The 56348-nt window shown below is 68.8% G+C and carries 50 protein-coding genes (2 of these 50 running past the window's edge); 28 read left to right on the top strand and 22 right to left on the bottom strand.

Going from position 1 to position 56348, the window contains the following annotated elements; genetic code table 11:
- A protein-coding gene (locus ORK51_RS09540) for a YceH family protein (protein ID WP_070426331.1) crosses the window boundary here: on the bottom strand, positions 1–264 show its 5' end (the start). Its footprint begins 399 nt before the window's first position; only the first 264 of its 663 coding nucleotides appear in the window; it begins with the start codon at positions 262–264; the stop codon falls past the left edge of the window.
- A gap of 111 nt (positions 265–375) precedes the next feature.
- Between ORK51_RS09540 and ORK51_RS09535 the strand changes: the two genes are divergently transcribed.
- The 4 genes from ORK51_RS09535 (at position 376) to plsB (ending at position 5854) form a co-directional block, all read left to right on the top strand.
- Positions 376–1299, top strand: a complete 924-nt coding sequence (locus tag ORK51_RS09535; protein ID WP_026069926.1) for a 5'-nucleotidase, lipoprotein e(P4) family — start codon at positions 376–378, stop codon at positions 1297–1299.
- Positions 1296–2021 (top strand): orotidine-5'-phosphate decarboxylase, encoded by a 726-nt coding sequence (gene pyrF, locus ORK51_RS09530; protein WP_266084797.1) that lies wholly within the window; start codon positions 1296–1298, stop codon positions 2019–2021. The genes ORK51_RS09535 and pyrF overlap by 4 nt, the downstream gene beginning before the upstream one ends.
- A gap of 150 nt (positions 2022–2171) precedes the next feature.
- Positions 2172–3140, top strand: coding sequence for a hypothetical protein (locus ORK51_RS09525; RefSeq protein WP_266084796.1), 969 nt, complete (start codon positions 2172–2174; stop codon positions 3138–3140).
- Positions 3140–5854 (top strand): glycerol-3-phosphate 1-O-acyltransferase PlsB, encoded by a 2715-nt coding sequence (gene plsB, locus ORK51_RS09520; RefSeq protein ID WP_266084795.1) that lies wholly within the window; start codon positions 3140–3142, stop codon positions 5852–5854. The genes ORK51_RS09525 and plsB overlap by 1 nt, the downstream gene beginning before the upstream one ends.
- 341 nt (positions 5855–6195) lie before the next feature.
- Here plsB and ORK51_RS09515 read toward each other — a convergent pair whose 3' ends face one another.
- Positions 6196–6390 carry a YdcH family protein gene (locus ORK51_RS09515; RefSeq protein WP_019184121.1) on the bottom strand — a complete coding sequence of 65 codons (195 nt, stop codon included), beginning with the start codon at positions 6388–6390 and terminating at the stop codon, positions 6196–6198.
- A gap of 105 nt (positions 6391–6495) precedes the next feature.
- Here ORK51_RS09515 and ttcA point away from each other — a divergent pair, with 105 nt between their 5' ends.
- From ttcA to ORK51_RS09500, 3 genes are read left to right on the top strand one after another with little or no spacing between them, the layout of a single operon-like run.
- Positions 6496–7407, top strand: a complete 912-nt coding sequence (ttcA, locus tag ORK51_RS09510; RefSeq protein ID WP_070426333.1) for a tRNA 2-thiocytidine(32) synthetase TtcA — start codon at positions 6496–6498, stop codon at positions 7405–7407.
- Between the two features lie 50 nt (positions 7408–7457).
- Complete coding sequence (locus ORK51_RS09505; protein ID WP_019184123.1) at positions 7458–8363, top strand: recombination-associated protein RdgC; 906 nt, start codon at positions 7458–7460, stop codon at positions 8361–8363.
- A gap of 57 nt (positions 8364–8420) precedes the next feature.
- Entirely contained in the window at positions 8421–9209 is a 789-nt protein-coding gene (locus ORK51_RS09500; RefSeq protein ID WP_070426334.1) for a M48 family metallopeptidase, read from the top strand.
- A 53-nt stretch (positions 9210–9262) separates the two neighbouring features.
- Here the strand turns inward: ORK51_RS09500 and ORK51_RS09495 are convergent, their stop codons facing one another.
- Complete coding sequence (locus ORK51_RS09495) at positions 9263–10135, bottom strand: methylglyoxal synthase (protein ID WP_019184125.1); 873 nt, start codon at positions 10133–10135, stop codon at positions 9263–9265.
- Between the two features lie 174 nt (positions 10136–10309).
- On the opposite strand from ORK51_RS09495, the gene ORK51_RS09490 reads away from it, so the two are divergent.
- Complete coding sequence (locus ORK51_RS09490) at positions 10310–10606, top strand: hypothetical protein (protein WP_266084794.1); 297 nt, start codon at positions 10310–10312, stop codon at positions 10604–10606.
- Positions 10607–10689: 83 nt separating this feature from the next.
- Here the strand turns inward: ORK51_RS09490 and ORK51_RS09485 are convergent, their stop codons facing one another.
- The 3 genes from ORK51_RS09485 to ORK51_RS09475 all read right to left on the bottom strand — a co-directional run bounded on the left by ORK51_RS09485 (position 10690) and on the right by ORK51_RS09475 (position 17240).
- Positions 10690–12135 (bottom strand): FAD-dependent oxidoreductase, encoded by a 1446-nt coding sequence (locus ORK51_RS09485; RefSeq protein WP_070426335.1) that lies wholly within the window; start codon positions 12133–12135, stop codon positions 10690–10692.
- A 127-nt stretch (positions 12136–12262) separates the two neighbouring features.
- Complete coding sequence (gltB, locus tag ORK51_RS09480; RefSeq protein WP_266084793.1) at positions 12263–16717, bottom strand: glutamate synthase large subunit; 4455 nt, start codon at positions 16715–16717, stop codon at positions 12263–12265.
- Positions 16718–16883: 166 nt separating this feature from the next.
- On the bottom strand, positions 16884–17240 hold the full coding sequence (locus ORK51_RS09475; RefSeq protein ID WP_237393594.1) for an I78 family peptidase inhibitor: 357 nt from the start codon (positions 17238–17240) through the stop codon (positions 16884–16886).
- Between the two features lie 179 nt (positions 17241–17419).
- Between ORK51_RS09475 and ORK51_RS09470 the strand changes: the two genes are divergently transcribed.
- Positions 17420–18484: a DNA topoisomerase IB gene (locus tag ORK51_RS09470; protein ID WP_266084792.1), complete on the top strand. Its 1065-nt coding sequence runs from the start codon at positions 17420–17422 to the stop codon at positions 18482–18484.
- A 9-nt stretch (positions 18485–18493) separates the two neighbouring features.
- Here ORK51_RS09470 and ORK51_RS09465 read toward each other — a convergent pair whose 3' ends face one another.
- Positions 18494–18835: a hypothetical protein gene (locus tag ORK51_RS09465; RefSeq protein ID WP_019184131.1), complete on the bottom strand. Its 342-nt coding sequence runs from the start codon at positions 18833–18835 to the stop codon at positions 18494–18496.
- 207 nt (positions 18836–19042) lie between these two features.
- On the opposite strand from ORK51_RS09465, the gene ORK51_RS09460 reads away from it, so the two are divergent.
- The gene (locus ORK51_RS09460) at positions 19043–20164 is read left to right on the top strand and encodes an SDR family oxidoreductase (RefSeq protein WP_070426338.1); all 1122 of its coding nucleotides are present in this window, start codon (positions 19043–19045) and stop codon (positions 20162–20164) included.
- Here ORK51_RS09460 and ORK51_RS17870 read toward each other — a convergent pair.
- Complete coding sequence (locus tag ORK51_RS17870) at positions 20121–20312, bottom strand: hypothetical protein (protein WP_323054016.1); 192 nt, start codon at positions 20310–20312, stop codon at positions 20121–20123. The genes ORK51_RS09460 and ORK51_RS17870 overlap by 44 nt on opposite strands.
- 318 nt (positions 20313–20630) lie before the next feature.
- On the opposite strand from ORK51_RS17870, the gene ORK51_RS09450 reads away from it, so the two are divergent.
- Positions 20631–21017 (top strand): BlaI/MecI/CopY family transcriptional regulator, encoded by a 387-nt coding sequence (locus ORK51_RS09450; RefSeq protein ID WP_019184134.1) that lies wholly within the window; start codon positions 20631–20633, stop codon positions 21015–21017.
- A 3-nt stretch (positions 21018–21020) separates the two neighbouring features.
- Positions 21021–22886, top strand: a complete 1866-nt coding sequence (locus tag ORK51_RS09445) for a M56 family metallopeptidase (protein ID WP_266084791.1) — start codon at positions 21021–21023, stop codon at positions 22884–22886.
- An 80-nt stretch (positions 22887–22966) separates the two neighbouring features.
- Here the strand turns inward: ORK51_RS09445 and ORK51_RS09440 are convergent, their stop codons facing one another.
- From ORK51_RS09440 to ORK51_RS09430, 3 genes are read right to left on the bottom strand one after another with little or no spacing between them, the layout of a single operon-like run.
- The gene (locus ORK51_RS09440) at positions 22967–23302 is read right to left on the bottom strand and encodes an I78 family peptidase inhibitor (RefSeq protein ID WP_019184941.1); all 336 of its coding nucleotides are present in this window, start codon (positions 23300–23302) and stop codon (positions 22967–22969) included.
- Positions 23303–23350: 48 nt separating this feature from the next.
- Positions 23351–24457 (bottom strand): ribonuclease H-like domain-containing protein, encoded by a 1107-nt coding sequence (locus tag ORK51_RS09435; RefSeq protein WP_070426341.1) that lies wholly within the window; start codon positions 24455–24457, stop codon positions 23351–23353.
- Complete coding sequence (locus ORK51_RS09430; RefSeq protein ID WP_266084790.1) at positions 24454–26934, bottom strand: DEAD/DEAH box helicase; 2481 nt, start codon at positions 26932–26934, stop codon at positions 24454–24456. Before ORK51_RS09430 ends, ORK51_RS09435 begins: the two co-directional genes overlap by 4 nt.
- Before the next feature lie 171 nt (positions 26935–27105).
- Between ORK51_RS09430 and ORK51_RS09425 the strand changes: the two genes are divergently transcribed.
- From ORK51_RS09425 to ORK51_RS09410, 4 genes are all read left to right on the top strand, one after another.
- A complete protein-coding gene (locus ORK51_RS09425; protein WP_261997899.1) occupies positions 27106–27588 on the top strand; it encodes a hypothetical protein in 483 nt (160 codons plus the stop codon).
- Positions 27589–27747: 159 nt separating this feature from the next.
- Complete coding sequence (locus ORK51_RS09420; protein WP_266084789.1) at positions 27748–28476, top strand: DUF2189 domain-containing protein; 729 nt, start codon at positions 27748–27750, stop codon at positions 28474–28476.
- Positions 28477–28485: 9 nt separating this feature from the next.
- Positions 28486–28986 (top strand): RNA polymerase sigma factor, encoded by a 501-nt coding sequence (locus ORK51_RS09415; protein ID WP_266084788.1) that lies wholly within the window; start codon positions 28486–28488, stop codon positions 28984–28986.
- On the top strand, positions 28983–29594 hold the full coding sequence (locus ORK51_RS09410; protein ID WP_266084787.1) for a hypothetical protein: 612 nt from the start codon (positions 28983–28985) through the stop codon (positions 29592–29594). Before ORK51_RS09415 ends, ORK51_RS09410 begins: the two co-directional genes overlap by 4 nt.
- Before the next feature lie 34 nt (positions 29595–29628).
- On the opposite strand, the gene ORK51_RS09405 is transcribed toward ORK51_RS09410, so the two are convergent.
- The 9 genes from ORK51_RS09405 to ORK51_RS09365 form a co-directional block, all read right to left on the bottom strand.
- Positions 29629–31461: a hypothetical protein gene (locus tag ORK51_RS09405; RefSeq protein WP_266084786.1), complete on the bottom strand. Its 1833-nt coding sequence runs from the start codon at positions 31459–31461 to the stop codon at positions 29629–29631.
- Positions 31458–33635, bottom strand: a complete 2178-nt coding sequence (locus ORK51_RS09400) for a hypothetical protein (RefSeq protein ID WP_266084785.1) — start codon at positions 33633–33635, stop codon at positions 31458–31460. The genes ORK51_RS09405 and ORK51_RS09400 overlap by 4 nt, the downstream gene beginning before the upstream one ends.
- Positions 33632–34750 (bottom strand): BatA domain-containing protein, encoded by a 1119-nt coding sequence (locus ORK51_RS09395; protein ID WP_266084784.1) that lies wholly within the window; start codon positions 34748–34750, stop codon positions 33632–33634. The genes ORK51_RS09400 and ORK51_RS09395 overlap by 4 nt, the downstream gene beginning before the upstream one ends.
- The gene (locus ORK51_RS09390) at positions 34747–35643 is read right to left on the bottom strand and encodes a DUF58 domain-containing protein (protein ID WP_266084783.1); all 897 of its coding nucleotides are present in this window, start codon (positions 35641–35643) and stop codon (positions 34747–34749) included. Before ORK51_RS09390 ends, ORK51_RS09395 begins: the two co-directional genes overlap by 4 nt.
- Before the next feature lie 10 nt (positions 35644–35653).
- Positions 35654–36637 carry an AAA family ATPase gene (locus tag ORK51_RS09385; RefSeq protein WP_019184930.1) on the bottom strand — a complete coding sequence of 328 codons (984 nt, stop codon included), beginning with the start codon at positions 36635–36637 and terminating at the stop codon, positions 35654–35656.
- A 61-nt stretch (positions 36638–36698) separates the two neighbouring features.
- The gene (locus ORK51_RS09380; protein WP_070426349.1) at positions 36699–37400 is read right to left on the bottom strand and encodes a DUF4159 domain-containing protein; all 702 of its coding nucleotides are present in this window, start codon (positions 37398–37400) and stop codon (positions 36699–36701) included.
- A gap of 67 nt (positions 37401–37467) precedes the next feature.
- Positions 37468–38802, bottom strand: coding sequence for a TldD/PmbA family protein (locus tag ORK51_RS09375; RefSeq protein WP_019184928.1), 1335 nt, complete (start codon positions 38800–38802; stop codon positions 37468–37470).
- 20 nt (positions 38803–38822) lie between these two features.
- Positions 38823–40457, bottom strand: a complete 1635-nt coding sequence (locus tag ORK51_RS09370; protein WP_019184927.1) for a TldD/PmbA family protein — start codon at positions 40455–40457, stop codon at positions 38823–38825.
- Between the two features lie 132 nt (positions 40458–40589).
- On the bottom strand, positions 40590–42218 hold the full coding sequence (locus tag ORK51_RS09365) for a TldD/PmbA family protein (RefSeq protein ID WP_266084782.1): 1629 nt from the start codon (positions 42216–42218) through the stop codon (positions 40590–40592).
- A gap of 144 nt (positions 42219–42362) precedes the next feature.
- Here ORK51_RS09365 and ORK51_RS09360 point away from each other — a divergent pair, with 144 nt between their 5' ends.
- The 3 genes from ORK51_RS09360 to ORK51_RS09350 all read left to right on the top strand — a co-directional run bounded on the left by ORK51_RS09360 (position 42363) and on the right by ORK51_RS09350 (position 44761).
- Positions 42363–42989, top strand: coding sequence for a DUF938 domain-containing protein (locus ORK51_RS09360; protein ID WP_070426351.1), 627 nt, complete (start codon positions 42363–42365; stop codon positions 42987–42989).
- A 92-nt stretch (positions 42990–43081) separates the two neighbouring features.
- On the top strand, positions 43082–43720 hold the full coding sequence (locus ORK51_RS09355; protein ID WP_019184922.1) for a tetratricopeptide repeat protein: 639 nt from the start codon (positions 43082–43084) through the stop codon (positions 43718–43720).
- A 108-nt stretch (positions 43721–43828) separates the two neighbouring features.
- On the top strand, positions 43829–44761 hold the full coding sequence (locus ORK51_RS09350; protein ID WP_261997892.1) for an AEC family transporter: 933 nt from the start codon (positions 43829–43831) through the stop codon (positions 44759–44761).
- Between the two features lie 26 nt (positions 44762–44787).
- Here the strand turns inward: ORK51_RS09350 and ORK51_RS09345 are convergent, their stop codons facing one another.
- Positions 44788–46272, bottom strand: a complete 1485-nt coding sequence (locus ORK51_RS09345) for an AAA family ATPase (RefSeq protein ID WP_266084781.1) — start codon at positions 46270–46272, stop codon at positions 44788–44790.
- 132 nt (positions 46273–46404) lie between these two features.
- Here ORK51_RS09345 and ORK51_RS09340 point away from each other — a divergent pair, with 132 nt between their 5' ends.
- The 9 genes from ORK51_RS09340 (at position 46405) to ORK51_RS09300 (ending at position 55397) form a co-directional block, all read left to right on the top strand.
- A complete protein-coding gene (locus tag ORK51_RS09340; protein WP_019184919.1) occupies positions 46405–47037 on the top strand; it encodes a ParA family protein in 633 nt (210 codons plus the stop codon).
- Between the two features lie 13 nt (positions 47038–47050).
- On the top strand, positions 47051–47527 hold the full coding sequence (locus tag ORK51_RS09335) for a SixA phosphatase family protein (RefSeq protein WP_070426355.1): 477 nt from the start codon (positions 47051–47053) through the stop codon (positions 47525–47527).
- A gap of 42 nt (positions 47528–47569) precedes the next feature.
- Positions 47570–48127, top strand: a complete 558-nt coding sequence (locus tag ORK51_RS09330) for a YceI family protein (RefSeq protein ID WP_051010531.1) — start codon at positions 47570–47572, stop codon at positions 48125–48127.
- Complete coding sequence (locus tag ORK51_RS09325; protein ID WP_266084780.1) at positions 48124–50157, top strand: phospholipase D family protein; 2034 nt, start codon at positions 48124–48126, stop codon at positions 50155–50157. Before ORK51_RS09330 ends, ORK51_RS09325 begins: the two co-directional genes overlap by 4 nt.
- A gap of 25 nt (positions 50158–50182) precedes the next feature.
- Positions 50183–50620 (top strand): hotdog fold thioesterase, encoded by a 438-nt coding sequence (locus ORK51_RS09320; RefSeq protein ID WP_070426356.1) that lies wholly within the window; start codon positions 50183–50185, stop codon positions 50618–50620.
- A gap of 181 nt (positions 50621–50801) precedes the next feature.
- A complete protein-coding gene (locus ORK51_RS09315; RefSeq protein WP_266084779.1) occupies positions 50802–51593 on the top strand; it encodes a lysophospholipid acyltransferase family protein in 792 nt (263 codons plus the stop codon).
- A gap of 56 nt (positions 51594–51649) precedes the next feature.
- Positions 51650–52645: a YheT family hydrolase gene (locus ORK51_RS09310; protein WP_026070062.1), complete on the top strand. Its 996-nt coding sequence runs from the start codon at positions 51650–51652 to the stop codon at positions 52643–52645.
- A gap of 60 nt (positions 52646–52705) precedes the next feature.
- Entirely contained in the window at positions 52706–54775 is a 2070-nt protein-coding gene (locus tag ORK51_RS09305; protein ID WP_266084778.1) for a tetratricopeptide repeat protein, read from the top strand.
- A gap of 10 nt (positions 54776–54785) precedes the next feature.
- Entirely contained in the window at positions 54786–55397 is a 612-nt protein-coding gene (locus ORK51_RS09300) for a YbhB/YbcL family Raf kinase inhibitor-like protein (protein WP_266084777.1), read from the top strand.
- Positions 55398–55537: 140 nt separating this feature from the next.
- On the opposite strand, the gene ORK51_RS09295 is transcribed toward ORK51_RS09300, so the two are convergent.
- Positions 55538–56348: the 3' portion of an META and DUF4377 domain-containing protein gene (locus ORK51_RS09295; RefSeq protein ID WP_266084776.1), read on the bottom strand. The gene runs 14 nt beyond the window's last position; only the last 811 of its 825 coding nucleotides appear in the window; the start codon falls outside the window, past its right edge — the gene reads right to left on this strand; its stop codon occupies positions 55538–55540.

Genomic DNA, 56348 nt, shown 5'->3' with positions numbered 1-56348 from the left:
CTCGTAGCGCTCGGCGCGCGAGGAAAACTGCTGGCGGGCCAGGCCCATGCTTTCCAGCTGGCGCAGCGCATGGTGCACATCACCGGCGGACAGGGCCATCACCGGCTCGCGCGCGGTCTTCTGGTTGGCCGCCACCTGCGCGGCGTTGACCGTGAGCGGGTAGGCGTCCGGGGTGGTCGCCTCCTTCTCGATCAGGCAGCCCAACGCGCGGGCCTGGGCCGCGCTGAGCACGGGCAGGGCTGGGGTCTGGGTGTCGTCGGTCATGGGGCGCTCCGGGGTGTTTCAGGGGCGTGCAGCATAGCCGAGCCCTGCCTTGCGCATGAATGCCGCCGGACAAGCCGGTAAACTGGCGCGAATCTGTTGCCGGTGAATGCCATGCGTCGTAGTGCTGTTTCCCTGTCCGTGCTTGCCTGTGCCGTGCTGGCACTGAGTGCCTGCAAGCGCACCGAAACCCCGGCCGATGCCGCCCCGCCGGCCGCTGCGGCTGCCGCGAGCGCCCCGGCCGCCACCGGCGATGCCGCCGTGGCCGCCAATGACAACCTCAATGCCGTGCTGTGGATGCAGCGCGCGCAGGAATACCGCGCGATCACCGAGCAGACTTACCGCGCCGCCGCCGATCACCTGGACAAGGCGCTGAAGGAAGCCAACTGGGACGCGCTGGTGCCGGAAGAACGCGGCAACGCCGCTAAGGGCCTGAAGCCGGCCGTGGTGCTGGACGTGGATGAAACCGTGCTGGACAACTCGCCCTACCAGGCGCGCCTGGTGCGCGATGGCAAGGAGTACGACGAGCTGAGCTGGGACCAGTGGGTGGCCGAAAAGAAGGCCAAGGCGATTCCGGGCGTGGTCGATTTCGCCAAGGCGGCCAACGCCAAGGGCGTGACCCTGCTGTACATCTCCAACCGCGCCGTGCATCTCAAGGAGGCCACGCTGGCCAACCTGCGCGAGCAGGGCCTGCCGGTGGCCGACGACAGCGTGTTCCTCGGCCTGGGCACCGTGGTGGACGGCTGCGAGCAGGCCGGCAGCGAGAAGAACTGCCGCCGCCGCCTGGCCGGCCAGAAGTACCGCGTGCTGATGCAGTTCGGCGACCAGCTGGGCGACTTCGTGGAAGTCACCGCCAACACCAACGACGGCCGTGACGCGCTGCTGCAGCAGTACCACGACTGGTTCGGCGAGCGCTGGTGGATGCTGCCCAACCCGACCTACGGCGGCTTCGAGCCGGCCCAGTTCAACAACGATTACAGCCAGTCGCGCCAGGCCCGCCACGACGCCAAGCGCGCCGCGCTGGATTACGCACCGTGAGCCGGGCGCCGCTGCCGCTGCGGGACGACGAGCGCCTGATCTTCGCGCTCGACGTGCCCGGCCGCGATGACGCGCTGGCCTGGGTCGATCGCCTGGGCGATGCGGTGTCGTTCTACAAGATCGGCATGGAACTGCTGGCCTCCGGCGAGTACTTCGAGGTGCTCGATGCGCTGGCCGCGCGCGACAAGCGCGTGTTCGTCGACCTGAAGTTCTTCGACATCCCCGCCACTGCCGCTGCGGTGATCAAGCGGCTGTCGCAGTGGCCGGTGAGCTACGCCACCATCCACGGCTGGCACCCGGCGATGATGGAGGCCTGCGCGGCCGCCAACGGCAGCGACATGCGCCTGCTGGCGGTGACGGTGCTGACCTCGATGGGCCGCAGCGACCTGGCCCAGATGGGCATCGACCGCGAGCCGGTCGAGGTGGTGGTCGAGCGCGCGCTGGCCGCCCAGGCCGCTGGCATCGATGGCGTGATCGCCTCCGGCCAGGAGGCCGGCCCGATCCGCGCGGCCACCGGCGCCGGCTTCTCGATCGTGTGCCCCGGGATCCGCCCCGGTGGCCCGGTCGGTGATGACCAGAAGCGCACCGTGGGCGTGGCCCAGGCCTTTGCCGACGGCGCCGACGCGATCGTGGTCGGTCGCCCGATCCGGCTCGCCAGCGACCCGCAGGCCACCGCCCGCGCGATCCAGGCCGAGATCGCCCAGGCGCTCGCCGCGCGCTGAGGCAGTGACGGGGCGTAGCGGCCCCGTCACCGCCGGTTTTTCTGTACATTCAAGGGCTTGCGCATAAAGCGCAGGGTCGGCAGGTCTGCCGGCTTGCCGCTGTCACCGAACAGGCCGCAAGATGCGGACCGGTCCGGGGAGTCCGAATTCATGTCCATGTCGTTGAAGCCGTGGCAGTACCGAGGGCAGGTGTTGGCGCTGGCCCTGTGCGGGTTGGTGCTGCTCAGTGCCTGCAAGGACAAGCAGATCGATCCGGACGCGCCGGCGCCCGAGCCGGTCGCGGCCCTGCAACAGCTGGCCCAGCGGGTCGCCGACAACGATCTGGTCGGGTATGCCAAGGCAGCGGTGCCGCCGAGCCAGTACGCACGCCTGCAGGGCGCGTGGAGCCAGGGCCACAGCCGCTGGCCGCTGACCGAGCTGCCGCTGGATGGGCAGTTGCTGCCGATGCTGGCCGCGCTGTCGCGGCCGGATGCGCCGCAGCGGCTGCAGCGCTCGTTTGATACCCAGATCGCCGGCCAGGCGACCCAGGTCCGCCAGGCTGCCCACTCGATGGGACTGTTCGGCGAGCAGTACCTGCGCAACCAGAGCGAGTACAGCGACAGCGAGCGTGCCCATTACACCCAGGTGGTGAACGCGCTGAGCCGCTGGGCTGCCGCCGCGCCACTGACGGACAAGCAGCGGGCCAGGACCACCATCACCCTGCTGACGGCCACCGCGCGCACCGCCGGGCTGTCCACCGATGCGGAGCTGCAGGCGGCCGGCATGGAAGAGAGCCTGCGCCGGCTGAGTCCCTTCATCAAAGCTTTCAAGACGGCCCTGGCCAGCTACGGGCTGTCCCTGGATGAGGCCCTGACCGGGCTGCGCGGCGAGCTGACCTCCGAGCTCGGCGACGACGCCGTGGTGCGCATCCAGTACACGTTGGCCGGCGAGCAGATCGAAGCGCAGGTGCGGATGACCCGGCGCGAAGGCCACTGGTATGTGACCCGCACGCTGGAAGACACCGACGCGCTGCTGCAGGCCGCCGACGCCGCACAAGCTGAACATGACGCCCGCCAGGCGGCCGAGGCAGAAGCCGCTGCGGCGATCAAGGACGATGCTTCCGCATCGGCTAAGCCATAATGAAGCCGATGCCGAACCAGAATCCCCTGCCTTTCCCCGGCGAAGAGCCGCCCAAGACGCCGGACGCCACGTCCTCGTCGCCCGCTACCGTGCCGTCCGACGGTGCTGCCGCCCCGGTCCCGCCGGTCGCTGGCGCGCCCGCGGAGGCCGTTGCCGCCGATGCGGAGCCGGCGGCCATCGTGCCGTCGGCGATCGTGCCCGGCACCCGCGCGCCCAGCGGCCGCCCGCCGTGGTGGGCGCGCCTGCTCGGCCGCCTGGTCGAGCCGTGGCTGTCGCTGAAGATCGAACCCGAACATCCCGGCCAGTACAACGATGGCCGGCCGGTGGTCTACGTGCTGGAGGACTACGGCCTGTCCAACGCGCTGATCCTGGACAAGGCCTGCCGCGAGGCCGGCCTGCCGTCGCCGCTGGTGCCCATCGCCGGTGACCCGACCGGTCGCAAGCGCGCCTACCTGGCCCTGTCGCGCCGGAGCAGCAGCAACTCGCTGATCCCCGAGCAGCGTGGCGCCAAGACCCACTCCGACTCGCTGGCCAAGGTCCTGCAGGCGCACCGCGCCCGTGGCGAGCTGGACGTGCACCTGGTGCCGGTCTCGATCTTCGTCGGCCGCGCGCCGGACAAGCAGAGCGGCTGGTTCGCGGTGCTGTTCTCGGAAAACTGGGCCCTGGTGGGTCGTTTCCGTCGCCTGCTGGCGGTGCTGCTCAACGGCCGCAGCACGATCGTGCGCTTCGCCCCGCCGATCTCGCTGCGCACCACGGTCGATGAGGGGCTGGACCCCGAGCGCACCGTGCGCAAGCTGCAGCGCGTGCTGCGCACCCATTTCCGCCGCATCCGCGAGTCGGTGATCGGGCCGGACCTGTCGACCCGCCGCCTGCTGGTGGACAAGGTGCTCGACGCGGACACCGTGCGCGAAGCGATCGCCTCGCAGGCCAAGCGCGACAACTCCAAGCCGGCCGATGCCTGGAAGAAAGCCCACGCCTACGCGTGGGAAATCGCCGCGGACTACTCCAGTCCCGTGGTGCGTTCGGCCAGCTTCATGCTCAGCCATGTCTGGAACCGCATCTACGCCGGCGTGCTGGTCCACCACCTGGACAAGTTCAAGGCTGCTGCGCCCGGGCACGAAGTGGTCTACGTGCCCAGCCACCGCAGCCACATGGATTACCTGCTGCTGTCCTACCTGCTGTACGACCGCGGCATCGTGCCGCCGCACATCGTGGCCGGCATCAACCTGAACCTGCCGGTGGTCGGCACGCTGCTGCGCAAGGGCGGTGCGTTCTTCATCCGCCGTTCGATCCGCGGCAACGCGCTGTACTCGGCGGTGCTCAGCGAATACGTGGCGCAGCTGGTCGCCGGCGGTTACTCGATCGAGTACTTCGTCGAAGGCGGCCGCTCGCGCACCGGGCGCCTGCTGCAGCCCAAGGGCGGCATGATCTCGATGACGCTGCGCGCATTCCTGCGCCAGCCGCGCAAGCCGGTGCTGTTCCAGCCGGTCTACATCGGCTATGAAAAGCTGATGGAAGGCGGCAGCTACCTGGACGAACTGTCCGGCCGGCCGAAGGAGAAGGAATCGATCTGGTCGCTGCTGTGGTCGATCCCCAAGGTGCTCAAGCAGAACTACGGCCAGGTGGTGGTGAACTTCGGCGAGCCGATCGCGCTCAACGACGTGCTCGCCCAGCGTGCGCCGGAGTGGAACGGCCAGCCGGTCGGCGAAGACGAGAAGCCCTCGTGGCTGTCCGGCACGGTGGATCACCTGGCCGAACGCATCCAGGTGCATATCAACGGCGCCGCCGACGTCAATCCGATCAACCTGCTCGCGCTGGCGCTGCTTTCCACGCCCAAGCATGCGATGGGCGAGGCGGACCTGATCGCGCAGATCGAACTGTGCAAGACCCTGCTGGTGGAGATGCCGTACTCGGACCGGGTGACGGTCACTCCGCACTCGCCGGAGCGGATCATCGCCCACGCCGAGGAGATCAACGTCCTCACCCGCATCAAGCATCCGCTCGGCGATGTGCTCAGTGTGAGCGGCGATACCGCGGTGCTGCTGAGCTACTTCCGCAACAACGTCATCCATCTGTTCACCGCCTCCTCGTGGGTGGCCTGCTGCTTCCAGAACAACCGCCGCATGAGCCGCACCGGGCTGGTCCAGCTGGGCCGCACGGTCTACCCGTTCCTGCAGGCCGAGCTGTTCCTGCCGTGGACCGAAGACGAGTTCGCCCAGCGCATCGAGCAGACCATCAACGTGTTCGTGCGCGAAGGGCTGCTGCAGAACATCAACGACGACGACGGCGGCATCCTGGCGCGCAACACCGGGCAGACCGATGAAGTCTTCCGCCTGCGTGCGATCGGCCATTCGCTGCAGCAGGCGTTCGAGCGTTATTACATCGCGATCTCGGTGCTGGTGAAGAACGGCCCCGGCACGCTGGGCGCAGCCGAGCTGGAAAGCCTGTGCCAGCAGGCCGCGCAGCGCCTGAGCCTGCTCTATGCGCCGGCCGCGCCGGAATTCTTCGACCGCACCCTGTTCCGCGGCTTCATCCAGAAGCTGCGCGAACTGCGCCTGGTGTGGCCGGATGAAAACAGCAAGCTGCTGTTCGATGCGCGCCTGGATGCGTGGGCCAAGGATGCGAAGTTCATCCTCGGCCGCGAACTGCGCCACACCATCGAGCGTGTCAGCCCGGAAGCGGCAAAGCCGGAAGAGCCGGTCAGCACGGATTGACGACGGCACGTCGTCGATCCGACGTATCCGACGTATCCGGCCGTATCCGACGCATCGGGCGCACCGGGCGCACCGGGCGTATCCGGACGTATCCGGATCTTGTTGCGTTCGCCAGCAATTCGTAGGTACCGACCGTTGGTCGGTACCCGCGCGCAAGCGCGGCACAAGCGTCCGGAGACCGGGCAACACGGCGTGCCCCGGCTGACCGACGCTGACCACCGTCCGAAGCCCCACGCCAGGGGTTCATGCCGCCGGGAGCAAGAGCAGCCGACCAACGGTCGGCTCTACCCTCGGGACCCCAGTGGGGATCGGGAGGAGCCGCAGCCGACCAACGGTCGGCTCTACGCCGGCTCGTCCGGAATCAGCATGTCTTCGAGCTTGGCGATGCAGTCCTTCAGCTGCAGCTTGCGCCGCTTCAGGCGCTTGGCCTCCAGCTCATCGTCGCCGTTGGCGGCCATGCCCAGGATCTGCTCATCCAGCGCACGGTGCTCCTGCCGGAGCGCGGCAAGGCGGGCACTGATATCGGTGGGTGTCATGGTGTCCACAAGCGCTGAGCATACACATCTGCGGTGACCGCCGGGAGTGAACGCAGTCACTTCCCGGCCCCTGTGAGGGTGCGCCCCAGCCGGTAGAATGAAGGGATGAGCGCTGCTGTCATCCGTCTGCCCGATCCCGTTCCGCGCGCCCGCGATCCGCGCGCGCCCGGCGGCGTGCAGGACCGCCTGGCACGGCAGCTGCGGCGCCAGGTGGGCCAGGCGATCGCCGACTTCGGCATGATCGAGGCCGGCGACAAGGTGATGGTGTGCCTGTCCGGTGGCAAGGACAGTTACACCCTGCTTGACATCCTGCTGCAGCTGCAGAAAAAAGCGCCGGTGCCGTTCGAACTGGTCGCGGTGAACCTGGACCAGAAGCAGCCGGGCTTTCCCGAGCAGGTGCTGCCGACGTATCTGGCCTCGATCGGCGTGCCGTTCCAGATCATCGAGCAGGACACCTATTCGGTGGTCAGCCGGGTGATCCCGGAAGGCCGCACGATGTGTTCGCTGTGCTCGCGCCTGCGCCGTGGCGCGCTGTACCGGCACGCGGCCGAACACGGCTTCACCAAGATCGCGCTGGGCCACCACCGCGACGACAGCGTGGCCACGTTCTTTCTCAACCTGTTCCACCACGCCAAGCTCTCGGCGATGCCGCCCAAGCTGCGCAGCGACGACGGCCAGCACATCGTGATCCGCCCGCTCGCCTATGTGAGCGAAGCGGATATCAGCGCCTACGCGCAGGCGCGCGCGTTCCCGATCATTCCGTGCACCCTGTGTGGCAGCCAGGACACCCTGCAGCGCCGCCAGGTGGAGCAGATGCTGCAGCAGTGGGAGCGCGACCAGCCCGGCCGCATCGACCAGATCGCACGCGCGCTGGGCAACATCCATCCGTCGCAGCTGGCCGATCCGGCGCTGTTTGATTTCATGGCATTGGGGCGCGCTGCGGCCGCCCCGTTGCCCGACCCGCCGGCCTGGGCCGGCACTGCCCACGACCCCGGGCACGCCCCCGGCCCGGCCTGAGCCACGCCGGTGCGCCTGCCCTTCCTTTCACGCTCTTACCCTGGACGTCCATGTTCTTTCGCAACCTGACGCTGTTCCGCTTCCCGACCGCCACCGATTTTTCCGACGTGGACACCCTGCTGCCGCAGGTGCTGCTCAAGCCGGTCGGTCCGCTTGAAATGAATTCGCGCGGCTTCATCTCGCCGTTCGGCCGTGAAGAAAAAGCCGTGTTCTCGCACCGTGTCGGCGATGCGCTGTGGCTGACCGTTGGTGGTGAGGACAAGATCCTGCCGGGCGCGGTGGTCAATGATCTGCTGGCCCGCAAGCTCGAGGAGATCGAAGAGAAGGAAGGCCGCAAGCCCGGCGGCCGCGAGCGCAAGCGCATGAAGGACGACCTGCTGCACGAACTGATGCCGCGCGCCTTCGTGAAGAGCTCGCGTACCGACGCGCTGATCGACCTGACCCACGGCTACGTGGCGGTGGACTGCTCGAGCAGCAAGAAGGGCGAGAACATGATGTCCGACATCCGTGGCCTGCTCGGCAGCTTCCCGGCGATGCCGTTGAATGCCGAAGTCGCCCCGCGCTCGATCCTGACCGGCTGGATCGCCGGTGAGCCGCTGCCCACCGGGCTGAGCCTGGGCGAAGAGTGCGAGATGAAGGATCCCGCCGAGGGCGGGGCCGTGGTCAAGTGCCAGCACCAGGAACTGCGCTGCGACGAGATCGACAAGCATCTGGACGCCGGCAAGCAGGTGACCAAGCTGGCCCTGGTGTTCGAGGACAACCTGTCCTTTGTGCTGGGCGACGACCTGATCGTGCGCAAGCTGAAATTCCTGGATGGCGCGCTGGACCAGCTCGAGCATGCCGACGATGACGGCCGCCGCGCCGAACTGGACGCCCGTTTCGCCCTGCAGAGCGGTGAAGTGCGCCGCCTGTTCCTGCTGCTGGAAGAGGCCTTCAAGCTGAGCAAGGCGGACTGACCGGTACCGATCAGTCCCCAGTCATGCGCCGGTCACGGCCGGCGCTATGCTGTACCCATGTCCGGATTCCTCCGCCGCCTGATTTCGCCGGCTGTCAGCACGCTGCAGCGCGATACGGTACGGCTGCGCCTGGAGGATGCCGAGATCGACGTGCTGCGGGTGCGCGATCCGCGGGCGCGCCGGATCAAGCTGAGTGTCGATGAGCGCGGTGTCCGGCTGACCCTGCCGCCGCGCGCCAGCCTGGTGATGGGCGAGCGTTTCCTCGAGCAGCATCGCGGCTGGTTGTCCGAACAGCTGCGCGGCTACCAGGCCACCAACCTCCCGCCACCGCTGGTGATCGGCGAGCCGGGCGTGCTGCCGTTGCGCGGCGAACTGCTGCCGCTGCGCTGGGAAGCCGGCCGCTACGCCACGCTGCGCGTGGACGAGCGCGGAGCCTGCCTGCACTGGCCCGCGCGCGGGACCGACGCCACCCTGCGCCGCACCCTGCGTGAGTTCTATGAAGCACAGACGCGTGCCGACGTCGGCCAGTGGCTGCCGCGCTACCTGCCAGGCCTGCCACGTGCACCGGCGCGGCTGCGGCTGAAGGTGATGTCCTCGCAATGGGGCTCGCTGGCGCCGGACGGCAGCATGGCGCTGGATCTGGCCCTGGTGCTGGGGCGGCCTTCGGCGTTCGAGTACGTGCTGGTGCACGAGCTCTGCCACCTGATCCAGGCCAATCACTCGCCGGCGTTCTGGGCCGAGGTGGAGAAACGCTTCCCGGCGTGGCATGCCGAGCGGGACTACTTCCAGCTCGAAGGGCGCCGCCTCAAGGCCACGCTGCGGCAGCTGCTGACCCCGACACCGTAACGGCGGCGGCAACGCGTGCTCCCAACGGCCGGCACTACCGACGCGGTGGTTCGTCAGTTCCCCATCCGCAACGCGGCCGCCTGCGCCCAGCGCGCCGCCACGCGCGGCGCGGTGATGCACACGGCCTGGTCGGTTACGGTGGTGACCGCGCGCTCCAGCAGCTGGATGTCGGCTTCGTGCTGGCGGGCCACGTGCGGGTCCTCGAAGAAGATCGCGCGCTGGCAATGGCCTTCCAGCACGCGGTCGGCGATCTGCGCATCACCGCCCATCGGGCCGCTCTGGTAGCGCGTCACCCATTCCTCGCCCTGTGGCCAGCCGCGGCTCCACGCCAGTTCATTGAGGCGCTGGCCGGTAGTGCCGGTGCCGACCCGGTTGCGGAAGCGTGACAGCACCTGGAAATGCTCGTCGGCGAAGGCCAGCATCGCCGGCTTCATCGCGTCGTGCGCGATCAAGGCCAGTGTGTGCTGCTCGAAAGCGTGCAGATCATCGGCGCCCGGGTCCGGCGCGAGGCCGGCGTGCAGGCGCTCGACTTCCACCCAGTCGCGCGCGGTGGCGACGGTGGAGATGAAGGGTTTGCCGTGGATCACGCACTGGCGCTTGAGCGCGGTCGCTTCGGGAAAGACCGAGGAGGGGTCGACCGGGTCCATCAGATAGATGGCACCGTCCAGGGTGCGCTCCGGCGTGCCCATGCCCACCACCTCGGCGACCAGCTTCATCAGGCCGCCCTCGCGCCCATTCGGGTAGCGGCGCAGCGGCGCGAAGTCCTGCAGGAAGCCCAGCCGCTGGATCGCATCGAAGGTGCGCCCGACCGCATGCAGCTCGACGCCCAGTTCGCGCAGGCCCGTATCGCTGGCGCGCAGCCAGCGGAACAACGCGGCGTGCTTGTCGTGGTGGTGCAGGCGGTTCGCGGCCAGGCCGATGCGCATGAGGGCAGTCCAGAGAAAGACCGCGCCAGTGTAATCCGCCCAGGTTGCGGGGAAGCAAGCGTTGAACAGTGATGGAGATCACGCGTCTTCACGCGTTTTCGTAGTTGTTGCATGGTCTCGGGAGGGGCCGTATCCGACAGTGGTGGTCGTCCGTCAATCAGGAAACCCCCTGCCATGACCTTCCCCCCTTCCCCCGCCGTCTCCTCATCTTCGCCAGCCGCCTCGGAGACGGGCCGCCGCATCCGCGCGCTGGCCACGGTGCTGCGCGAGGCGCCCCAGGCCGATGCCGAGGTGCTGCTGGCCGGGCTGGCGCGCATGCTCGATGCGCACATGGGCCGCGGCCACGATGATGTGGTCAGCAACCGCCGCATCCGCGACCAGCTGGACAACATCGAGCTGCTGATGGCACTGGAGATCGAGCGCGCCGGCGTGCGTCGGACGCCGGTACCGGCGGTATCGCGCGCCGCCTGAGCGGCCGCACGCGCAGTACGTGAGGGCCCGGGCGCGAGGCGACGCGCCCGGCCTCGCCTCACCCCGGCATCGCAACGGCGCCGTTACGCCGAGAGCAGCTGCACGATGCTGCCAGCCGCGTCGCGGCCCTCGGCCACGGCCGTCACCACCAGGTCCGCGCCGCGCACTGCATCGCCACCGGCGAACAGGCGCGGGTGGGCGGTCTGGAACGGCAGGCGACCACTGCCACCGGCCACGATGCGGCCGTTGTTGCCTGCCTCCACCCCCTGCTCGGTCAACCAGCCCGGCGCACTCGGCGAGAAGCCGAAGGCGATGATCACCACGTCCGCTTCCAGCAGCGATTCGCTGCCGGCGATCGGCACCGCGTTGCGGCGGCCCTGTGCATCCGGTTCGTCCAGATGCGTTTCCACCACCATCACGCCGATCACTTCATCGTCCGCGCCGGCCTCGATCGAGAGCGGCTGGCGGTTGAACAGGAAGCGCACGCCTTCCTCGCGGGCGTTGGCCACTTCGCGCGCCGAGCCGGGCATGTTGGCCTCGTCGCGGCGGTAGGCACAGGTCACCTTGGCCGCACCCAGGCGGATCGCGCTGCGCACGCAGTCCATGCCGGTGTCGCCGCCGCCGAGTACGACCACGCGCTTGCCTTCCAGGTCGGGCAGGGCGATCTGGTCTTCCCAGCCGGCGATCGGCCGGCCGTGTGCGTCGCTGCCACTGACGATGCGGCTGTTCTGCACCAGGAACGGCAGCGCCGGCAGCACGCCTTTGAGGTCCTGGCCGAGCAGGCCACCATCGGTATAGCGGTAGGCACCGGTGCCGACGAACACCGCGTCGTACTCGGCCAGCAGGTCATCGATGCTCACATCGCGGCCGATCTCCACGCCGAGGCGGAACTGCACGCCCATGCCTTCAAGCACGTTGCGGCGGCGGCTGATCACCGATTTGTCCAGCTTGAAACTGGGGATGCCGAACTGCAGCAACCCACCGATCTGTTCGTAGCGGTCATACACCACCGCCTGGATGCCGGCATGCGCCAGCTTGTCGGCACACGCCAGCCCGGCCGGGCCGGCACCGATCACCGCCACGCGCTTGCCGGTGGCTTCCACCGCGCTCATGTCCGGGCGCCAGCCGGTGGCCAGCGCGGTATCCACGATGTATTTCTCGACCGCGCCGATGGTGACCGCGCCGAATTCCTCCAGCGTGCAGCTGCCCTCGCACAGGCGGTCCTGCGGGCACACCCGGCCACACACTTCCGGCAGCGGATTGGTCGAGTGGCACAGCGTGGCCGCTTCGTGGATGCGGTTCTCCTGCACCAGCTGCAGCCACTGCGGGATCGCGTTGTGCACCGGGCACTTCCAGCTGCAGTACGGGTTGCCGCAATCCAGGCAACGGCCGGCCTGGAACTGCGCGTCTTCCTTGCCGAACTTGCCATACAGCTCGCCCCAGTCGCCGGAGGTGCGCAGCTCGACCGGAATGCGCTGTGGCATCGTCCGGGGCAGATCAAGGAACTGGAAAGCTTGCTTGCGGCTCATGGGTGGGCCCTGCGGTGATGAGTTGCCGGCCAGCGGCCGGCACTGCAATGTGAGGTTGCCGGCCAGCGGCCGGCGCTACAGCGGTGGGATGTGCGGCGCCGGCGTGGGGCCGGCGCCTTGACCCCGGTCAGGCGGCGCGGCGCAGCGAGTCGGTCAGCGATTCGATGCTGGCGGCCTTGGGTTTGACCAGCCAGAACTTGCCCACGTAATCGCGGAACTCGTCGAGGATCTGCTGCGCCCAGATGCTGCCGGTCAGTTCGCGGTGGCGGCTGATCAGCGTATGCAGGTGCTGGCGATGGTTCTCGAAGCCCTCGGCGGAAATGCGGTGGATGTCGATCAGCTCGTGGTTGTAGCGGTCCACGAAATCACGGTCGATATCCAGCACGTAGGCCAGGCCGCCGGTGAAGCCGGCGCCGAAGTTGAGCCCGACCTTGCCCAGTACCAGCACGATGCCGTCGGTCATGTATTCGCAGCAGTGGTCGCCGGCGCCTTCGATCACCGCCAGCGCGCCGGAGTTGCGCACGCCAAAGCGCTCGCCGGCACGGCCCGCGGCGAACAGCTCGCCGCCGGTGGCGCCGTACAGGCAGGTGTTGCCGATGATCGCGGTGTTGCGCGCCTCGAAGCGTGCGCCACGCGGCGGACGCACCACCAGGCGGCCGCCGGCCATGCCCTTGCCGACGTAGTCGTTGGCTTCGCCTTCCACTTCCAGCTGCAGGCCACCGACGTTGAACGCGCCGAAGCTCTGCCCGGCGGTGCCACGGAAGCGCAGCGTCAGCGGTGCATCGGCCATGCCCTGGTTGCCGTGCGTGCGCGCGATCTCGCCGGACAGGCGGGTGCCGATCGAGCGGTCGGTGTTGTGGATCAGGAAGCGGTGTTCGCCGCCGAGCTTGCCGGCGATCGCCGGGGCCAGCAGGCCATCCATCTGCGTGGCCAGGCTGTCCGGCGATTCGTACAGGCGCTGCGCGGCGCAGTGGCTGCCGGCGTACTCGGCCGGGTTGAGCAGGCGCGACAGATCCACCTTGACGCCCGGGCGCGGCGAGACGTCCAGCTGCTGCAGCAGGTCGGTGCGGCCGACGATCTCGTCCAGCGAGCGCACGCCCAGGTAGGACAACCAGCCCCGCACTTCCTCGGCCAGCAGGCGGAAGAAGTTCTCCACGCGCTCGGGCAGGCCGGTGAAGTACTGCGCGCGCAGGCGCTCGTCCTGGGTGGCCACGCCGGTGGCGCAGTTGTTGAGGTGGCAGATGCGCAGGTACTTGCAGCCCAGCACGATCATCGGCGCGGTGCCGAAGCCGAAGCTGTCCGCGCCCAGCAGCGCGGCCTTGATCACGTCCAGTCCGGTCTTCAGGCCACCATCGGTCTGCAACAGGGTACGCCCGCGCAGGTCGTTGGCCACCAGTGCCTGGTGCGATTCGGCCACACCCAGTTCCCACGGCACGCCGGCATAGCGGATCGAACTGACCGGGCTGGCCCCGGTGCCGCCGTCATGGCCGGACACGGTGATCAGATCGGCGCCGGCCTTGACCACGCCAGCAGCAATGGTGCCCACGCCCGCATGACTGACCAGCTTCACCGAGACCAGCGCGGTGGGGTTGACCTGCTTGAGGTCATAGATCAGCTGGGCCAGATCTTCGATGGAGTAGATGTCGTGGTGCGGTGGCGGCGAGATCAGGCCGATGCCCGGCTTGGCATAGCGCAGCCGCGCGATCAGTTCGTTGACCTTGTGCCCGGGCAGCTGGCCGCCTTCGCCGGGCTTGGCACCCTGCGCGACCTTGATCTGCAGTACTTCGGCGTTGACCAGGTACTCGGCGGTGACGCCGAAGCGGCCCGAGGCCACCTGCTTGATCTTGCTGCGCTTCTCGGTGCCGTAGCGCACCGGGTCTTCGCCGCCTTCGCCGGAGTTGCTGCGCCCGCCAAGGCGATTCATCGCGATCGCCAGCGCTTCATGCGCCTCGGGCGACAGCGCGCCCAGGCTGATGGCGGCGGTGTCGAAGCGGCGGAACAGGTCTTCGGCCGGGGCCACCTGGTCCAGCGGGGTGGGCGTGGGCGCGGCCTTGAGCTGCAGCAGGTCGCGCAGCGCCGACACCGGCCGGCCATGCACGGCTTCGCAGTAACGCTGCCAGTCCGCGGCATCGCCACTGCGCGCGGCGCGCTGCAGGGTCATGACCACGTCCGGGTTGTACATGTGGTATTCGCCGCCGTGCACGTACTTCAGCACGCCGCCCACATCCGGGCGCAGCAGGTCGTTCCAGGCACGCACGGTGAGCTCGCGCGCTTCATCGTCCAGACGGGCGAAGCCGACGCCGGCCACGCGCGAGGCGGTGTCCGGGAAGCACAGGTCCACGACCTCGTCATCCAGCCCGACGATCTCGAACAGCTGCGCGCCGCGGTAGCTGGCCACGGTACAGATGCCCATCTTGGAGATGATCTTGGACAGGCCCTTGTAGATGCCCTTGCGGTAGCGGCGGCCGATCTGCGACTGCTCGCCGCCCTTGCTCAGCTGCAGGATGCCGCGCCGGCCCAGGTCGAACAGGGTCTGGTAGGCCAGGTACGGATACACCGCGGTGGCACCGAAGCCGAGCAGGCAGGCCATGTGGTGCGCATCGCGCGCGGTGCCGGTTTCCAGGATCAGGTTGACGTCGCAGCGCAGCCCGGCGTTGGAGAGGTGGTGATGCACCGCGCTGGTGGCCAGCAGGGCATGCACCATCGGCCGGTCGGCCACCGGATAACGGTCGCTCAGCAGCAGCATGACGATGCCTTCGCGTGCAGCCGTTTCAGCCTCGGCGCAGATGCGCTCGATGCCGGCCTTCAGGCCCTCGTCCAGGCTGTAGGACAGATCGATCAGCCGGTTCTTGTCGGCGTACTGCTCCATCTTGATCAGCTGGCGCAGCTTGCGCTGGCTGAGCACCGGCGAATTGAGGATGACGTGGTTCACCGTCTCCGCACCGGCATGGAAGATGTTGGTCTCCTTGCCGAGCTGGGTGGACAGCGACATGACGCAGTCTTCGCGCAGCGGATCGATCGGCGGGTTGGTGACCTGCGCGAACGCCTGGCGGAAATAATCATAGAGCGGACGGCTGTGCTGGCTCAGCACCGCCATCGGGGTGTCATCGCCCATCGAGCCGGTGGCTTCCTGCTCGGTCTCGGCCAGCGGGCGCAGGATCTGCTCGACTTCCTCGGTGCTGAGCTGGAACAGCTTGTGGTAGCTGCGCAGGGTGCGCTCGTCGAAGGGCTCTTCCACCAGCGACGGATCGATCAGCTCGGTCTGCAGGTAGGTCACGCCCTGCTGCAGCCACTGCTTGTACGGCGCGCGGCCACGGTTGATGCGGTCGATGGCGTCCGAGTCGAGCAGGTCACCGCGCTTGAGGTCGATGGCCATCATCTCGCCCGGCCCCAGCTTGCCCTTGCGCACCACGCGCTCGGCCGGCACTTCCCACACGCCCGCTTCGGAGGCGACCAGGAAGTGGCGGTCGGAGGTGAGCATCCAGCGCGCCGGGCGCAGGCCGTTGCGGTCCAAGGTACAGGCGGCATAGCGACCGTCGCAGGCCACGATGCCGGCCGGGCCATCCCACGGCTCGCTGTTGAGCCCGTAGAACTCGTAGAAGGCGGCCAGGTCGGGATCCTTGAACTCCAGCGACTGGGTCGCCGGCGGCACCAGGATGCGCAGTGCCTGGATCAGTTCCATGCCGGCGCTGACCATCAGCTCGAGCATGTTGTCCAGGCTCTGCGAATCCGAGCCGTGCATGGAGATCACCGGATCGAACTCGGCGATATCGAAGCGCGGGGTCTTCCACACCTTGCTGCGCGCCTGGGCCCAGCGGCGGTTGCCCTCGATGGTGTTGATCTCGCCATTGTGCGCGAGCATCCGGAACGGATGCGCAAGCGGCCAGCGCGGCAGCGTGTTGGTGGAGAAGCGCTGGTGGAACACGATCGCACTGGAGGCCAGGTCGTTGCGCTGCAGGTCCACGTAGAAGCGGCTGAGCTTGTCCGGCAGCACCATGCCCTTGTAGCTGATCGCATTCGGGCTGAGCGTGGTGACGTAGTAATCGGCGTGGTCGCGCAGCTGCTGTTCGCTGCGGCGGCGGGCCAGGAACAGGGCCAGGGTGAAGGCAGCCTCGTCCTGCGTGGCACCGGCATCGACGAACACCTGTTCGATATGCGGCAGCGTGTCGCGGGCGAGCTGGCCGCAGACGCTGGGGTCGGTGGGCACCACGCGCCAGCCGACCGGCTGGCAGCCGGCGTCGCGCAGCTGCTGTTCCAGCGTGTCGCGGCAGGTCTGTGCGGCGGTGGGGTCGTGCGGCAGGAACACCACGCCGGCGGCGAACCGCGCGCCAAGGGTGAGGCCAGCCTCGGCGGCGAGCGCGTTGAGAAACACGTCGGGACGGCGCAGCAACAGGCCGCAGCCGTCACCGGTGACACCGTCGGCGGCGACGCCGCCGCGGTGGGTCATGCGCGATAGCGCGGCGATAGCGGTGTCGACCAGCAGTCGGGACGGCTGGTCGTCGAGCTGGGCGACCATGCCGAAACCACAGGCATCTCGCTCATCTTGCGGGTCGTAAAGCCCTTGGCGGTTGCGGGGGGCCATCTCTGCCTCAATGTCGGGTGAGCGGCGACACTCGTCCCCGCTCAATCCGTTGAGCGCATCTGGAGGCACCGGATGACTCGACTAGAGCATAGTTGCTGCAACGCCGCAATACACGGTTGCAGGCGCAACCAAACCCTTGTGTTTCAGGGGTTTCCGCAGTGCCTGTTCAGCCGCAACGGACGCCGGCCACGACGTTCTTGGCATCCACTTCCACGTTCAACCGCTCGCCGATGAACTCCATCGTGGTCATGTCATTGGGCTTGAGCACGCGCAGGCTGCTGGCACCGGCATCCTGCTGGGCCTGGCTGCCGAGCTCGTCGGTGTAGGGCTGGCCGACCAGGCTCTGCACCTGGGTGGCATCGCAGTTGCCGACCGGCGGGGCTTCGGTGGCTTTGCCGGCTTCGTCGGTCGGCGCGGCAGCCGCTTCGGCGGCCTTCTGTGCATCGGTGGCGACCGCTTCCTGTTCGTCCATGGGCGGTGCGCTGCAGGCACCGAGGACCAACAGGGCGGGGAACAGGGCCATCAGCCCGAAAGAACGCCGCAGGCGGCGGAACGACAAAGACGACATCGGTACTCCAGGAAGCGAGCCAGTAAACCGGGGAGGATATCGCCAAGCGCGGTGTGAGGTGTTTGTGTTGCGTTATTGACGCGGTGCCGCACCTGCGGCGGCGACACTGCGCTTCCCTGATCCGCGTCGCGTCCATGAGCCCGAGCCGCACCGTCACCCCCGAAGCCGCCGCTGCCCGCCAGGCCGGCCTGCGTTACGTCAGCGATGAACTGCCCGGCATCGCCCGCCGCAAGGCCGGCAAGGGCTTCGCCTACCGCGATGCCGACGGCGCGGCGGTGCGCGATGCGGCCACCCTGGCCCGGATCCGCGCGCTGGCCATCCCGCCGGCCTACACCGACGTGTGGATCTGCGCGCTGCCCAACGGCCATCTGCAGGCCACCGGCCGCGATGCGCGAGGGCGCAAGCAGTACCGTTACCACGCGGATTGGGCGCGGGTGAGGGGCGATGGCAAGTTCGATCGCATCATTGCCTTTGGTACTGCCCTGCCCACGCTGCGCCGGCGCCTACGCCGCGATCTGAAGCTGCCCGGCTTCCCACGCGACAAGGTGCTGGCGATCGTGGTGGCGCTGCTGGCACAGACGCTGGTGCGCGTTGGCAATGAAGTCTATGCACGTGACAACCGTTCTTACGGGCTGACCACGCTACGCAACCGCCACCTCGCGCTGGTCAAGGGCGGCCGGGCGCAGATGCGCTTCCGGGGCAAGTCCGGGCAGGCGCATGAGGTGGATGTGGATGATCGCGAACTGGTCAAGCTGATCCGTGGCTGCCAGCAGCTGCCCGGGCAGGCGCTGTTCCAGTATCGCGATGACGATGGCGCGGTCCAACCGGTGGACTCGGGCATGGTCAACGACTATCTGCACGATGCGATGGGCGAGGATTTCAGCGCCAAGGACTTCCGCACCTGGGGCGGCACGCTGGAGGCGATCCGTCAGCTTGCCGTGACCGAGCTGCCCGAACCCTCCAGTGAGCGCGCGCTGGCAGCATTGCAGAAACAGGTGGTATGCGAGGTCGCCAACCTGCTGGGCAACACACCGTCGGTGTGCCGCAAGGCGTATATCGATCCTTGCGTATTCGATGGCTGGCGGGCCGGCTCATTGAAGGCCCTTGCCGGCCTGCGTGGCGAGCGCCAGTGGGAACTGGCCACGCTGAAAGTACTCAAAGCCGCGCGGCGCGCCGTCCGGCGTACCCGCGCGGGATGAGCGTAGCGATCAGCCGCAATAGATCGCGGTGATGTTGTTGGTATTGCCGGTTTCGATGGTCAGCCGCTCGCCACCGCTTTCCGCACCGGTGGTGGATGGCACCGCGCCGCTGGCGGTCGGGCCGCTTTCCAGGCGCTGACCGCGCAGTACGATCACTTCCAGGCTGTCGCTGTCCACGCGCGCCCTTTCGACGGTTGCCGCCGACGCCGCCAGCCCGGTCGCACCGCGGACCTTGTCGATATGGCACTGGCCGGAAATGACGCCGTCGATCGGCTGGACCTGCGCGACGGGGGTGCTGCTGCAGGCGGACAAAGCGAGGACGGCCACAGCCGCGGACAGGTAACGAAGCATGCGACGCACTCCATGGGAATTGCGCTCAGGGTGCATCGGCGCCCGTATGCAGCGGATGAATCCTCTACACGGTGTGGGCACGCTCCATTCACCGTGCCTGGCCGCCCGGTTGACCATAGTGGAGGTGCGCACTGCCGACACGGGATCCCCGACACGGCGCGCATTCGAGTTTGATCCACGCATCTGATCCGGCAACAGGAGTCGAGCATGGCCACGGCCAAAACCCGTAAGACCACCAAGACCCCCACCTCCCGCAAGCGCCCGCGCCCGGCCGACGCAGCCGCGACCGCGGCCGAACCGCGCACCCGCACCCCGGTCGTCAAAACCGCGACCCGCAAGGCCGCCGCCACCGATCCGCGCGCTGCGCGCGTGGCGGCCCGCCAGCGCCGTCTGCAGGACCAGGAAAAGGCCAAGGACGCGCGGGCGGCGAAGAAGGCCGCCAAATCCACGACCAAGAAGGCGACCCAGGCAGGCCCGCGCCGCCAGCCGGAGAAGATGCCTGCCGAACAGTTGGCCAAACCCGGCAACGAACACGCGATGCAGCTGGCCCCGCGCTTCCTGGCGCCGGATTACCAAGGCAGCGGCAAGCTCAAGGGCAAGCGCGCCATCATCACCGGCGCCGATTCCGGCATCGGCCGCGCGGTGGCCGTGCTGTTCGCCCGCGAAGGCGCCGATGTCGCCGTGCTGCACCTGGATGAAAAGAAGGACGCCAAGATCACCCGCGAGCACGTCGAGAAGGAAGGCGCCCGCTGCCTGGTGATCGCCGGCGACGTGCGCGACCCGGCGTTCTGCAACAAGGCGGTCAAGCAGGTGGTCAAGGCGTTCGGTGGGGTGGACATCCTGGTCAACAACGCCGCCTTCCAGCTGCATTGCGACCGCCTTGAAGACCTTGAGGACGAGCACCTGCAGGAAACCCTGCAGACCAACATCGGCGGTTACATCCAGATGGCGCGCGCGGTGCTGCCGCACCTGGGCGAAGGCGCCTGCATCATCAACAGCGGCTCGGAAACCGGCCTGTTCGGCAGCAAGTCGCTGGTGGACTATTCGGCGACCAAGGGCGCGATCCATGCCTTCACCAAGGCGCTGGCCAGCCAGCTGCTGCCGCGCGGCATCCGCGTCAATGCGGTTGCGCCCGGCCCGGTCTGGACCCCGCTGAATCCCGCCGACAAGAAGGCGCCGGACGTGGCCGAGTTCGGCCAGGACAGCGACATGGGCCGACCGGCGCAGCCGGAAGAGCTCTCGCCGGCGTACGTGTTCCTCGCCTCGCCGATCACTGCCAGCTACATCAGCGGCGTGATCCTGCCGGTGATGGGCGGGCCGCGCGGCTGACGGTCGGCACTGGCGCACCCGCGCCGTAGAACGCGGCGATCTGCGGAATGAAGTTCTGCAGGTTGGCCCCGACCAGGTTGGTCAGCACCACGATGGCCAGCCCCTGGTCGGGGTAGACAATGAACGCCCCAAGCGCCCTCACTGCCATCGTTGAGCCGTTCCGGGGTCCACATCCGGCGGGTGCTGGCGGCGTTGATCCCGGCGACATCGAACTGGCGCGCCGCCACGTAGCGGTCGTACGGCATGGCCGACTGCGCGGCGATGATCCGTGCGAGCAGCACCTATGTGACCACGGCGGAATGCCGCAGCTCGAAGGCTTGGATGCGGGCCGGGACGGAAAGGTTTAAGGCCACGCGCGGGGGACATGACGGCCGAACGACCGTTCGTCGGCGCGCGCCATCCGGCACTTGACTACACCTGTAGTCACTGGCACGGTAGCGACACGTGTAGTCATAGGGAGTGCGCCATGCGCGGCAAGACCATCGGGGACCAGGAACTGGCCCTGCTGCAGTACATCGCGGAACAGGACCGCCCCAGTGTCGGGGAGGTCGCCACCGGCTTCGGGGAGCCGCGCGGGCTGGCACGCTCGACCGTGCTGACCATGATGGAGCGCCTGCGCGCCAAGTCGTACCTGAGTCGCAAGCAGGTGGACGGCGTGTACCGCTATGCCACCACCAGTGGCCAGGACAGCGTGGTGCAGGGCGCCGTGGCCAGCTTCGTGGAGAAGACGCTGCAGGGCTCGGTCTCGCCGTTCGTTGCCTTCATGTCGCACAAGGTGGATGTCAGCGATCAGGAACTGGCCGAGCTGGAAGCGCTGGTCGCACAGTTGCAGTCACGCAAGCGGGAGGGCTGAGCCATGGGCACGATGATGAGTGAGCTGTTGATGCGGCTGGGCTGGACCAGCGTGCAGAGCGCGGTGCTGGTGGCGCTGGTGTGGGGCGTGTGCCGCCTGCTGCCGCAGCTGCCGGCCGCCACCCGCTGCCGCCTGTGGTGGCTGGTGGCCGCACAGGCGGTACTGGGCCTGGTGTGGAGCAGCCCGCTGGAGTTGGCCGTGCTGCCCGCACCGGCCACCATGACGGCACCGGCGGTGGCGTTGCCCGCGTTAGATGCCGCCGTGCAGGCGGCCCCGGTCGCCTATGCGCCGGCCGCGGTCGAGACGGCGACGATGGCGTGGTCCTGGCCCTCGCTGCTGCTGGCCTTGTGGGCCGCCGGCGTGCTGTTGATGGTGGCGCACAGTCTGCGGGGCTACCGCGCCAGCCGCGCGCTGGTGCGCAGCGCCACCGAGTGCACCGACGCCGGGCTGCAGCAGGCATTGCAGCTGGCTGCCGAAGCCCATGGCCTGCGCCGTGCGCCGCGCCTGAAGCTCTCCGCGCAGATCCGCTCGCCGCAGTTGATCGGTCCGTGGCGGCCGGTGCTGCTGTTGCCGGCGCGCGAGCTGCCGGCGATGTCGGCCGACGACCTGGACATGGCGCTGACCCATGAGCTGATCCATCTGCAGCGCCGTGACCTGTGGTGGGGCCTGCTGCCGGCGGTGTCGCAGCATCTGTTCTTCTTCCATCCGCTGGTGCATGTGGCGGCGCGCGAATATGCGTTGGCCCGCGAAGAAGCCTGCGATGGTGCCGTCGTGGCCGGGCATGGCCATTGCCGCCATGACTATGGCCGCCTGCTGGTGCAGCTCGGTGTCGCGCCGCGTCCTGCGGTGGGCGTGGCCAGCGCCTCGCCCAACCTGCGCAGTCTCAAGCGCCGCCTGGTGACCCTGCAGCAGACCCGCAGCGTGCCGCGCGTGGCTTCGTTGGCGATCACCGCGTGTTTCGTGGTGGTCGGCGTGGCGCCGCTGCGTCTGGTGGCTGCACCGCCGCCGCCGCCGGCCGCGCCCCAGGCACCGGTCGCGCCCAGTGCACCCACCCCGCCGGCAGCGCTGCCGGCGCCGGCACCGCGACCGGCCCCTGCGGCGCTGCCCGCGCCCGAGCCTGTTCCCGCGCCGGAACCGCTGTCTGCCCCGGAACCGCCGGCCGCGCCTGCCGCACCCCGTGCGCCGGAGCCGCCGAAGGATCTGGACGACGGCATGTCCTACGTCACCCACGGCCGGCTCGACATCAGCCGGCAGCCCGCGCAGGCCTTCGTGCTGATGGGTGGCGACGACAACTTCGTCGATGCGTCCGTCGCCGACCTCAAGCAGGCCCGACGCGACGTGGGCGGCAGCGCGCCGGCGCTGTGGGTACGCCGTGGCCAGGCGCGCTATCTGATCCGCGATCCTGCCGTGCTCAGCCAGCTCAGCCGCAGCCAATCGGACGTGGCCGCGCTGGGCAACGCACAGGCTGAACTGGGCGACCGCCAGGCCGTGATCGGGCAGCAGTTGGCCAAGGTCTCGATGCAGGTCACCGCAGACGCTCTGGCGGCGGTGGATGTCGAGGCGGTAGCCAATCACGTCACCCGCCAGGCCGGCCTGGATGCGGCCGCCGAGGCCAACCAGGCCGCTCGGCAGGCGCGTGCGGCGTCAGCCAGCGCCAGCCAGGCAGCACGCCAGGCCCGTGTCGCCACGGCCGAGGCGGTGGATGCCCGCCAGATCACCCTGGTGGCACGCGAGCAGGCGCAACTGGGCCGCGAACAGGCGCGTCTGGCGCAGCAGCAGAGCCTGGCCTCGGCCCGCGCCGTGCGCGAGGTCCGCACGGCCATCGATCAGGCGCTGGCCAGCGGCAAGGCCGAGCGCCTGCGCGACTGACCCCGCCTGCCTGGCACGGCGGCCCGCAGATGATGGCGGGCCGCCGCCTTCAGTCGCAGCACGCGGCAGGGTTCAACCGGTCACCCGCAGTTGGCGCGCACGATCCTGTTCTGCGCGTCCACTTCGATGCTGAGCCGGTCTTCGCGGAAATCCATCGTCATCGCCATGCCCGGCTTGAGCACGCGGGCGTTGCGCGCACCGCTGTCCTTCACCGCTTTCTGGATCACCGCCTCGGTGGCGGTCTGCCCGGTCAGGCCGGTGAGTTTTTCCGGGTCGCATTGGGAGGCGCTGCCAGCCACCGCGGGTGGCGCGGTGGAGGTGGGGCTGTCAGCCGGCGTCGCCGCCGTCTTGCCGGGATGGCTGCACGCGGCCAGCGGCAGGGCGCAGCCCAGGGCGAACAGAAGGTTCAGACGCATGTGGTGGTCCTCCCACGGTAAGGACCCGCAGTGTCCGTGGGCCGGCCTTTACACCGCGTCAATGGCCTGCAGCGCCAACGTCTCCCGATCACGCTGTTCCTCTGCCACCAGCCGTCGCATCAACAGCGCCAGGGTCACCACGTCCTGGTGGTTGTGCTCGGCCACGCGGCGCAGGTTCACCGCGCTGCCCCCGCGCAGGTAGTTCAACCACGCCGCCGGGGCTTCCGAGCCGGGCAGGTCGTCTTCGCGCACGATCTGCAGCAGCTGGCGCTCGATCGTGGCCAGCCGGCAGTTTTCCCAAGTGCCGCGATAGCGGCGGCGGGTCGGGAACAGCAGGTCCACGTGATCCAGCGGGGTAATCGGGCAGCGCTGCCGCGCCAAACGGTAGCGGGTCTTGAGCAGCGGGGCGTCGTAGCAGCGCCCGTTGTAGCTGGAGAACACCGTGGTTGGCCGCAGCCACCCGGCGAACTCGCGCAGCATCGCGGTTTCGGCGGCCATCGTGGTCATCAGCAGCTGGCGGATGCGCAGGCCATCGCCGCGCTCGGGATGGGCGTGCCAGTCCGCCGCGCCGATCATGAAGGCGCGGGTGCCGGTGCCGCCGGCCAGGCCAGTGGTTTCGGTATCGAAGAACAGCAGGTCCTGTGGCTGCACCTGTTCGCCCTCGCGCTTGGCGAAGGCGAGCGACAAGGGCTCGGTGGGAATGGCCTGGGCGACGAACGACTCGATCAGGAACAGGCCCGGCGCGATCTCCTCGCCCGGTACATGGCGGTCCTTGGCGTTCTCGCGCGGGTGGGCGGTGCTGAGGCTCCGCTCGCGCAGGCCGAGCAGCCGGCGCAGGCCACCGATCTCGGGCTTGCGCAGCGCGGGCGCCGGGAGGACAGGCGCTGCCGGTGCGGTACCGCGTGCGGCCTCACCGGTGGGCTTGTGGCGGATTTCCTGCTCCACCCAGCCGAACACGGAGGCGGGCGCGGGCGTGCGCGCACGCGCGTCGTTGGCGGCGGTCGGGAGGGGCGCTGGGGCGGCGCCGCCGGCAGCGATGGTGTCAGCCGCACCGGATCGGCCAGTGGCGTTGAGGGCCGGATCGCGGGCCGGCGCCGGCGTTGCATCACCGGCCTGCCGGCGCAGCAGGCGCAGCTTGTCCAGGCTCAGGCTCACGGGGCGACCATCTCGGCGCTCTGGCGCTCACGCTCGGCGGCAGACGGCAACGCCGCGCTGTCGAACAGCGCCAGCACCTTCAGGGCCAGTGCCTTGGGCGTGGTGGCATCGTCTTCCTGGCCGGCCAGGACCGGCCCCACGCAGGCGGGGCAGCCGGCCTTGCAATCGCAGCCCTGCACCAGCTCGCGCGCGCGCAGCAGCAGCTCGGCCTGGCGCAGCCACAGCGGCTCGCTCAGGCCCACACCGCCGGGGAAGTTGTCGTACAGATACACCGTGGGCACGAACTGCTGCTGCAGCTCGATCGCGCTGGCATCGAACTCGGCGCCCCGCAGCTGCCCGCGGCCACTCTGGTCGGCCACCGCGAACCACGTGCCATCGCCATTGCCAACCGCCTTCTGCAGGTCACGCGCATCGGCCATCACCGCCACCGTGGCGACGATGTGCAGCGCATACGCCGCCCCGAGGAAGCCGTCCAGCGCTTCCTGCTTGCTGTCGAACGCGGTCAGCAGCAGCGCCTGCGGCAACTGCCACCACACCGCCGTGGTGTGCAGCTCCTGGTCGGGCAGATTGACCGGGCCGTAGCCGATGTTCTCATGGGTGTAGTAGCGGATCTTCTTGTAGCCGGCCACGCGGCGCACCACGTGCACTTCGCCGTGGTGCGAATCGCCGCGCCCGGCAATGCAGCCATCGAAGCGGTCCAGCACCTTGAGCTTGGTGAAGTCGATGCTGTCGGTGTAGTAGTCCACGTGGGTACGCGTGACATAGGCCTTGCGGCCTTCCCAGTCCAGCCGCTCCACCTGGTAGGGCGTGGACTGCACCATGTGGATGGCACCTTCGTACAGCGTCAGCGCGGCGGCGGAGTAATCCACCTCGGCGATGATCTGCTGCTTGCCGTCGCTGCGGTCCACCACCACGAAGTTGCCGTCGGCGACCGAGCGCAGGCTGACCGCATTGGCCGGGTAGCTGTCGGCGATCCACTCCCAGCGGTCGCCCTCGCGATGCACGACCTCGGTCTCGGCCAGCGCTTCCAGGAACACCAGCGGGTCGATCGGCCCGAACGGATCGCCGGCCAGGAAGGGCAGCTCGAAGGCGGCGCAGCGGATGTGGTCGAACAGGATCAGCGGCTGGTCCGGTGCGATGCGCGCATGCTCGGGCGAGGCCTCGGCGAAGAAGTCCGGATGGCGCACCACGTACTGGTCCAGCGGCTGCGAGCTGGCCACCATCACCCCCAGCGCGGGCTGCTGGCGACGACCGGCGCGGCCGAAGCGCTGCCAGGTCGCGGCGACGCTGCCCGGATAGCCGTTGAGGATCACCACGTCCAGGCTGCCGATATCCACGCCCAGTTCCAGCGCCGAGGTGCTGACGATGCCGTCGATGTGCCCGGCGCGCATCGCCCGCTCGGTCTCGCGCCGCTCGGTGGGCAGGTAGCCGCCGCGGTAGGCGCGGATGCGGGCCGGCTTGCGCGGGTCGTGGTCGAAGATGTCCTTGAGGTACTTGGTCAGCACTTCGACCATCAACCGGCTCTGCGCGAAGATCAGCGTTTTCAGGCCGGATTTGATCGCGATGCGGGCAATGCGGTTGCTCTGCGAGCGGGCGGACGCACGCAGGCCGAGATCGGCGTTGACCACGGGCGGATTCCACAGCAGCACGTGCTTGGGCCCGCTGGGCGCACCGGATTCGGTGATTGCGGTGACCGGCGCTTCAATCAATGCCTCGGCATGCGCCTGCGGGTTGCCGATGGTGGCCGAGCACAGGATGAACTGCGGCTCCACCCCGTAGAACGCGCAGATCCGCTTGAGCCGGCGCAGCACGTTGGTAACGTGGCTGCCGAACACGCCGCGGTAGGTGTGTACCTCATCAATCACCACATAGCGCAGGTTCTCGAAGAACTGCGCCCATTTGGTGTGATGCGGCAGGATCGCCTGGTGCAGCATGTCCGGGTTGGAGACCACGATGTCGCCGTGCAGGCGGATCGCCTGGCGCGCATCGCCTGGCGTATCGCCATCGAAGGTGAAGGCTTTCACGCCCAGGTCGCCGGCGCGGTTGAGCTCCAGCAGCTCGGCCACCTGGTCCTGGGCCAGCGCCTTGGTCGGGAACAGGTACAGCGCCTTGGCCTTGCCCTGCATCGCCGCGCTGACCACGGGCAGGGTGTAGCACAGCGACTTGCCGCTGGCGGTGGGGGTGACGATGGCCACGTGCTCGCCGCGCTGGCTGGCCTCCCAGGCCTGCGCCTGGTGGCTGTAGAGCTGCTCAATGCCGCGCGCCTTCAGCGCATTGACCAGCGCGGCGGGCACATCGGCCGGGATCGGCGCGTACTGGCCCTCGCGGGCGGGAATCGTGAAGCTGCCGGTGATGCGGTCGTTGTAGCGGCGCTGCAGGCGTGCGGTCAGCAGCGCACCATCGCGCGAGGGCAGCCCATCGGTGGTGGCGAGGCGGCGTTCGGCGTCCTCGGTCCGCTTGGCGAGTTCGTAAGCCATGGTCACAACGGTCTGCAAAGGACGCTATGGAAACATGACCGCGTCTCAATGTCTGAGACATCGCGATGCGGGCCGGTGAATGGTTCAGTGCCCGCCGCGCCGGCCGGACAGGTGCCATCAACGAAACCTGACGCCGGCCTCCGTATGCTTTGAGGCCAGCCCGCAACCAACATGGATGGAGTCGCTGTGGCATTACGTGGAGATCAAGGTGCAGCGTTGCTGGCCGGCCTGGTGCTGGCCGCTGCCGTGCAGGCACAGCAGGTGGCGCCACCCGACCCCGTGGAGCCGCCGCCTGCGCCGACGCAGGGGGATGTCACCACGCTGGGCGAGGTGCGTGCGCTCAGGCCCGACGACGAGCCGCTGGATCTGTACCGCTTCAAGAATCCGGTGCAGGTGCAGCCGAACCGCTTCAGCCGCACCTGGAGCGAACCCCCCTCGCCCGAGCAGGTCGGCATGAGCGGTGGCTATCTGATGATGGGCATCAACAAGGGGCTGGCCGCGGCGGCGCAGGGTGTGAACAAGCTCACCGGCGGACCCGACCAGATCCAGTCCGCGAGCGCCCGCCCACCGCCGGAGTTGACCGACGACGAGCAGCGCCGGGCACAGCAGGTGTGTGTGCAGCAGGGGGGATGCCCGGCGCCGCCGGCGCGCTGATCTGGCAGGGCAGCCGCTCGGCCAGTATGCGCAGGCGCGGCAGCCTGCGTGATGGCGAGCAGATCGATCAGGGCGGATGTCCTGGGAGCGCAGCGGGTGTGTCAGGTTTTCCGCGGATCGGCGGTCTTCAACAGGACGCACGCCCACAAGGAGAGCCGCATGCTTACCCCCGACACCGTTATGCAGTTGCGCCAGGCAAGAACCTGGTCCGTCCATCGCCTGTGGCACTGGTTCGCCGCGGCCTGGCAGATGTATCGGCACGCGCCGCTGCGCTGGTTCGGCCTGGCACTGGTGCCGATGGCGGTCGAACTGGTCCTCCAGCTGTCCATTCCGGTGGCCGGCGTGGTGCTGTCCAAGCTCGTGGTGCCGATCGCGTCGGTGTGGTGCCTGATCGTTATCGATCAGCGCGTCCGCAACGGGCGCTTCGGTTTGAGGCAAGGCGTGGCCAGAATGTGTCAGCTGCGTGGCCGTCTGTTGCAGGTGGCGCTGCTCGCATCGGGGGTATTCGCCTTCCAGATGGCCGTGGTGTGGATGTGGGTCGGGCCGTCGGTGGCACTCGGCATGGCAACAGCAGACCCTGCTGTGGTCACCCAGCTCACCCGCCTGCATTTGGCCGCCGTCTTCGCGGCGGGGACGTTACCCGGCGTGCTGCTGTTCTTCACCATACCGCGGGTGGTGCTGGACCGGGTGGGCGTGGCGGAGGCTCTGCGCGAGAACGTTCGCCTGCTGGGTGCAGCCTGGCGACCCATTGCGCTCTACCTGGGGCTGTCGATGCTGCTGGTGGGCAGCGTGGTGTTCCAGCCCTGGGTCCTGTTGCCGTTGCTACAACTGGGATATGTGGGCTATTGGGCCTATCGCGATGCATTTGATTCCGTCGCCGTTGCCTGAGCCACCACCTTGCCGCTGCCAACCTCCGCTGACCTGCAGTCCATCCTCCGTGAGCACTGGCCAATGCTGAGCCGGCTGGCGTACAGCTATACGCGCGATATCGCCCGCCGCGATGACCTCCTCCAGGAAGTCAGTATCGCGGTATGGCAGGCGCTCCCGCGCTGGCGGGGCGAAGGTTCGTTGCGGGCGTTCATCGCGCGTGTCGCCCACAATCGATCCGTTGACGTCCTCGCCATAGAGCAACGCCTGTCGGCCCGTGTTCTGGACGACGGCTGGCCCGATCCGAACGCCGATCCGCTGCGCCATGCAGAGGCACAGCAGCAGCGCGATGAGCTGTTGAGCGCCGTAATCAGTCTCCCGCTCGGCTACCGGCAAGTGGTGTCCCTCGCATTGGAAGGATTCTCACACCGCGAAATCTCCGACGCGCTGGGGCTTGAAGAGAACGCCGTCGCCCAGCGGCTCAGCCGGGCGAGGCGACAACTGCGGGACCTGATGGGAGCTTCGCCATGAATGCGATCGACGACGAAAACACCGGTTGGGATGCGTTGGCGACGCGCTGGCAGGCACAGCCCAGTGCAGCACCCGATGTGCAGGCGCTGGAGCGCGAGGTCCATCGCCGGAGCCGCCGCCTGCGTGTTGCCTGGAGCATTGAGGGCGTGCTGGCCGTGCTGTCGATCGGCAACTGCGTGCGGGCCCTGTCACTGGGCGAGCGATTGCCTGTCCCTGCAGGCCTGGTGTGGTTCCTGATGGCATTGGTGATCGCCATGACCGGCTGGACGCTGTGGCAGCGCCGACGTCAATGGCGTGCGCAGGCGCTGGACGCACGCGCACTGATGGCCTTCGAACGAGAGCGCTCACGCACTGCGCTTCGCATCTGGCGCGTCTCGATCTGGGTCAGTGTGGCGCTGTGGACGGCGATGGTGCTCTGGGCATTGCTCACGGCGCAGGGTCGCATGCCGATGGTGCAGGTTGCACCGCCTGCGCAGTGGGCCTTGAGCATCGTCGTCAATGCGCTCGTCGTAGCAGTGTTTGCTGTCGCTGCGTGGGTGATATGCCGCCGGCACCGGCAGCGGCTGCAACGGTTGCATTCAATGGAGAAGATGATGGACGTCGACTGAGTTCGGCAGGCGGCATTGCAGCCACCCGGGCGGATCACGGCGCGAGGGCGGCCACCCGCCGCCGCTCCAGCCACCACAGCAGCCCGGCCGCCAGCACGAAGGCGAGCAGCCATGGCCAACGCGGTCCTGGCGTTTCGATCACGCCGGCCGACGTTGCCGCGGTGCCCACGGCCAGACGCTGTGCGGTGGCCTCCCGCAGCTGTTGGCGATGCAGCGATCGCGCAGTGGCCGGATCGAACACGTAGAACGCGTGGCGGTTCTCACCCTGCTGCAGCTGATGCCAGCCGGCCTGCGTCGGCCAGTAGCCGGCGCAGCGTTCCGCGCCGCTGGCCGGATCGATGCGCAGCGCAATGCGCGCGCCATCCGGTGCGCGCACCTGTGCAGGTTCCCGCAGCTGGCACAGCGCTACGCGCTCGCCGGCCCACGGGGTATCGGAGTCGACGCGTGGTGCATCTGCGGCGGGAAGTGGGCGGGCCACGCTGGCCAGCACGGTGCTCCACAGCTCGGCGTGGCGATCGTCGCGACCGGCCAGCACCAGTCGATAGCTGTCGGTGACCGGCAGCAGCGCAACACGGCCCCGGCCCAGCGGGCGATAGCCGCCGATCGCATTGCCCTTGTCATCGTGCAGCAGCGGTGTCGCGTCGTTGACCGTCACACCCAGTCGCTCCAATACCGGCACGCTGGCCTGATGCGAGGCGGTGTCGGCTTCTTCGATGTAGGCCGTGGTGTCCGACGCGGGCCGCTGGGGACCACGGCGTGCCTGGAGCAGGGCGGCATCGGCGTCGGCCGGCAGTGTCAGCGGGGTGGCCTGGTTGTTGCCGCTGATGGGCATCCCCCAGCTGCGCAGCGCTTGGCGCGTGCTGTCGTTGAGGGGGCCGCTGGTGCGGACGAGCACGCCCAACCCACCGCGGATCGCCTGCTGCAGCGCGCTGCGTTGCGCCGCCGACAGCCCGGCCAGACTGCGCTCATCGAGCAGCACGGCATCCGTCGCCGCCAGCGTCGCCGCAGTGAGCGCGACGGGTGCATCGCCGAGCGACACCCCACCGCCGGCATGGGCGTGCGCTTGTACGGCCAGCCCCGCATCGGTCGCCCAGCGACGCAGGTACTTCAACTCGGGCCCCGGCGCACCGGCCAGGATCAGCAGCCGCGGCGCTGCCGCGCCCACGGTGTCCACCGGTACCTCCAGCGTATCGACCACGTGCTGCCCGGCATCCAGCAGGCGCAGACGGAACGTGCTCTGCCCCGGCACGCGCGCGACACCATCAAGCTGCACGCGACCATCGGCCCCGGGCATTGCGCGGTCAACCACCAGCCCGGCCGGGTCCACCAGCTCGGCGCGTGCGTTCGGCACGCCCTGCGCACGCGCGTTGACGGTGAACACCGCACCGGGCGCAGCAACCGGTGGCGGCTGCAGTGCGATCCAGCCCTGTGGTGCGCTGGGCCATTCGATACGCACGCCACGGGGCAGCGCGGCATCGCGATCGCGGGCCGACAGGCCATCGCCGATCAACCGAAGGGAGGTGGGACCGGGATGCTGGCGCAACACGGTGGCCAGGTCGGGCGCGGCGAGGGCGTCTGCCACTTTCGTCGCTTCCGGCAGTGCGACCACGGCCTCGCCCGGCGCCGCTGACCAGCGCACCTGATCGGCCGCGCCAGTCAGCACGGTGAGCTGGCCGCCGGCCACGCGCTGCATCGGTGGCACCAGGGTCAGGTAGAGCAGCACGGTCGCCACGGCCTGCAACACCAGCAGGCTGGCGAACACACCGCGCCCCCGCGCCGATCCGCGCCATTGCTGCCAGCACAGACGCGCGCTGCTCAACAACAGCACGGCGAACAGCGCGATCAGGATCCAGCGCGGTTCGCTCACGGGGTGGCCTCCAGTGCATCCAGGTAGCGCTGACCCATGGCATCGGGGGCGTTGCGCCGGGCGACCTGCGGCAGTGGCCGCAGCAGGGCGCGCCACAGCTGCGCACGCAGGGCCTGGTGGCAGTCGGCGCAGTCCGGGGTGATGCGCAGTGTTTCGATGGCGCCGGCCAGGCTCAGCGGGTCCGGCAGGCGCGCTTCATTGCGTCGCAGCCAGTGGGTGAGTGCGTCCAGATCCGGCGCGCTGGCCGGATCGGCCAGCTGCTGCCAGACCTGCACGATGGCCTGGTCGGGTGCCTCCAGCGCACGCAGTGGCAAGGTGCGGCTGGCCAGGTCGGCGCGATCGCCGCTCATGCGTCGGCTCTCGTCGATCGGCGGCAGTTCCGGGCCGACCCGTGCCAGGTAGATGCGCTCGGCCTGCTGCACTTCCTTGATGAAGCCCAGCGCCTTGTAGGCGTAGGGCAGGGCACGCTCGGGCTGGCCCTGGCGCAGCTCGCCTTCCGACGACCACATCTGATCGAGCGCCGCCTTCAGCGTGGCGCGCGTCTTGGGATCGAGCAGGGTGGCGGCCTCGGCGTGATCGTGGGTATGGCCGTATTCGGCGAGCACGTCGGTGGCGCTGCCGAACACCGGGGCGCTGCCGTCGGTCGGCGCGCCATGATCATGGTCGTCGTGGCCGGCCTGCGCCTGGGTCCTGGCATGGTCGCCATCGTGATCGTGATCGTGATCGTCATCGTGCGCGGCCGCTGGTGTGTCACTGGTCGGCAGGGCATCGCTGGTCGGCGGTGGCTTGGCCCCGCCTTCGCTTTCCTCGCCGAGGAACTGGCCATAGCGCAGGCGCAGGATCCGCTGGTCCACGCCGATCGCATCGGCACGCTTCACGAACTCCTCCGCCGGCAGCTGGCGGCGCTGTTTGATCAGCGCTTCGGCGTCGATGATGATCTGGCGCTGGCTGCGGAAATACGCGGGCAGGGTCTTCTTGACCATGCCCTCCATGTCGGTGCCCTGGATCTCCGCGGCGCTGGGCAGGCGCAGGATCACGCTGCTGCTCTGGGCGCTCTGCGCGCCGGGCGTGTGGGTGTCGCGCACGGTCAACTGCGCGATCACATCGTTGCCTTCGGTGGCGCCCAGCGCGGCGAGATCGAGCGTGCGCGCGAAGCGCCGCTGCGTCGCCGGTCCGGTGCCGGCGAGGTTGAAGGTCTGCTCGCGGAAGGTGATGTTCTCGCCGCTGCCCTGGGCCAGGGTGACCTTCAACTGTGCCGTGGCAACCACGCCGTAGTCGTCGGTGGCCTCGAACTGCAGCGGCCACTGGCGTTGGCCGGGTGTCCCCAGCACGAGACTACGGTCGGGCGCGATCACGCGCACCACGGGCGGGCGATCGGGCACCACATCGAGCCGGTACAGGCGGGTGTCGCGCAGGGCAGGCTCGGTGACCACGCGGTACAGCGCCGGACGCGTGGCGGTCCACTGCGCGGTCCATTGGTCGCCATCGCGTTGCAGCGCGATGCGCTGGCCATCGTGGAACTGGAGCGCAGCGGCCTGCGGTTGCGCCGAGAAGCGCAGCGACCAGTGCAGGCGGCTGTCCTGCGGGACCTTGCCATCCAGCGTGCTCTGCACACGCGCGGCCTGCCCGGTGTAGGCCGGGGCAGTGATCTCCAGCCGGGCGGAACGCAGCTGCGGTGGCTGCGCGGGTGTGGCCGGCGGTGCCGCCGCGCCCGGGAACAGGGGCGCCGCGTTATGGCCGCGTGGCCAACCCAGCGCCAGTGCCATCACCACCAGCGACGTGATCACCGAGGCCAGCAGCCAACGGCGCGGCCAGCGTGGCCGCAGTTCGGGCATGCGCGCCTGCAGGGCGGCGGCGACATGCGTGCGCTGCCGCTTCTGCAACGGGTTCAATGCCGCCGGTGGGGCAAACAGCAGGTCGGCACTGTCCTGTGCGACCGGATGGTCGTTCAACCGGCGGACCAGCCATTGGCGATCCAGACCACGTGCGCGCCAGGTCGCCACGCCGGCGCTGACCAGCAACGTCAACAGCAGGACTACCGTAGCCGCGTTGAAGCCGGCCAGCCGCCACGCCACCGCGCTGATCGCCAACGCGACCGGCACCGCGAGCAGGGTGGTGATCCACCACTGGCGCCGGCGCGCGCGCTGCCAGGCGTGCTGGATGGCAGCGTTCATGCGCCGGCTCCGCGGCGCGGTGAGGTCGCGATCACCCGTTCCAGCGCGAACAGCAGCACGATCAGCGCCAGCAGCCAGGGGCTCAGCTCGCGCGGTGCGGGCAGCGGCGTGGCGCCGCCGCGCAGCGGCTGCTGTGTCGCTGCCGCGGCGAGGGTCGGCGGGGCGGGTGCGGCGAGGACGGCCAGCAACTGGCGCGGGAAGCCGGGATCGCGCAACACCGGCAGCGCCGTCGGTGTCAGCGGCGACGCGAAGCGCAGCAGGCGACCCTGTGCTTCGGACCGCTGTTCCAGCACCACTGCACCGTCTGCATCGCGCAGGACGGGCATCCAGCCGGCCTCCGCAGCACCGGGCGCGACCAGTACGCTGCCGCCCTGGTGCAACCACGCCTGCCAGGCAGCAGGCAGCGGCGCAGCGGCGAGCCACACGCCGGTCTGCCCAGCATCGGGGGCGGTACCGGCACCGCGGGCAGGAGACAACGCCTGGTTGGACCAGGCACGCTGCAGCGCGGCCAGCACGCGCTGCTCGCCTTCTGCGATCTCGCCACCGACCTGCAGCACCGGCGGTGCGGTGGTGCGAGTGCTGGCCGGCGCCAACGGCACCGGCCGCCAATCCACGGCACGCGACAGGCGCGGGCGCTCGCCATCCAGCCCGGGCATCGGGTCGGGCACGTACACCGTCAGCGGTGCGCCGGCAGGCAGTGTCTGGTCCAGCTCGCGCAGCAGGCTGGACAGCGGTTGCGTGGGCGCCGGGGCGGCATCGGCCAGTGCGGGGAAGCCCGGAGCCAGCCAGCGCCAATCTCCCTTCGCGTCCTGGCCACGCAGGGCCGTACCGCCCAGACCAGGGGCGACCACCGTGACCGGGTGGATGTCGACGGCGCCACCGTGCAGCACCGGCCGCGCCAGCAACAGGGCCAGTGCAGCCAGCAGCAGCAGCCGCACCAGCAGCAGCGGCCACGCGTCGAAGCGGATCTTCTGGCGCGGCCGGATCCGGGCCTGCAGCCAGCGCAGCGCGGCGAAGTCGAGTGGCGCGTACTGGTGCCGACGCGCCAGGTGGATCAGGAGCGGGACCAGCCAGGCCGCCAGTGCCAGCAACCCCAGTGGAAACAGCAGGCTCACGCGCCGCCTCCGGCACCGAGCAGCGCACGCAGCGGCTGATCCAGCGGCTGGTCGAGATAGCCGGTGGCATGCACGATGCCGCTGCTCTGCAATCGCGCCTGCAACGCGCGCTGGGCGGAATCGAAACGGGCCAGGTATTCGGCACGGATCGCACGGCCGTCGCCCAGCAGCTCATCGCCGGTTTCCGGATCGCGGAAACGGTGGCCGTCGGTGAACGGGAAATCGCGCTCTTCGGCGGTCAGTACCTGCAGGTGCAGCACCTCGCGGCGGGCGGCGGCCAGCCGCTCCAGCAGCACGATGCCGCCCTCGTCGAAACCGTCGCCCAGCGCGACCAGCAGGTCGCCGGCCTGCACCCGCTCCCAGACCGGGGCCAGGGAAGTGACCGGCGGCCACGTGCCGCTGGCCCGGAGCTGGCGCAGCAGCAGGTGCACGCGGTCGCGCTGGCGCGGGCCGTGCCCGGCGGGGACCAGTTGCACGCCCTCGCCGCTGATGGCGATCACGCCGAAGCGGTCGCTTTGCTGCAGGGCCAGTTCGACCAGGCAGGCGGCGGTGGCGCAGAGGTGGTCCAGGCGCGACCAGTCCGGTCGCGCACGGTCGCTCTGGCGCGCCGAGGCGGTCGCATCGATCAGCACCCAGGTCGTGATCGGGCTTTCGCGTTCGGATTCACGCACGAAGAAGCGGTCCGAGCGCGCGTAGAGCTTCCAGTCGATCTGGCGAAGTTCGTCACCCGGCTCGTAGGCGCGGTACTGCGCGAACTCCAGCCCGGCGCCGCGGCTGCGGCTGGCGTGCTGGCCGATGCCGTGCGCGCCGCGTGCACGCCGTGGCAGCAGCCGCAGCGCCTTCAGGCGGCTGCGGACATCGGCGGGGATCGCGATCGGTGCGTTGCGGCTCACGGTGTGCGGATCAACCCGGGAACGGCACGGCCTGCAGCAGCGCGGCGACCACGTCGTCGGCGCTCTTCTGCTCGGCCTCGGCAGCGAAGGACAGCAGCAGGCGGTGACGCATCACCGGTGCCGCCAGCGCCTGCACGTCCTCGCGGGTGGCCGCGAAGCGGCCCTGCAGCAGTGCGCGCGCCTTGGCCGCCAGCACCAGCGATTGCCCGGCACGCGGGCCGGCGCCCCACTTGATCCACTGGTTCACCGCCGCCGGTGCGTCGCTGCCCGGGCGGCTGGCACGCACCAGGCGGGTGATCCAGGTGAGTACGTCGTCGCTGATGTGGACCTCGCGCACGGCTGACTGCAGCGCCAGGACCTCGTCAGCCTCCATCACCTTGGGGACGCTGCCGTTGGCGCTGCCGGTGGTCTGCAGCAGGATGTCGCGCTCTTCCTGTTCGGTGGGATAGTCCACCCGCACATGCAGCAGGAAGCGGTCGAGCTGGGCCTCCGGCAGCGGGTAGGTACCGGCCTGTTCGATCGGGTTCTGCGTGGCCAGCACGAAGAACGGCGCCGGCAACGCATACGTGGTGCCGGCGTAGCTGACGGTGCGCTCCTGCATCGCCTCCAGCAGTGCGGCCTGGGTCTTGGGCGGGGTGCGGTTGAGCTCGTCGGCCAGCAGCAGGTTGGTGAAGATCGGACCCTTCTGGAACCGGAAGTGACGGTGGCCGGTGCCGTGGTCCTCTTCCAGCAGCTCGGTACCGAGGATGTCGCTGGGCATCAGATCGGGCGTGAACTGCACGCGCCGGAACTGCAGCTCCAGTGCCTGCCCGAGCGAGCGCACCAGCAGGGTCTTGCCCAGCCCGGGGGCGCCCTCGAGCAGGCAGTGGCCGCCGGCCAGCAGGCCGATCAGCAGCTGTTCGACCACCGCGTGCTGGCCGACCACGGCCTGGGCCAACGCACCGCGCAGCTGCTGCAGTTTGGGGAGAAGGGCATCAAGGCGGTCGGTCGTCATAAGGCACTCGCAGGATCGGCGTAGAGCCACGCCACGCGTGGCTGAAAAAGCAGGAAGAAGCTCAGCTGTTCAAGGCATACATCACGATGTTGACCGCGAAACGGGTGTTGTCTTCGGCCAGGAAGCGCTTGTTGCGCCAGTCGTAGTCCCACTCACACCCGTAATCCTTGTTGCTGTAGAGCACGCCGAGGCGGCCATCGATCTGGATGCCCTTGAGGTAATCGTGGACCAGATCATCGCCCCAGCCATTGAGCTCGAACCCGGTGGCCGGCGGGCCCTCGGGGAAGTGGAAGAAACTGCGGTAGAGCGCGTGGTTGTTGGGCAGTTTGTTCAGCGCCTTCGGCCCGAACAGCTTGGCCATCTGTGCTTCGAAGGACTTCGCGAACAGACCATCGATATCGTGGTTGCAGTCATCGACGAACACGAAACCGCCATTGCGCACGTAACGCACGAAGTTCTGCCGCTCGGCGGCATTGAACTCGACCAGCTTGTGCCCGGCCAGGTAGCAGAACGGTGCCTCCAGCATGCGCGGATCGGACAGCGCGATCACGTGCTCGGTGGGGTCCACGCGCAGGGTGGTGTAATCGATCAGCGAGGTGATCACGTTGGACGGCATGCGCGCGTCCACGTCCCAGTCGCCGGAGTCGTACTTGAGGCGGGTGAACCAGAAGTCGTACCGCCCGGCCTGGGCGCGCGCCGGCGCGGGCAGGGCTGCGAACGCCGCACTGCCCAGCATCAGCCGCAGGAACTGTGCGCGGTTCATCGCCGCGCACGTTCCCGGGAGCAACCGGCCAGCCGGGGAGACGGCCAGTGGCCGTCACGACCGTTCATCAGACCGCGTCGGACAACGAGGTGAAGGTGAAATCGCGCAGCTTCATCGGCGGGATCATCATCACCAGGCTGGATTCGTCACCGGCCACACGCACCGGCTTGCCCAGCTCTTCGATGTTGTTGAGCATGATCACCGGCGACTCGTTGAAGCGGAAGTTCTTCACCGGGTGCTTGATCTGGCCGTTCTCGATGTAGAAGGTGCCATCGCGGGTCAGGCCGGTCAGCAGCACGGTCTGCGGATCGACCATGCGGATGTACCAGGTGCGCGTGACCAGGATGCCCTTCTGGGTGCCACGGACCAGCTCGGCAGTGCTCTTGTCGCCACCGGACATCAGCAGGTTGCCCGGGCGCGCGTTGGCGGTCTTGCCCTGCTTCTGCGCCCAGAAGCGCGAGTAGTTGAGGTTGGCGATCTTGCCGTCCTTGATGATGTCCAGCTTCTCGCGCGGCTGGCCTTCGTTGTCCCACGGCAGCACGGCGGCTTCGGGGTGCCACGGGTCGGCGACCATGGTCACGCGCGGGTCGTAGACCTGCTCGCCCAGCTTGTTGCCGCCGCCCTTCCTGGACAGGAAGCTGCGGCCTTCATCGGCCGAGCGCGCATCGAAGAAGTTCATCATGAAGCTGATCAGGCCGGCCGCCGCCGCCGGCTCCAGGATCACCGTGTACTTGCCCGGCTCCAGCGCCTTGGCCTCGGCCGATTCGGTGGCCTTGCGCATGGCGATGCGGATGTCCTGGTCGGCCTTGAAATCGGCGGCATCCTTGAGGTTGCGACCCACCCAGCCCGAGCCGCGGCCGTCTTCGGTGCGCACGGTGCAGGTGTAGTCGAAGTTGGTGCCGCGCTGGTAACCGAAGTTGCCGTTGCTGTTGGCGGTGGCGTAGAAGCTCTGGCCGTCTTCCAGGAAGCCGGCCGCGATCAGACCGTTGCCACGGCACGGCGCGATCGAGTCGGCGGCGACCTTGGCGCGGAAGGCCGGGTCGATCGCCGCAGTGGATTCGCTGAAGGTCGGGCTGGGCCGGTAGGTCTGCTTGCCGATCGCCGGCAGGAACTCCGGGTTCTCCGGGGCCAGGCGGGCCAGATCCTCGGCGCGGCGCACCACGCGTTCCAGCGCGGCATCGTCGAATTCGTTGATCGAGGCGGTGCCGACGCGCTTGCCGAAGGCGACCGTGACGGCCAGTTCGGTGTTGTCGACGATGCCGCTGGTGGAGACATTGTTCAGTGCGAAACGGATGTTGCCGTCGATCGAGCCGGCCAGCACGGCAGTGCATTCATCGGCCTTGGAGAGCGCGATGACCTTGTCGAGGATGGCCTTGGCCTGGGCTTCGGTGAAGATACTCATGGATTGGGGCTCCTGACCGGTCAGCCGAGGCTGCGCGCGGTGTTGATGACGTTGATGCCGTTGAAGCGCGCGGTGGACGAACCGTGCGAGACCGCCGAGACCTGGCCCGGCTGGCCCTTGCCGTCGAAGAACGAGCCGCCCAGGCGGTAGTCGCTTTCATCGGCCACGGCGGTGCAGGCATTCCAGAACTCCGGCGTGCGGATCTGGTAGGCCACGTCCTCGAGCATGCGGGTGATCTGGCCGTTCTTGATTTCATAGAACAGCTGGCCACCGAACTGCGCGTTGTACCGCTGCTGATCGATGGAGAACGAGCCGTCGCCGATGATGTAGATGCCGTTCTCGACGTCCTTGATCATGTCGGCCACGCTCAGCTTGGTCTTGCCCGGTGCCATGGAGACGTTGGCCATGCGCTGGAACTGCACGCTGGACCACGAATCGGCATAGCAGCAACCATCGGACTCGGTCTTGCCGAGGATGTGGGCCTGGTCGCGGATGGTCTGGTAATCCACCAGCTTGCCTTCGCTGATCAGGTCCCAGCGCTTGGTCTTGACGCCTTCATCGTCGTAGCCGACCGCACCGAGGCTGCCCGGTTGGGTCTTGTCGGCGAAGATGTTGACCTTGTCGCTGCCGTACTGGAAATGCTGCTCGCGCTTGTCCAGCGTGGCGAAGCTGGTGCCGGCGTAGTTGGCTTCGTAGCCGAGCACGCGGTCCAGTTCCAGCGGATGGCCGACCGACTCGTGGATGGTCAGCCAGGTGTGCGAGGGATCCAGGATCAGGTCGTACTTGCCCGGCTTCACCGACGGGGCCTTGAGCTTCTCCTGCGCCTGCCTGGCCGCGGCGATCGCATCGGCCTTCATGTCGTAGGAGTTGCGGTAGTTGACCACGCCGTTGGGCGAGACCGCCTTGCCGGTGCCGACGCCATCGAGGTACTCGTAGCCCAGGCCCATCGGCGAGGACAGCCCCGAGCGGGTGCGGAACTTGCCGGTGCTCTTGTCGATGGCGGTGACCGTCATCGGTGCCCAGATGCGGTGCACATCCTGGTCGATGTAGGAGCCGTCGGTGGAGGCAAAGTACTTCTGTTCGTTGACCAGGAACAGCATCGAGTTGACGAAGCTGGCGCCGGCGCCCATCGCGCCTGCATTGACGTCCAGCAGCAGCTCGACCTTTTCCTTGATCGGCACGTCCATCGCGTTCTTGCGGATCGGGGTGCGCCAGGAGACCTCACCCACGCCGGGCGCGGCAGCCAGCTGCACCGGCGCGGTCTGCACGCCGGCGTTGGCCTTGGCGATCGCCGCCGCCTGCTGTGCGGCACGCGCCACGTCGGTGGTGCCAAGCTGGTTGGTGGCGGCAAAGCCCCAGGCGCCGTTGACGATCACGCGGATGCCCACGCCGGTCGACTCGGTGTTCACCACGTTCTGGACCTTGTCCTCGCGGGTGATCACGTACTGGCGCAGGTAGCGGCCGATACGCACATCGCAGTAGGTCGCGCCCGCCTGGCGCGCAGCGGCCAGGGCGGCGTCGGCCAGGCGCTTCTTCAGGGCCGGGTCGAGGCTGCTCTGCAGTTGCTCGGCGGCAATGACCTTGCCGAAGAACGACGGCACGATCAGTCCGCCAGCGGTAAGCCCGGTCAGGGCGAGGAAGTCACGTCTTTGCAAGGCAGCTCTCCACGTCGGTGTGGGGGTGGCAGGGAAACAGCGACATCAGGGCGACCGCCGCGGCGGCACAGCCGATTCTTGCGGCCATGCGTGCGCCGCGGTAGTGACATTCGGCACGGAGCAGGGACGGGCTCATCCCAGGCTGCGTGCGGTGTTGATGATGTTGATGCCATCAAAGCGCGCGGTCGCCGAGCCATGCGAGACCGCCGAGACCTGGCCCGGCTGGCCCTTGCCATCGAAGAACGAGCCGCCGAAGCGGAAATCGCGCTCGTCGCAGATCGCGCTGCAGGCATTCCAGAACTCCGGCGTGCGGATCTGGTAGGCGGCATCCTCGACCATGCCGGTGATCTGGCCGTTCTTGATCTGGTAGTACAGCTGGCCGCCGAACTGCGCGTTGAAGCGCTGCTGGTCGATCGAGTACGAGCCGCGGCCGTGGATGTAGATGCCGTTCTCCACGTTCTTGATCATGTCGGCCACGCTCAGCGGGGCCTTGCCCGGCGCCAGCGACACGTTGGCCATGCGCTGGAACTGCACGCTGGACCACGAATCGGCGTAGCTGCAGCCGTGGCTTTCCTTCTCGCCGAGCAGGTGCACCTCATCGCGGGTGGCCTGGTAGTTGACCAGGATGCCGTCCTTGACCAGGTCCCAGCGCTTGGTCTTGACCCCTTCATCGTCGTAGCCCACCGCGCCCAGGCTGCCCGGGGCGGTCTTGTCGGCGAAGAAGTTGACGATGTCGCTGCCCCAGCGGAAGCCCGCCTCGCGCTTGTCCAGCGTGGCGAAGCTGGTGCCGGCGTAGTTGGCTTCGTAGCCGAGCACGCGGTCCAGCTCCAGCGGGTGGCCGACGTTCTCATGGATCGTCAGGAACAGGTTGGACGGGTCCAGCACCAGATCGTACTTGCCCGGCTTGACCGACGGCGCCTTGAGCTTCTCCCGGGCGTGGCGGGCGGCGGCAATGGCATCTTCGACCGGGTCGTAGGAATCGCGGTAGGCGACCACGCCGCCCGGCAACGCGATCTTGCCGCGCGCGTCGCCATCGAGGAATTCGTAGCCCATGCCCATCGGCGAGGACAGCCCGGCGCGCGTACGGAACTTGCCGCTGGCCTTGTCGATCGCGGTGGCGGTGAACGGCAGCCAGATCCGGTGCACGTCCTGGTCGATGAACGAGCCGTCGCTGGAGGCGAAGAACTTCTGTTCGTTGACCAGGAACAGGGTGGAGTTGATGAAGTCGGCGCCGGCATTGAGCGCGGCCGCATTCAGCGACAGCAGCATCTCGACCTTGTCCTTGATCGGTACCGCCATCGCGTTCTTGCGGATCGGGGTCTTCCAGCTCACGTCACCCACGCCGGTCACCGGCGCCAGCTGTACCGGGCGGCTCTGGATGCCGGCGTTGGCGCGGGCGACCGCCGCGGCCTGCTCGACCGTGGCCAGCACCGCGGCCGGGGTCTGCTGGTGGGTGGCGGCAAAGCCCCAGGCGCCATTGACGATCACCCGGATGCCGATGCCCGAGGATTCGCTGTTGGTGACGTTCTGGACGTTGGCCTCGCGGGTGATGATCGCCTGGTTGAGGTACCGGCCGATGCGCACATCGCAGTAGCTGGCGCCGGCGCGTTTGGCGGCGGCAAGCGCGGCCTCGGCCAGGGCCTTGCGGCGACCCGCATCGCCCGGTTCGAGCAGCTGCTCGGCGGCGATCAGCCGGCCATGCGGCAGTACCAGGCCCGCCAGGCCCATTCCAGACAGCGCTAGAAACTCACGACGTTGCACAGCTCACATCCCCCAAGGACGGCCGGCGGCGCGCAGGCGGCCGGCGTTGGACAAGTCTTCGACTTTCGGTGGCATCGCACAGTGGCACAAGTGACTGCGGTCATGGTTGGATGGACACCGATTCCCTGCCGATGTGACATTGCGATGAGCCAGATACGCTGGTCCGAGGCCTGCGACCGCAACCGCGCGCCGATCCTGGCGGTGCTGCAGCGCCACCTCGCCGACCGCCACCGGGTGCTGGAGATCGGCAGCGGCACCGGCCAGCACGCCGAGTCCTTCGCGGCGGCACTGCCCCACCTGCAGTGGCAGGCCAGTGACCATCCGGATCACCTGCCGGGCATCGCCGAGCGGCTGGACGCCGCGGGCCTCCCCAACACACCGGCCCCGTGGCCGCTGCAGGCCGTGTTGTCCCCCGCGCCCGGGCTCGGGCCGCTGCCGCCGGACGCGCCGTTGGCGTTCGATGCGGTGTTCAGTGCCAACACCCTGCACATCATGAGCTGGGCGCACGTCCAGGCACTGTTTGCCGGGCTGCCGGCAGTCATGGCGGCCGGTGCCGTGGTCTGTATCTACGGTCCGTTCAATGCCCATGGCGAGTACAGCAGCGACAGCAACCGCCAGTTCGACGCATGGCTCAAGGCGCGGGACCCGGCCTCGGGCATCCGCGACGCCGAGGCGGTGGATGCGCTGGCGGCGGGGGCGGGCCTGCAGCTGATCGAGGACGTGGCGATGCCGGCCAACAACCGCCTGCGGGTGTGGCGGCGCGCCGGCTAGCGCCGACCGCTGGTCGGCCGCGCTTGGTGTCCGGCGCATGCTGCGGTTAGGATCAGGAGGGGAGGTTGTTGTGACAACCTGGGGGAGTTTGCATGGCAATTGCAAGACAGATGGTGGCCGGCGTGATGCTGGCCATGGGGGCGTGTGTGTTCAACGCGTCGGCGCAATCGCTGCCGGCCGTGCAGGAGTTCTACTTCGACAACGACGTGGCGGCCGCCCCGATGGTGGTGGTGCAGGGCCAGGGCGGGGAGCTCGTCGACCAATTGATGAAGCAGCGCGAGCGCGGCCGCAAGAGCCTGGAAGCGACCGTGCAGCTGGCCGGCGTGGCGATCGCGCAGGGCCGGCCCGAGCTGGGGCGCAGTCTGTACGAACAGGCCGCGACGACCGCATCGGCCAGTTCGGTGCCCGGTCGGTCGGTGCGCTGGAACTACGGCTGGGATCTGTTCCGGCTGGGTGAGGCCGACGCGGCGTTGGTGCAATGGACCGCGGCGCAGAACACGCTGCGCGGGAATCCGGCATGGGTGCCGCCCACCTTCGCGCTGGCGCTGTGGACGCTGGGCCGCAAGACCGAAGCCGTGCAGTGGTACGCCGCCGCCGTGCGCACCGAGCCGCAACAGTGGAGTGGGGCCGATCGCTACGCCGAACTGCTGCCTGGTTGGCGCGACAGCGAGCGCAGCACGCTGGCCGAGGTGCAGCGTGCGTGGGCCGAGAAGCCACCGGCCTGGCCATGATTCCGCAGGCCGGCCCGTGCAGGCGGGCTGGCCTGCCCTAGCGCGGGCGATGCGGGCTTCGACCATGGTCGGAACGTGCCATGCAGGCGATTGGGCTAGGCTGTCGCGATGGCTTTCGACGCATTCGCTCTGATCCTGACCATGCTCGGCCTGGGCATGGCGTTCTCGCGGCTGCGCGCGCTGCCGGAGAACACGGCCGATGTGCTCAACCGCATCGTGCTGTACGTGTGCCTGCCGGCGGCGGTGCTGATCTATGTCCCGCGGCTGCATCTGGACACCAGCCTGATCGGGCTGGTCGCCACGCCGTGGCTGTTGATGCTGTGCACGCTCGCCCTGGTGAGCCTGGCCACGCGCGCGTTCGGCTTTGCCCGCGATGTGCATGCAGTGCTGCTGATCTGCGTGGCGCTGGCCAACTCCAGCTTCATCGGCTACCCGATGGTACGCGCGCTGCTCGGCGATCACGCCCTGCCCTATGCGGTGGTCTACGACCAGTTCGGCACCTTCGTGCTGCTGTCCACCTTTGGTCTGTACGTGATCGCGCGCTACAGCGGCGACACCCCGCCCACCGCCGCGCAGATCCTGCTGCGGATCGCGAAGTTCCCGCCGCTGTGGGCGTTGCTGTTCGCGCTGACCTTGATGCCTGAGCAGCCGCCGGGCTGGATCGGCACCGGGCTGAAGCAGCTGGCCGATGCGATGCTGCCGCTGGTGATGTTGGCGGTCGGTTTTTCGATCCAGCTGCGCCTGCCATTGGACGAGCTCAAGCCACTGGGCATCGGGTTGCTGTTGAAGCTGCTGGTGATGCCGGCGCTGGCGCTGCCGATCTCGTGGGTGTTCGGCCTGCAGGGTGCAATGCTGCAGGCCAATGTGCTGGAGTCGGCGATGCCGACCATGATCACCGCCGCCGCGCTGGCGATGTCACATCGCCTGGCCCCGCGCCTGGCTGCCGCGCTCGTCGGCTACGGCATCCTGCTGTCGCTGGTGACGCTGCCGGCGTGGGTGTGGGTGCTGCAGCGCGGGGCCGGTCTTCCTGGGTCGCCGTGATCCGGCAGCCGGCCAACGGTCAGGCGCTACGCGTCCGCGCTGACGGTGCGCCCGCGGGCCCACTCGCGCAGCGCGGTGACCTGCTCGGCCATCAGCACCGACAACGGCCGGCTGCCGCGGATCTCCTGCATCAGCAGCTGGGTATCCAGCCCGCGTGATTCGGCGTGTGCGGCGTACAGCCCGGCGACCACCGCCTGTTCGATCTCCGCCCCGGAGAATCCGTCCGCCGCGGCCGCCAGCGCCGGCAGCGCGAAATCGTCGGCGTTGAGCTGGCGCTTGCCCAGGTGCAGGCGCAGCAGTTCCACCCGGGTGTTGGCATCGGGCAGGTCGACGAAGAAGATCTCATCGAAACGCCCCTTGCGCAGCAGCTCGGCCGGCAGCTCATGGACCTGGTTGGCGGTTGCGACGATGAACACCGTGCCCTTGCGTTCGGCCAGCCAGGTCAGCAGGTGGCCGAGCACGCGGCGCGAGACGCCACCATCTTCGCCGCCACTGGCCAGGCCTTTCTCGATCTCGTCGATCCACAGCACGCACGGCGCCAGCAGCTCGGCCGAGGCCAGCGCATCGCGCAGGTTCTTCTCGGTCTCGCCGTGGTACTTGTCATACAGGCTGCCGAAATCCAGCCGCAGCAGCGGCACGCCGAAACCGGCGGCCGTCGCCTTGGCCAGCATCGACTTGCCGCAGCCCTGCACGCCCAGCAGCAGCATGCCCTTGGGCGGGTCCAGGCCCGCCGGGCCGGTGCCGCCGAGGAAGACCGGGCGGCGCTGGTTGACCCAGCGCTTGAGCCGGTTGGCACCGGCCACGTCGGCGAAGCGGGTGGTGTCGTATTCGTAGTGCAGGTGGCCGGCGCGGTTGAGCAGCTCGAACTTGAGCCGGGCCAGCTGCGGCAGGTCGTCCTGGCTGAGCGCACCGTCGGCGAAGATCAGCTGGCGGGCGATCCGCCGCGCGTCGACCAGGCTCAGCCCGCGCAGGTTGTGCAGGATCTTCTGGACCGCCTCGTTGTCCACCTCCACGCGCCGCCCGCCATGTTCGCGGGCATAGGCTTCGGCTTCCTCGCGCAGCATCTTCAACAGCGCGTTGAGGTCGGGCAGGCGCGGATTGAAACGGGTGGCCAGCGCTTCCAGCTCGGCCGGCAGTTCCACCTTGGCCCCGATCAGGACCAGCACGTGGGCCTGGCAGTGGCGCCGTTGGATCAGGTCGCGCAGGGCGCGCTGGTGGCTGGCATAGCCCAGGTAGGGATGGAAATCGAGCAGCAGGTAGATGCCGCGCTGCTCGGCCTGGCGGATCATCTGCAGGGCCGCGCTGGCGTCGGGCGGGCCGACCGGGTCGTCCTCGCGGTCCATGTCGATCCGGCGCAGCCCCTCGGTGATCGACCAGCGGTGCAGGGCGCGCCAGACATGCATCAGGGTCTGCCGGAACAGCTCGACCACCCGGCCTTCATCCTGGGTCTCGATGATGATCAGCGGCGTGTTGGCGCGGATCAGCGCGCTCAGGTCCTGTAGTTCGCTCATGCGGGCGGTCAGTCCATTGGAACCATCCACGATAGCAAAGCCGTGGGCGCCGGTTCTGGTTCAGCGCCGCGACTATCTCCGTCACAGGCGCCGGTGTAGGCTGCGGAGACGTTCCCCGGAAGCGAGGCCTGCATGAAGACGATCCTGGTGGCCGGTTCCAAAGGCGGGGTGGGCAAAACCACCGTCGCCACCCACCTGGCGGCGCATTCGGCATTGGAAGGCAAGCGGACCGTCCTGGCCGATGCCGATCCACAGGGCTCCAGCACACGCTGGGCACAACGCCGCTCGGTCCTGGAAAGCGCCGTGCTGCCGATCGACGTGTACCGCAAAAAGAGCTGGGAACGACTGGTTCCCGACGGCACCGACGAAGTCATCATCGATGCGCCGGCCGGTGCGATGGCCGACGATATTCCGCATTTCCTTGACGTTGCCGATGCGGTGGTGGTCCCCGTGCTGCCTTCCGCGCTGGACATCGAAGCCATCGTCGGCTTCCTCAACAGCCTGTCGCGCGTGGCCCGCGTCCATGACCGCAGCCTGCCGGTCGGGTTGGTGCTCAACCGCACCAAACCCTGGACGCAGACCTCGCAACAGGCGATACAGATGTTGGCCGATTGGCCTTACGAGGTCGTTGCGCAGTTGCGCGACAGCCAGAGCTATGTGGTGATGGTCGGGCTGGGACGGAGTCTGTTCGACTACCGCTCGGCCCAGGTGCGCGAGCACCAGAGTGACTGGGAGCCGCTGTTGAAGTGGCTGAAGAAAGCCTGACACGAGAGATCCCATGCGAGAACTGATACTGCTGCGTCACGCCCATGCCGAAGCCGCCAGCACCGGCCAGGCCGATCTGGACCGCCCGCTGTCGCCGGTCGGTCTGGCCGAAGCCGAGGCCGCCGGCCGCTGGCTGAAGGAAAACAACCTGCTCCCCGACTGCGTGCTCTGCTCGCCGTCGCGGCGGACCCGCGAAACCCTGGAGGCCGTGCTGGGCATCACCGGCTTCGTCGAAAAGCGCCTGGAGGATGCCGTCTACGAGGCCACCCCGGGCACCTTGATGGGGCTGATCGATGCGCGCCGGGACGTCGACCGCCTGCTGGTGGTCGGGCACAACCCGGGCCTGGAACAACTGGTCGCCCTGATGAGCGAAGGCACCAGCAGTGATTACCGGGGCATGCCACCGGGCGGAATCGCGGTCCTGGCCTTCGACCGTGAGGCTGCCATCGAGCCGGGTGTGGCCAGCCTGACCGCCTTCTGGTGGCCGTAACCCGTGTGGGCAGTCCGCGCGGCGTGGGTCGGGCTGCTGTTGATGGCAGGGGCGGCCCATGCCGCCCCGCCGTCGTCGGTGCCGGCCGCCACCAGCCAGGCCCTTGCCTTCGATACGGCCACCTCGCGCTTCGGGTTTGAGATCCGGACGCGGCTGGGGCAGCGCATCGAGGGCATCTTCCCCCGCTTTGAAGGCAACATCGAAGTGCTCTCCGACGGTCGCCACCAGGTGCACCTGCGGATGTTCACCCGCTATGTCGAGATCCCCGGCAAGGCCCGCTACACCGGCTGGATGCGGGGCGAGGAGTTCTTCGATGCGGCCCGCTACCCGGTGGTCGAGTTCGACTCGCTGCCCTACTGGCCCGAGGTGGTCGACAAGGGGGGCAGCATCCAGGGCCGGCTGATCCTGCGCGGGGTCAGCCACCCGGAAACGCTGCGGGTCGAGCCGCCGCAGTGTGCCCGGGCCGGGTATGATTGCGACGTGGTCAGCCGCGGTACCGTCCAGCGTGGCCGGTATGGAATGGACAGCTGGCAGCTTGCCCTGAGTGATCGAGTGACCTTTGTATTGCGTGCGCGTCTGAGCGAGGCGCCGAAACCGTGAACCCATTGCTGCGTCTGTTGGTGCTGGCAACGCTGTTGCTGGGTAGCGGCTGTGCTTCGCTGTCCAACGCCGAGCGCGAGCGCGCCGCCGGCATCGCCGTACAGGCGCGTTCGACCGTGGTCGACTGCGCCCAGCCGGACCGCTGCGCGCTGGATTCGCCGCTGCGTGCCCTCGGTGGCCGTGCCTTCGCCGAATCGCATGCCGGCCAGCCGCGCCACTACGCCACCATCCTCGACGAAGGGGAAGTTTCCCTCGTCGCGCGCTTGAACCTGATCCGCAGCGCCACGCGCAGCATCGACCTGCAGACCTACATCTTCGACAAGGACGACAGCGCCCGGCTGGTCCTGGACGAACTGCAGGCGGCCGCCCGCCGCGGGGTCAAGGTGCGGGTGCTGATCGACCAGCTCTCGGCGATCTCCGACCTGGAGATCCTCGGCGCCCTGTCCGGCAGCCATGCCAACTTCGAACTGCGGGTCTACAACCCGACCTTCGGCAAGGCGCGCCTGAACTACTTCGATTACGCCGCCAGCGTGGTGTGCTGCTTCCGCCGTTTCAATCAGCGCATGCACAACAAGCTGCTGGTGGTCGACGATGCACTGGGCGTGGTCGGTGGGCGCAACTACCAGGACGACTATTACGACTGGGACAGCGAATACAACTTCCGCGACCGCGATGTGATCGTGGCCGGCCCGGAAGTGCGTGAGATGGCCGCCAATTTCGATGCGTTCTGGCGCGCGCCGCGCAGTGTTCCGGCCGAGCGCCTCAACGATGTCGGCCGCACGCTGCTGCGCCAGGGCGTGCCGGCCATGCCGCCGGCCGACTTCCGGCGGCCCGAGCGGGTCGAGCGGGTCAGTGAAGAGGCCGACGATCCGGACTACGTGCGCCGCACCTTCGTCGATACCGCCCTGCCCGTGGCCTCGGTGCAGTACGTCGCCGATCTGCCGCGCAAGCATCGCCGCGAACGTGCCAGCCAGCCGGCCAACGGCCAGCACGTGACCGAGCCGCAGCTGGATGCGCTGATCGCCAGCGCACAATCCGAAGTGCTGCTGCAGACACCGTACCTGGTGTTGTCCAAGCCGGCGCAGCGCCTGTTCCGCGACCTGCGCAAACGCGAGCAGGCACCGCGCGTGGTGGTGTCCACCAACAGCCTGGCCGCCACCGACAACCCGATCGTCTACGCGCTGTCCTACAAGTACAAACGCCGCAACCTGCGTGAGCTCGGGTTCAACATCTACGAGTTCAAACCGTTCCCGCTCGATGCCCCGGTGGACTACCGCAACCTGCTGCCGGCACCGCTGGGTTCCGAGGCGCCGCCGTCGCAGGGCAAGCGCAGCAGCCTGCTTGGGGGCAGCGCGGCCGGCAGCAATGCGCGCGCTGGCAGCGACGGCCGTGCCAGCGATGGCCCGCGCCGTGGCAACGCCGACCGCAACAGCGCCAGCGGGCGCCGCCGCAGTACCGATGGCAGCGAAGTGGAGCGCCGCGTGCTGCGTGCTGAAACCCGGCCCTCGTTCCTGGGCACCAAGGCGGTCAACAAGCCGCTGCCGGTCACCCGCAAGGGCGCCCGCATGGGCCTGCACGCCAAATCGATGGTGGTGGATCGCCGCATCGGCGTGATCGGCACCCATAACTTCGACCCGCGCAGCGAGAACTACAACACCGAAGGCGCGGTGATCATCGATGACCCGGTGTTCGCCGAGGCGCTGGCGCAGAGCATCCTGCGCGACATCCACCCGCAGAACTCCTGGGTGGTCGCGCCGCGTGCCAAGCCGCCGGTCCTGTCCGGCCTGAACTACAGTGTCGGCAAGGCCTCCGAGGCGCTGCCCGTGCTCGATTTCTGGCCGTGGCGCTACGCCACCGATTACGAGTTCCAGCCCGGGCCCGAGTGCCCGGATCCGCTCAAGCGGCAGGACCCGGCCTTCCACACCTGCTATGTCGCCGTCGGGGATTTCCCCGAGGTGAATGTCGGGCCGAAGTGGCTGCTGGTGCGCATGCTCACCGCCTTCGGCGCCGGGCTGGTTCCGATTCTGTAAATCTGCAACCCCACGGAGAAGCTGCATGCCCCAGGTATTCCGCGACGCGGTGTCGATCCAGGCGCTCAACACGCTCAGCCGCAACACGCTCATCGAGCACCTGGGCATCGTGTTCACCGCGGCGGGCGAGGACTGGATCAGCGCCACCATGCCGGTGGACGAACGCACCCGCCAGCCGTACGGCATCCTGCATGGCGGAGCTTCCGTCGTGCTGGCCGAAACCCTCGGCAGCAGCGCCGGCAACCTGTGCGTGGATACCACCAGCGAGGTCTGCGTCGGGTTGGAGATCAATGCCAACCACATCCGCGCGGTGCGCGCCGGCACGGTCACCGGCACCGCGCGTGCGGTCCATGTGGGGCGCAGCACCCAGGTGTGGGACATCCGCATCGAGGACGCGGCCGGCAAGCTGGTCTGCACGTCGCGGTTGACCCTGGCGGTGGTGCCCGCGGTGCGCCCGGGCTGATCGCACGCATGGCACGGATGCTGTGTTGCGTGGCTCATGACAGTGCGCCGGCGCATGTGCGCACGGCCGTTGTGCCGCCGGTGGCCGTTGGCTTGACAGCGTGCGGCGGCTGGCTTGGGCCTGCCATCGATTTGTCCGGATTCCGCTGGCAGAGCCTGCGGCGCTCGGGTATCGTTCGCGGATGAATTCCCCCACTCCGGCCTCACGTGGCGGCGTGGCGCGTGTGTGCCGTTACCTGTACCGCGTACCGCTGCTGCTGGTCCACCTGTTGCTGTTCCTGCCGATGCTGCTGATCGCCATGCTGCCGCCGTGGGGGCGCGTGCGCGTGGGCCAGCGCACGTTCGAGCATGCGGCGGTGAACGCCTGGTCGGGCGCGCTGATGTGGATCTTCGGCTTCCGCCTGCACCGGATCGGCACACCGCTGCCGGGTGCGGTGCTGTTCGTGGCCAACCATGTCAGCTGGGTCGATATTTCGATGCTGCACAGCCAGCGCATGATGGGTTTCGTGGCCAAGCAGGAGATCGCCGGCTGGCCGGTGGTCGGCTGGCTGGCCGCGCGCGGGCAGACCATCTTCCACCAGCGCGGCAGCACCGAGTCGCTGGGTGGGGTGATGCAGGAAATGGTCGTGCGCCTGCGCGAGGGCAAGGCAGTGGGCGTGTTCCCGGAAGGGCGCACCCGCGGTGGCCATGAAGTCGGCCCCTTCCATGCGCGCATCTTCCAGGCCGCGGTCGAGACCCAGGTCCCGGTGCAGCCGGTCGCGTTGCGCTACGGCTGGCGCGGTGACGCGCAGACCATTGTCGCGTTCGGCCCGAAAGAGAGTTTCTTCGCCAACTTCCTGCGTCTGCTGGGAGAGCCGGCACGGCGGGCCGAGGTGCACTTCCTCGCGCCCATTGATACCCACGATCTGGAAGGCCGTCGCCGCATCGCGGAAACCTCGCGCGCGCGCATCCTGGCGGCCATGTCCGCCGAGTAAGCGGTGGTGGTCCTTCACACGCCAGCGTCGCGGCCGGGAGCAGGCTCGCGCCCATGTTGACCGCTGCCGACTATCACCCCCCGCGTTGGCTGCGCAACCCGCACTTGCAGTCGATGCTCAGCTCGAGCCGGATGCGGATGCAGCGCGGGCTGGTGCTGCTGGCGGCGACCGGCGCGCACACCGACGAGCTGATCCTCGATGGCGGTGAGGGCGTGCGCCTGCAGGGCTGGCACAGCTACCTCCAGGGGCGCCAGCCGGTCGGCATGGCGCTGCTGCTGCATGGTTGGGAAGGCAGTGCCGAATCGAGCTACATGCGCATGACCGCCGCGCGGCTGCTGGAAGAGGGCTACGACGTGGTGCGGCTGAATTTCCGCGACCATGGCAATACCCACCACCTCAACCCGGGCATCTTCCACTCCAACCGCATCGATGAAGTGGTGCACGCAGCCGGTGACATCGCCCGCCGCTGGCCCGAGCTGCCGCTGGTCGCCGCCGGCTATTCGCTGGGCGGCAACTTCGTGCTGCGCCTGGCCCTGCGCGCGCCCTCGGCCGGCGTGCCGCTGCGCCGCGTGGCCTCGGTGTGCCCGGTGCTGGACCCGGCGATCACGATGGAGAGCATCGAGAACGGCCCGGCGATGTACGACTGGTACTTCCGGCGCAAATGGGCCGGCTCGCTGCGTCGCAAGCGCGATCTGTTCCCCGAGCTGAGCGACTGGGACGACCGCGTGCTCAAGCTGGACATCCGCGCGCTGACCGCCTGGCTGGTCGAGCACCACACCGAGTTCGGTTCGCTGCAGGCCTACTTCGATGGGTATTCCATCGCCGGCGACCGCCTGGCCGGGCTGCAGGTGCCGGCCGACATCCTGATGGCGCAGGATGACCCGGTGATCCCGTTCGCCACCTTCAACGGCTGGCGGCTGCCGGCCCACGCCCACCTGGAAATCGCCCCGTGGGGTGGCCACTGCGGCTTCCTGGAAAACTGGCGTGGTGATGGCTTCTCCGAGCGCTGGGTGGCCCAGCGGCTGCGGATCGAGGCGAACACGCCGGCCTGACAACCGTTCTGGCCGGCCGGCCCCGCTACAATCGGGGTTTGCCCTCGAGTTCGGACCGTCATGCAAGACCAGATTCTCCAAGCCCTGCGCCGCAATGCGGTGGACGACGCCGTGCAGCTGGCGCGCGAGTGGATCGCGGCCGAGCCGGAGCAGCCGCAGGCGCACCGCTGGCTGTCGCTGTCGCTGCAGCAGCAGGGCCAGTTCGATGACGCGCTGGCCAGCCTGCAGCAGGCCCTGACGCTGGCGCCGGACAACGCCGACCTGCATCTGCAGCAGGCCGGCCTGTTGCTGGCCCTGCGCCAGTTCGACGCGGCCGGCTCGGCGCTGGACCGCACCGCCGAACTCAACCCCAACGAACTGTCCGCGTACGTGATGCAGGCGCACCTGGCGCTGGCCCGCAATGACGTGGACGACGCCGACCGCCTGACCCGCCTGGGCCTGCGCGTGGATGAGGAACATCCGGAACTGGCCGCCCTCTCGGGCATGGTCGCGCTGCGCCGGGGTGAGGTGGATCGCGCGCTGGCCCAGCTCTCGGCGGCCAGCCAGGCGCTGCCGGATGATGCCCGGGTGCTTTACGCACTGGGCTTTGCCTACCTGGGCAAGGACATGCTGGCCTTCGCCGAGCAGGCCTTCCGCCGGGTACTTGCCCTGAATCCGGCCACCACCGCCCTGCAGGGGCTGGTCGTCCAGCTCGCGCTGCGCCAGGGCAACCTGGAGAGCGCAGCGGACATGATGCGCCAGGTCCTGGCCGTGCCCGGCGGCGATACGCCGGCCATGCGCCGCCTGGCCGGCGAGCTCGAACTGCAGGCCGGCCAGCCGTTGCAGGCGCTGGAGCACCTGCTGCCGGTGCTGGCGCAGTGGCCCTCCGATCGGCACACGCTGCAGCTGCTGCTGATGGCGTGGCAGCGCCTGGGCCGTGAACAGCAGGCCCGCGAGACGCTGGATGCGACCCTGGCCGATCATCCCGAGGTGCACGACCTGTGGATGGCGCGCCTTACCGTGGAACCGGTGGGTGGCCCGGAAGCGGTGGCCGTGGGCGAACGCTGGCTGCAGGCCATGCCGGAGCACCTGCCGGCACTGGAAACGCGTCTGCGCCTGCACGACATGAACAACGAAGCCGACCAGGCCGAGGCCGTGGCCGAGCGCATCGTCGCGCTGGAGCCGGGCCGGGTTTCCGGTGAAGTGCGCCTGGTCGATGGACTGCTCACGCGTGAGCCGGCTGCCGCGATCGCGCGCGTGCAGGCGCTGCTGGACACGGCCCCGGAGGATGCCCGGGCGGGGCTGCGCGCCTGGCTGGGCTCAGTGCAGGACCGTGCCGGCCAGTACCACGATGCGCTGCGGACATGGGTCGAGCTGCATGCGGCCGAGGCGCCGCAGCGCCTGCCCCTGCCGCCGCAGGCCAAGGCACCGCTGAGCTGGCCGGACCTTGCGCCGGTGGCTGAAGACAATGCGATCGCCCCGCTGTTCATCTGGGGCGCGCCCGGCTCCGGCGTTGAACGCGTGGTCGCCGCGATGGCCGCCGCCAGCCCGGTGATGCGTGGTGACCGCTTCGGGCCGACGCCGCCCAACGATCCCTTCCAGCGCTATCACACGCTGCAGGAGCTCTCGACCGGCAAGCTCACGCCCGAGGCACTGGTGGAGCAGTGGCGCAGCCAGTTGCCGGCCCGGGGCATCGCCGACGGGGCGGTGATCGATTGGCTGCTGTGGTGGGACAACGCGCTGCTGTGGGCGCTGCGCCCCCAGCTGCCGGAGGCACGCCTGGTCATCGTGCTGCGCGACCCGCGCGACATGCTGCTGGAGTGGATCGCCTTCAGTGCCCCGGCCCCGCTCGCGGTGACCTCGGTGCACGAAGCGGCCGAATGGCTGGCGCGTGCGCTGGCCCAGGTCGCCACCCTGCACGAGCAGAGCCTGTACCCGCACGCGCTGTTGAAGATCGACGAGATCGGCAACGATCCGCAGGCGATGGCCGAGTACCTCGGTGCCCACTTCGGCATGCGTTTCCCGCCGGCCGGCACGCTGGGCCCGGCCCGCATGGCCCCCGGCCACTGGCGCGATTACCGCGAGGTGATGGGGCCGGCGTTCGCGCTGCTGACCTCGGTCGCGGTGCGCCTGGGTTACCCGGAAGAATGAGGACACCTGTATGCATCTGAGCAGTGACAGCATCACCAACGGCCAACCGATCGCCGCCACCTTCGCGGCCGGCGATGCCGAAGGCTTCGCCCCCAACCGCAACCCGCAGCTGGCCTGGCACGATGTGCCGGCCGCCACCCGGTCGTTCGCGCTGCTGTGCATCGATCCGGATGTGCCGACCGTGCCCGATACGGTCGGCCGGCAGGATTGCACGGTGCCACGCGATCAACCGCGTGCCCACTTCGCGCACTGGGCGATGGCCGATATCCCCGCCGATGTGCGTGCGCTGGCCGCGGGCAGCTGCAGCGACGGCTTCACCGTGCGCGGCAAGACCCAGCCGGCCGGCCCGGAAGGCAGCCGCCAGGGCCTGAACGATTTCACCGGTTGGTTCGCCGGCAATCCGGACATGGCCGGCCAGTACCTGGGCTATGACGGCCCGTACCCGCCGTTCAACGACGAGCGCGTGCACCGCTATTTCTTCCGCGTGTTCGCGCTGGACGTGGCGCAGCTGGAGCTGCCCACGCCGTTTACCGCTGCCGATGTGCTGCATGCGATGCACGGGCACGTGCTGGCCGAAGCATCGCTGCATGGCACGTATACGTTGAACCCGGCGCTGGCGTGATCCCCCGGTGGGTGCCGACCGTTGGTCGTCACCACATCCGGTAGGTACCGACCGTTGGTCGGTACTGCGCTGTCGGGAGCCGGCCAGCGGCCGGCACTACAGGATGAAGAAGGGCGGCCAGCGGCCGCCCTTCTGCGTTCTTATTTCTTCTCGTTCGCCGACTCGACCACCATGTCCAGCACGTAGGCGTTGGACGAGGCATCGGCCGGTGGGTTGGCGATCGTGTAGCGCTTCACGCGCACCACGTTGCGCACGCCGTCTTCGTGGGTGTAGCCCTCGATGACGTCGTAGAAGTTCTGCCACTCGCCCGGCTCGCCCTGCTTGATGCCGTTGGCGTCGTAGCGGATCTCGCGCGTCTGCAGGCACTGCTTGTCGCGGATCAGCGGGTGCGGGCACGGCTTGGTCTGCGCGGCCACCTCCAGGAACACCGTTTCGCCTTCGCCGCCGTAGCGGGTCTCAGCGGTCGGCTCCGGGGTGAACACCAGCACATCGCCGTTGGCGGTACGCAGGGTCAGCTGGCCGGCATCGCCCAGCTCGGTCTTGAGCGCGCCTTCCAGGCGGCTGCCCACGGCCTGGTCCAGCGCCATCAGGTTCTTGTCGGTGCAGGCCATCATGGTCGAGGCCATCGGCGAGACGGTCAGCGAACCATCGGCCAGCGTGTAGCCCCCGCCCATGCGGTTGCAGGTGTTGCTGATCGCGATGCGGTCATCCTTGAAGTCCAGCGTGACCGGCTTGTCGGCGCGGGCGAACAGCGCATCGATGCGCTTGCCGCTGGCATCGGTAGCCGATTCCAGGCGCCAATGGCTGCCCTGCAGGCGCTGCACATCCAGGCGGGCCACGGCAGCCTGGTCGGCGGCGGCGGTCGGTGCCGGGGCGAGGTCATCGCGGCCGGCCGGGGCGGTGGAAGGGTTGCTGCAGGCGGCTATCAGGGCCAGCGGCAGCATCAGCATC

The sequence above is a fragment of the Stenotrophomonas sp. RIT-551 genome, from assembly GCF_026241915.1.
Lineage (GTDB): Bacteria > Pseudomonadota > Gammaproteobacteria > Xanthomonadales > Xanthomonadaceae > Stenotrophomonas > Stenotrophomonas bentonitica_A.
The sequence above is the reverse complement of the archived record's forward strand: the minus strand, read 5'-3'. Positions and strand labels throughout refer to the sequence as shown.

What these genes read in the sequence shown, in the direction of transcription:
- ORK51_RS09470 (WP_266084792.1), top strand. Translation starts at nt 17,420, where the DNA reads ATGAGCCCGAGCCGCACCGTCACCCCCGAAGCCGCCGCTGCCCGCCAG.
- ORK51_RS09490 (WP_266084794.1), top strand. Translation starts at nt 10,310, where the DNA reads ATGACCTTCCCCCCTTCCCCCGCCGTCTCCTCATCTTCGCCAGCCGCC.
- ORK51_RS09445 (WP_266084791.1), top strand. Translation starts at nt 21,021, where the DNA reads ATGGGCACGATGATGAGTGAGCTGTTGATGCGGCTGGGCTGGACCAGC.
- ORK51_RS17870 (WP_323054016.1), bottom strand. Translation starts at nt 20,312, where the DNA reads ATGGCAGTGAGGGCGCTTGGGGCGTTCATTGTCTACCCCGACCAGGGG.
- ORK51_RS09300 (WP_266084777.1), top strand. Translation starts at nt 54,786, where the DNA reads ATGCATCTGAGCAGTGACAGCATCACCAACGGCCAACCGATCGCCGCC.
- ORK51_RS09495 (WP_019184125.1), bottom strand. Translation starts at nt 10,135, where the DNA reads ATGCGCATCGGCCTGGCCGCGAACCGCCTGCACCACCACGACAAGCAC.
- ORK51_RS09375 (WP_019184928.1), bottom strand. Translation starts at nt 38,802, where the DNA reads ATGAGTATCTTCACCGAAGCCCAGGCCAAGGCCATCCTCGACAAGGTC.
- ORK51_RS09340 (WP_019184919.1), top strand. Translation starts at nt 46,405, where the DNA reads ATGAAGACGATCCTGGTGGCCGGTTCCAAAGGCGGGGTGGGCAAAACC.
- ORK51_RS09485 (WP_070426335.1), bottom strand. Translation starts at nt 12,135, where the DNA reads ATGAGCCGCAAGCAAGCTTTCCAGTTCCTTGATCTGCCCCGGACGATG.
- ORK51_RS09535 (WP_026069926.1), top strand. Translation starts at nt 376, where the DNA reads ATGCGTCGTAGTGCTGTTTCCCTGTCCGTGCTTGCCTGTGCCGTGCTG.
- ORK51_RS09355 (WP_019184922.1), top strand. Translation starts at nt 43,082, where the DNA reads ATGGCAATTGCAAGACAGATGGTGGCCGGCGTGATGCTGGCCATGGGG.
- ttcA (WP_070426333.1), top strand. Translation starts at nt 6,496, where the DNA reads ATGAGCGCTGCTGTCATCCGTCTGCCCGATCCCGTTCCGCGCGCCCGC.
- ORK51_RS09350 (WP_261997892.1), top strand. Translation starts at nt 43,829, where the DNA reads ATGGCTTTCGACGCATTCGCTCTGATCCTGACCATGCTCGGCCTGGGC.
- ORK51_RS09385 (WP_019184930.1), bottom strand. Translation starts at nt 36,637, where the DNA reads ATGACGACCGACCGCCTTGATGCCCTTCTCCCCAAACTGCAGCAGCTG.
- plsB (WP_266084795.1), top strand. Translation starts at nt 3,140, where the DNA reads ATGAAGCCGATGCCGAACCAGAATCCCCTGCCTTTCCCCGGCGAAGAG.
- ORK51_RS09320 (WP_070426356.1), top strand. Translation starts at nt 50,183, where the DNA reads ATGCCCCAGGTATTCCGCGACGCGGTGTCGATCCAGGCGCTCAACACG.
- ORK51_RS09450 (WP_019184134.1), top strand. Translation starts at nt 20,631, where the DNA reads ATGCGCGGCAAGACCATCGGGGACCAGGAACTGGCCCTGCTGCAGTAC.
- ORK51_RS09460 (WP_070426338.1), top strand. Translation starts at nt 19,043, where the DNA reads ATGGCCACGGCCAAAACCCGTAAGACCACCAAGACCCCCACCTCCCGC.
- ORK51_RS09440 (WP_019184941.1), bottom strand. Translation starts at nt 23,302, where the DNA reads ATGCGTCTGAACCTTCTGTTCGCCCTGGGCTGCGCCCTGCCGCTGGCC.
- ORK51_RS09360 (WP_070426351.1), top strand. Translation starts at nt 42,363, where the DNA reads ATGAGCCAGATACGCTGGTCCGAGGCCTGCGACCGCAACCGCGCGCCG.
- ORK51_RS09500 (WP_070426334.1), top strand. Translation starts at nt 8,421, where the DNA reads ATGTCCGGATTCCTCCGCCGCCTGATTTCGCCGGCTGTCAGCACGCTG.
- ORK51_RS09305 (WP_266084778.1), top strand. Translation starts at nt 52,706, where the DNA reads ATGCAAGACCAGATTCTCCAAGCCCTGCGCCGCAATGCGGTGGACGAC.
- ORK51_RS09400 (WP_266084785.1), bottom strand. Translation starts at nt 33,635, where the DNA reads ATGAACGCTGCCATCCAGCACGCCTGGCAGCGCGCGCGCCGGCGCCAG.
- ORK51_RS09380 (WP_070426349.1), bottom strand. Translation starts at nt 37,400, where the DNA reads ATGAACCGCGCACAGTTCCTGCGGCTGATGCTGGGCAGTGCGGCGTTC.
- ORK51_RS09515 (WP_019184121.1), bottom strand. Translation starts at nt 6,390, where the DNA reads ATGACACCCACCGATATCAGTGCCCGCCTTGCCGCGCTCCGGCAGGAG.
- ORK51_RS09330 (WP_051010531.1), top strand. Translation starts at nt 47,570, where the DNA reads ATGGCAGGGGCGGCCCATGCCGCCCCGCCGTCGTCGGTGCCGGCCGCC.
- ORK51_RS09410 (WP_266084787.1), top strand. Translation starts at nt 28,983, where the DNA reads ATGAATGCGATCGACGACGAAAACACCGGTTGGGATGCGTTGGCGACG.
- ORK51_RS09465 (WP_019184131.1), bottom strand. Translation starts at nt 18,835, where the DNA reads ATGCTTCGTTACCTGTCCGCGGCTGTGGCCGTCCTCGCTTTGTCCGCC.
- ORK51_RS09505 (WP_019184123.1), top strand. Translation starts at nt 7,458, where the DNA reads ATGTTCTTTCGCAACCTGACGCTGTTCCGCTTCCCGACCGCCACCGAT.
- ORK51_RS09335 (WP_070426355.1), top strand. Translation starts at nt 47,051, where the DNA reads ATGCGAGAACTGATACTGCTGCGTCACGCCCATGCCGAAGCCGCCAGC.
- ORK51_RS09420 (WP_266084789.1), top strand. Translation starts at nt 27,748, where the DNA reads ATGCTTACCCCCGACACCGTTATGCAGTTGCGCCAGGCAAGAACCTGG.
- gltB (WP_266084793.1), bottom strand. Translation starts at nt 16,717, where the DNA reads ATGGCCCCCCGCAACCGCCAAGGGCTTTACGACCCGCAAGATGAGCGA.
- ORK51_RS09525 (WP_266084796.1), top strand. Translation starts at nt 2,172, where the DNA reads ATGTCCATGTCGTTGAAGCCGTGGCAGTACCGAGGGCAGGTGTTGGCG.
- ORK51_RS09315 (WP_266084779.1), top strand. Translation starts at nt 50,802, where the DNA reads ATGAATTCCCCCACTCCGGCCTCACGTGGCGGCGTGGCGCGTGTGTGC.
- ORK51_RS09430 (WP_266084790.1), bottom strand. Translation starts at nt 26,934, where the DNA reads ATGGCTTACGAACTCGCCAAGCGGACCGAGGACGCCGAACGCCGCCTC.
- ORK51_RS09425 (WP_261997899.1), top strand. Translation starts at nt 27,106, where the DNA reads ATGGATGGAGTCGCTGTGGCATTACGTGGAGATCAAGGTGCAGCGTTG.
- ORK51_RS09345 (WP_266084781.1), bottom strand. Translation starts at nt 46,272, where the DNA reads ATGAGCGAACTACAGGACCTGAGCGCGCTGATCCGCGCCAACACGCCG.
- ORK51_RS09475 (WP_237393594.1), bottom strand. Translation starts at nt 17,240, where the DNA reads ATGGCCCTGTTCCCCGCCCTGTTGGTCCTCGGTGCCTGCAGCGCACCG.